The sequence below is a fragment of the Bacillus sp. SA1-12 genome (genome assembly GCF_000981385.1).
In the GTDB taxonomy this organism is placed as follows: Bacteria; Bacillota; Bacilli; order Bacillales; family Bacillaceae; genus Metabacillus.
The window spans coordinates 1-57,671 of sequence record NZ_LATZ01000016.1 but is presented as its reverse complement, the minus strand read 5'-3'; the positions used below and the strand labels follow the sequence as shown (position 1 = coordinate 57,671).

At 36.4% G+C, this 57,671-nt stretch carries 36 protein-coding genes and 1 pseudogene; 12 read left to right on the top strand and 25 right to left on the bottom strand.

Features of this window, described 5'->3' with window-relative positions; translation table 11 throughout:
• Window positions 1–274: 274 nt before the first annotated feature.
• Window positions 275–469 (bottom strand): YwbE family protein, encoded by a 195-nt coding sequence (locus WQ54_RS11455; protein WP_046516504.1) that lies wholly within the window; start codon window positions 467–469, stop codon window positions 275–277.
• A 322-nt stretch (window positions 470–791) separates the two neighbouring features.
• Window positions 792–1,328 (bottom strand): DinB family protein, encoded by a 537-nt coding sequence (locus WQ54_RS11450; protein ID WP_046516502.1) that lies wholly within the window; start codon window positions 1,326–1,328, stop codon window positions 792–794.
• Between the two features lie 351 nt (window positions 1,329–1,679).
• Between WQ54_RS11450 and WQ54_RS32565 the strand changes: the two are divergent.
• Window positions 1,680–1,867 (top strand): annotated as a pseudogene (locus WQ54_RS32565) (small, acid-soluble spore protein, alpha/beta type).
• A 174-nt stretch (window positions 1,868–2,041) separates the two neighbouring features.
• Here the strand turns inward: WQ54_RS32565 and WQ54_RS11445 are convergent.
• From WQ54_RS11445 to WQ54_RS11415, 8 genes are all read right to left on the bottom strand, one after another.
• Complete coding sequence (locus WQ54_RS11445) at window positions 2,042–3,121, bottom strand: Gfo/Idh/MocA family protein (RefSeq protein WP_046516500.1); 1,080 nt, start codon at window positions 3,119–3,121, stop codon at window positions 2,042–2,044.
• Between the two features lie 883 nt (window positions 3,122–4,004).
• Window positions 4,005–4,331: an IDEAL domain-containing protein gene (locus tag WQ54_RS11440; protein WP_046516497.1), complete on the bottom strand. Its 327-nt coding sequence runs from the start codon at window positions 4,329–4,331 to the stop codon at window positions 4,005–4,007.
• Between the two features lie 413 nt (window positions 4,332–4,744).
• The gene (locus WQ54_RS11435; RefSeq protein ID WP_046516495.1) at window positions 4,745–5,761 is read right to left on the bottom strand and encodes an SGNH/GDSL hydrolase family protein; all 1,017 of its coding nucleotides are present in this window, start codon (window positions 5,759–5,761) and stop codon (window positions 4,745–4,747) included.
• Window positions 5,762–6,472: 711 nt separating this feature from the next.
• Entirely contained in the window at window positions 6,473–8,671 is a 2,199-nt protein-coding gene (locus WQ54_RS11430) for a helix-turn-helix domain-containing protein (protein ID WP_156177887.1), read from the bottom strand.
• A 157-nt stretch (window positions 8,672–8,828) separates the two neighbouring features.
• Entirely contained in the window at window positions 8,829–8,966 is a 138-nt protein-coding gene (locus WQ54_RS33545) for a hypothetical protein (RefSeq protein WP_156177885.1), read from the bottom strand.
• 530 nt (window positions 8,967–9,496) lie between these two features.
• Entirely contained in the window at window positions 9,497–11,008 is a 1,512-nt protein-coding gene (locus WQ54_RS11425) for an extracellular solute-binding protein (protein WP_084821995.1), read from the bottom strand.
• A 45-nt stretch (window positions 11,009–11,053) separates the two neighbouring features.
• Entirely contained in the window at window positions 11,054–11,911 is an 858-nt protein-coding gene (locus WQ54_RS11420) for a carbohydrate ABC transporter permease (RefSeq protein WP_046516489.1), read from the bottom strand.
• A 25-nt stretch (window positions 11,912–11,936) separates the two neighbouring features.
• A complete protein-coding gene (locus WQ54_RS11415) occupies window positions 11,937–12,878 on the bottom strand; it encodes a sugar ABC transporter permease (RefSeq protein WP_046516609.1) in 942 nt (313 codons plus the stop codon).
• 765 nt (window positions 12,879–13,643) lie between these two features.
• Here WQ54_RS11415 and WQ54_RS11410 point away from each other — a divergent pair.
• From WQ54_RS11410 to WQ54_RS11400, 3 genes are all read left to right on the top strand, one after another.
• Window positions 13,644–13,865, top strand: a complete 222-nt coding sequence (locus WQ54_RS11410) for a hypothetical protein (protein ID WP_046516485.1) — start codon at window positions 13,644–13,646, stop codon at window positions 13,863–13,865.
• Window positions 13,866–14,306: 441 nt separating this feature from the next.
• Window positions 14,307–14,771 carry an RNA polymerase sigma factor gene (locus tag WQ54_RS11405; RefSeq protein WP_046516482.1) on the top strand — a complete coding sequence of 155 codons (465 nt, stop codon included), beginning with the start codon at window positions 14,307–14,309 and terminating at the stop codon, window positions 14,769–14,771.
• Window positions 14,771–15,970: a hypothetical protein gene (locus tag WQ54_RS11400; RefSeq protein WP_046516480.1), complete on the top strand. Its 1,200-nt coding sequence runs from the start codon at window positions 14,771–14,773 to the stop codon at window positions 15,968–15,970. The genes WQ54_RS11405 and WQ54_RS11400 overlap by 1 nt, the downstream gene beginning before the upstream one ends.
• 241 nt (window positions 15,971–16,211) lie before the next feature.
• Here the strand turns inward: WQ54_RS11400 and WQ54_RS31895 are convergent, their stop codons facing one another.
• From WQ54_RS31895 to WQ54_RS11370, 5 genes are all read right to left on the bottom strand, one after another.
• A complete protein-coding gene (locus WQ54_RS31895; RefSeq protein ID WP_052737761.1) occupies window positions 16,212–22,598 on the bottom strand; it encodes an immunoglobulin-like domain-containing protein in 6,387 nt (2,128 codons plus the stop codon).
• Window positions 22,599–22,611: 13 nt separating this feature from the next.
• Window positions 22,612–23,607, bottom strand: a complete 996-nt coding sequence (yjfF, locus tag WQ54_RS11385) for a galactofuranose ABC transporter, permease protein YjfF (RefSeq protein ID WP_046516479.1) — start codon at window positions 23,605–23,607, stop codon at window positions 22,612–22,614.
• Window positions 23,604–24,626 carry an ABC transporter permease gene (locus WQ54_RS11380; RefSeq protein WP_046516476.1) on the bottom strand — a complete coding sequence of 341 codons (1,023 nt, stop codon included), beginning with the start codon at window positions 24,624–24,626 and terminating at the stop codon, window positions 23,604–23,606. The genes yjfF and WQ54_RS11380 overlap by 4 nt, the downstream gene beginning before the upstream one ends.
• Window positions 24,627–24,630: 4 nt before the next feature.
• Window positions 24,631–26,145 (bottom strand): sugar ABC transporter ATP-binding protein, encoded by a 1,515-nt coding sequence (locus WQ54_RS11375; RefSeq protein ID WP_046516474.1) that lies wholly within the window; start codon window positions 26,143–26,145, stop codon window positions 24,631–24,633.
• Window positions 26,146–26,245: 100 nt separating this feature from the next.
• Window positions 26,246–27,265 (bottom strand): ABC transporter substrate-binding protein, encoded by a 1,020-nt coding sequence (locus tag WQ54_RS11370; RefSeq protein ID WP_046516471.1) that lies wholly within the window; start codon window positions 27,263–27,265, stop codon window positions 26,246–26,248.
• A 577-nt stretch (window positions 27,266–27,842) separates the two neighbouring features.
• On the opposite strand from WQ54_RS11370, the gene WQ54_RS11365 reads away from it, so the two are divergent.
• Window positions 27,843–29,012, top strand: a complete 1,170-nt coding sequence (locus WQ54_RS11365) for a macrolide family glycosyltransferase (protein ID WP_046516469.1) — start codon at window positions 27,843–27,845, stop codon at window positions 29,010–29,012.
• 214 nt (window positions 29,013–29,226) lie between these two features.
• Here the strand turns inward: WQ54_RS11365 and WQ54_RS11360 are convergent, their stop codons facing one another.
• The 3 genes from WQ54_RS11360 to WQ54_RS11350 all read right to left on the bottom strand — a co-directional run bounded on the left by WQ54_RS11360 (window position 29,227) and on the right by WQ54_RS11350 (window position 30,620).
• On the bottom strand, window positions 29,227–29,745 hold the full coding sequence (locus WQ54_RS11360) for a GNAT family N-acetyltransferase (protein WP_046516466.1): 519 nt from the start codon (window positions 29,743–29,745) through the stop codon (window positions 29,227–29,229).
• Window positions 29,746–30,155: 410 nt separating this feature from the next.
• Window positions 30,156–30,341 carry an RNA chaperone Hfq gene (gene hfq / locus WQ54_RS11355; RefSeq protein WP_231597508.1) on the bottom strand — a complete coding sequence of 62 codons (186 nt, stop codon included), beginning with the start codon at window positions 30,339–30,341 and terminating at the stop codon, window positions 30,156–30,158.
• 24 nt (window positions 30,342–30,365) lie between these two features.
• A complete protein-coding gene (locus WQ54_RS11350) occupies window positions 30,366–30,620 on the bottom strand; it encodes a hypothetical protein (protein ID WP_046516459.1) in 255 nt (84 codons plus the stop codon).
• 406 nt (window positions 30,621–31,026) lie between these two features.
• On the opposite strand from WQ54_RS11350, the gene WQ54_RS11345 reads away from it, so the two are divergent.
• On the top strand, window positions 31,027–31,224 hold the full coding sequence (locus WQ54_RS11345; RefSeq protein WP_046516458.1) for an alpha/beta-type small acid-soluble spore protein: 198 nt from the start codon (window positions 31,027–31,029) through the stop codon (window positions 31,222–31,224).
• A 269-nt stretch (window positions 31,225–31,493) separates the two neighbouring features.
• Here WQ54_RS11345 and WQ54_RS11340 read toward each other — a convergent pair whose 3' ends face one another.
• Complete coding sequence (locus WQ54_RS11340; protein ID WP_269431563.1) at window positions 31,494–32,369, bottom strand: DMT family transporter; 876 nt, start codon at window positions 32,367–32,369, stop codon at window positions 31,494–31,496.
• Between the two features lie 348 nt (window positions 32,370–32,717).
• On the opposite strand from WQ54_RS11340, the gene WQ54_RS11335 reads away from it, so the two are divergent.
• Window positions 32,718–33,620, top strand: a complete 903-nt coding sequence (locus WQ54_RS11335) for a LysR family transcriptional regulator (RefSeq protein WP_046516452.1) — start codon at window positions 32,718–32,720, stop codon at window positions 33,618–33,620.
• Between the two features lie 32 nt (window positions 33,621–33,652).
• On the top strand, window positions 33,653–34,351 hold the full coding sequence (locus WQ54_RS11330) for a diphthine--ammonia ligase (RefSeq protein WP_046516450.1): 699 nt from the start codon (window positions 33,653–33,655) through the stop codon (window positions 34,349–34,351).
• 237 nt (window positions 34,352–34,588) lie between these two features.
• Here the strand turns inward: WQ54_RS11330 and WQ54_RS31890 are convergent, their stop codons facing one another.
• From WQ54_RS31890 to WQ54_RS11305, 5 genes are all read right to left on the bottom strand, one after another.
• Window positions 34,589–38,404, bottom strand: a complete 3,816-nt coding sequence (locus tag WQ54_RS31890) for a family 43 glycosylhydrolase (RefSeq protein WP_052737760.1) — start codon at window positions 38,402–38,404, stop codon at window positions 34,589–34,591.
• A gap of 157 nt (window positions 38,405–38,561) precedes the next feature.
• On the bottom strand, window positions 38,562–43,094 hold the full coding sequence (locus tag WQ54_RS11320) for a family 43 glycosylhydrolase (RefSeq protein ID WP_052737759.1): 4,533 nt from the start codon (window positions 43,092–43,094) through the stop codon (window positions 38,562–38,564).
• A 723-nt stretch (window positions 43,095–43,817) separates the two neighbouring features.
• Window positions 43,818–45,047, bottom strand: a complete 1,230-nt coding sequence (locus WQ54_RS11315; protein ID WP_046516447.1) for an ATP-binding protein — start codon at window positions 45,045–45,047, stop codon at window positions 43,818–43,820.
• 402 nt (window positions 45,048–45,449) lie between these two features.
• A complete protein-coding gene (gene yidC, locus WQ54_RS11310) occupies window positions 45,450–46,241 on the bottom strand; it encodes a membrane protein insertase YidC (RefSeq protein WP_046516444.1) in 792 nt (263 codons plus the stop codon).
• Window positions 46,228–46,470 (bottom strand): hypothetical protein, encoded by a 243-nt coding sequence (locus tag WQ54_RS11305; protein ID WP_046516441.1) that lies wholly within the window; start codon window positions 46,468–46,470, stop codon window positions 46,228–46,230. Before WQ54_RS11305 ends, yidC begins: the two co-directional genes overlap by 14 nt.
• 1,639 nt (window positions 46,471–48,109) lie before the next feature.
• On the opposite strand from WQ54_RS11305, the gene WQ54_RS11300 reads away from it, so the two are divergent.
• The 4 genes from WQ54_RS11300 to WQ54_RS11285 all read left to right on the top strand — a co-directional run bounded on the left by WQ54_RS11300 (window position 48,110) and on the right by WQ54_RS11285 (window position 54,951).
• Window positions 48,110–49,810 carry a methyl-accepting chemotaxis protein gene (locus tag WQ54_RS11300; protein WP_046516437.1) on the top strand — a complete coding sequence of 567 codons (1,701 nt, stop codon included), beginning with the start codon at window positions 48,110–48,112 and terminating at the stop codon, window positions 49,808–49,810.
• 65 nt (window positions 49,811–49,875) lie between these two features.
• Entirely contained in the window at window positions 49,876–51,618 is a 1,743-nt protein-coding gene (locus WQ54_RS11295) for a sensor histidine kinase (protein WP_046516436.1), read from the top strand.
• The gene (locus WQ54_RS11290; protein WP_046516433.1) at window positions 51,615–53,168 is read left to right on the top strand and encodes a response regulator; all 1,554 of its coding nucleotides are present in this window, start codon (window positions 51,615–51,617) and stop codon (window positions 53,166–53,168) included. Before WQ54_RS11295 ends, WQ54_RS11290 begins: the two co-directional genes overlap by 4 nt.
• 820 nt (window positions 53,169–53,988) lie before the next feature.
• A complete protein-coding gene (locus WQ54_RS11285) occupies window positions 53,989–54,951 on the top strand; it encodes a D-2-hydroxyacid dehydrogenase (protein WP_046516429.1) in 963 nt (320 codons plus the stop codon).
• A gap of 85 nt (window positions 54,952–55,036) precedes the next feature.
• Here WQ54_RS11285 and WQ54_RS11280 read toward each other — a convergent pair whose 3' ends face one another.
• Entirely contained in the window at window positions 55,037–57,133 is a 2,097-nt protein-coding gene (locus WQ54_RS11280; protein ID WP_231597507.1) for a penicillin-binding protein 2, read from the bottom strand.
• Window positions 57,134–57,671: the final 538 nt, after the last annotated feature.

Below are 57,671 nucleotides of genomic sequence, written 5' to 3'. Positions count from 1 at the left end.
CGTATTGAAGAGACGTTAACTCAATACTCTAATACATTAAATAAGACGCTATCCTATTGCAGGATAAGCGCCATTGTGTCAAGTAAACTCATTACTCTTTGATTATTTTATATTCGTATAAAAATCTTTCAACACCAGGATACAACCGATAATACCGTGTGTTTTATCTATTCAAGAATAGCGCTTCGATTGTTGAAGATAGATAGTTGCCCAAATAGTACAGAAGTTATTTTTCTAAAAACGGATTGTACAAAAAATGATGAATTACATCTGCTTAGTTTACAATCTCCTTCACTCTACCTACGATACCGTTCTCTAGCATTACCTTAATACCATGTGGATGTGTATCAGAATTTGTCAGTATTCTTGAAACTACACCTTCTGTTAATTTTCCAGAGCGTTGGTCTTGTTTTTGCACAACTCTTACTTTTGTTCCTTGTTTGATATTTTCTCTTTTCGTTCCTGACATAGTTTATATCTCCTTTATTACTTTAAGTATAGCAAAATTATTATAGGTCACTTAAAAATTTACAGTATAATTAACCTAACATGTAATTTAAGAAATAATGATATTCATTTTTATAAAATAGCCTTAAATAAGGTTTCCCCCCAGCCAAATTCCATTGCATCTTTCATTGATATACTACCATTACTGAAACCGTAAAAATATTCAATCCATATTGTTGTTTTGAAGTCTCTTTGTCATGCCTATTTTTATTGTAACATTACTTATTAATCAATATTAAACCAAAAGTTTTGACTTATATTAGCTGGTATAGTGGAAGATCAAATTATTCTCGCTCCTTTGGCCAAGAGCCTTGTTGTTTGCGAATTAATACAATTTGCCCTATATGGTATACGTTGTGCAAAATTTGACGAGCCAGACCCCCAACAAGTTCCTCGTCAAGCTGACTGTCATTAACTTGTGCTAGTGAATCTCGCAAATTTTCACATATTAGGCGTGTTTCTGCTATGACTGCTTTCCATTTTTCAGAATTTGCTGGTTCCCCAATATCTCCAAATGTATTCTCTGCCAAGACTGCCTTCCATTTTTCAGAATCTGGTTCCCCGATATCTCCAAATGCAGCCTTGTTATTAGATTCCTTTTTTCTAGGCGTTGTGCAATTGATTTGTCTAACAAGTAGGGCGTTATAATAATTTAGATGGTTCACAGTTTGCCAAATTGTATTCCCTCCTCCAGGGGGTTGCCAGCTTGCATCTGTGGAATTCAAACCCTCAAGAGCAGATTCTAAAGGTAAAAACCAGGTCTCAGTATCCCAACAAAAGTCATATTCCATGCGAAAAATATCCATCAGTTCTAGGTTCATTTGCTTTCTCCCCTCACCTTTAAGTTATTAAAATCCAGATATTAGGTATAGCTAAAATATTATCACAGGGATTGGTCGGTTTCTCAAAACAAGAAACAACTCCCTTGACAAACCCAGTCATTGAAGATGTTATTCTACAATCTGGTCCTTAATGAAAAATAAGCGCTTATCCTTGTTCCAGGATAGCGCCCTATATTATTATGCGAAATAATTTTATTTTAAATTAAAGTTTGACTAAAAATAGTATTAATATAAATCATCATAAAAGACCTCTCTACATTTTGAATAATGATGCTACCGTTAAGCAAGCTTATATAAGCTTACTCTTATAAACTTAAAGGTGATGATTTTATAGCACAAAATAATAGCAACAATCAATTAGTTGTCCCCGGTGCTAAACAACCTATTGAACAAAGAAGTATGACATCGCATCAGAGTTTAGTGTTAACCTTGTTGCAGAAACAGAAACAACACCAAGGTTAAACCGTTCAGTTTGCGGAGAAATTACGAAACGCCTAGTTGCTATAGCTCAACTCTAATTATTAGTATAAAAATATAGGAGGAGAAAAAACTTCTCCTCCACTTATGTCTTTTTAAGATAAAAATCTGTATCTGCCTTTTTAGTGAATAAGATAAAACGGGTTAAAAAAATTACCTATTAAACTATTTAGATTTGATACAGATTTAGCTTTGTCTTTAGTACACACTATTAATTACGTTATTACATAGTTTTCTTTTAAGGCATCGATTATTTGGCTAAATAATCTTAAATCCTCCTGATAGTCTTCTATGGATGTTTTCGGTACTATATCTTTTGTGATAACATCGTATAGATATTCCAGTTCATGTGTATAAGGATCTTTGAATGTCGGACGTAAAACAGACTCATGATAGGTTTCATCGATGGTTTCATTCACAATTAAAGTCGTTGGTAAATGGCGAATATATGGTGTGTCATATTGAACTTTTACCGTTTTCGTTTGGCTATATACTTCAATATGTGCATCGAAACGCCTTTGATTGTCCACGCCTGTTTCGAATGCAGCATAAAAACCTTCATATTCAAAAATCGCGTGTATATTCGATCCCCAATGCACAGCAGATACCACTCGTTTTGGGATACCGATAAGCTCGCGCATAGCGGATAGATCATGGCTGCTTAAGCCGCATAATAATCTGTATGTATTGTATAGTTCATCTGGAACATCACCTATCGCTTTTTTGACCATGAACCTTCCTCGGTTTGCCTTTTCCTCTATTGCCTCCTTTGGAATATCCTGAAAGCGAAATACATGACTAGTTTGGTCGATCATTAAATGATTTTGCCCAATGATATCTCGTACTCTTACATACTGAATCTGATTTAACTTTTTGACTTCCTCAACAGCCTGAATAAATGCTGGGGCATATCGCCGCATGTAGCCTACCATGACTTTCACGTTCGCTTCATCACGTGCTTTGATAATGGCATCAGTCTCTTCTAGATTTAAACAAACGGGTTTTTCCACAAACACATGCTTCTTATTCTTAATCGCCGATAACACACAATCTGTATGGTATTCATCACTATTTAACACCATGACAAGCTCTAAATCTTTTTGCTGTGTTAGTTCCTCTGCATCTGTGTATAGATGTTCAACTTGATACTTTTCACCTATGACCTGCAGTAACTGTTCGGAAATATCACAGAGGGCTGCTATTTCAAATTGATCGGACAAATTCTTTAATATTGGCAAATGAATAATCTGTCCTACTTCACCTAAACCAATGACACCAACTTTTATTTTACTCATACATGACCATCCTTTCATATAATGTTCAAGTACTTTGTTATCAATCGTTTATTTATCATGTAACCAATGCTTAAGGCGTAAGATGATTTCCTTTATGTCTTCAGTTGGGCAATAATAGAGATCATATTAGTTACATAACTCAACAATTTTATGTGGTATAAAGGGCAATGAAGCTAATCTTATGTTATTCCAGCATCAAAGGAATCATTGGATATTTAGCTAAGTTCTTAGCATTGTTATATATCCAATCTATGTTATCTGTTTTTTTCAAGCAAACTCCAATAAATCTTTACTAACATCTATTTTCTGTTACTATTGCTCCAAGTCAATGTAAGCGGTAACAAAATTCTCCTTGACCACAACCTAAATCACAAAATTTTTAATATTGAAGGATTAGGATATTTATTTAATTTTTTCTAATACGAATGGATAAGAGGTTTAAAATAATTCTTGATTTTTTCTTACATCATCTTATTGTTTGGGACACATCCTCCCCCTTCCTACTAATATATTTACTTATTTCAATAGTTAACTCAAAAAACCTTTTATTTTATATTATTTCCTGTTCACCCGGTTTAATTAGTAAGTTCATTCCCAATTAATGGCTAAATTTATTAAATACTCTTACTCCATAAAATGGCCCGATTGTACCGCAAGGATTAATATCATATTTTTACAAAGTTTGGTAATTTTTCATATAAAAAGCTACCCATTAAAAATGGGTAGCAAGTAACAAAAGTTATCTGAAAACAATTTATTATTTTCCATATACAATGCCAGAAGGTTATTCGTATTTCACATTAACATACAATAAAATTTACCTGTTTTTATGCCGGTGAACAAAGTAGAATAAGTATGTTTATTATTAAAAGGTAAGAGAGAATTACATCATAAAATAAAATGGTTTACAATCATTTGCAATGTTTAGTCTTTCCTTTTGTAAGACTAATAATCTACTAGACAAATCAACAAACCAAATCTTATCACGTGTATCTAAGGCTAAATTGATAAGAAAATACAATTCATCTTCATATGGTTTAAAGTCTACAGGTGCATGTTTTAATTCGTTAGTCGATACATAAATGCTGTGGTTGATCTTAACGCCAATATCATTTTTCAAGAATCTTACATAGTAGTTATTTTTGTAAACAGATACTACAAACCCCGTTTTTCCACTTGTATCTTTGACCCAATCTCCAATTGAAAACATGCTTTTCACCCCTTGGAATTTCGTATTAAACAGGTGCAAATTGGCCCTTTATTCGCTTATTGTAGTTGCAACTAGCAGAAATATTCTAAGGTGGGATGCACTATTTGACTGTAATAATTTAATAACTGTCTTTTTTTGAAATACCCCCCAATAAATAAGAATCATTTTTGTAAAGGTACAAGATCAAGCCTCAATTCACCCTAGTTGTTACCTCTTGACCTAGTGCAGCAATTTTCCCAAAGTGTTCACATCCTAAAAAATAAATAGAGCTGGTAGAATCAACTTTACTTCCTCAATACAAAAAGTAGAAATTCTATTGAGATATTACTTTGAGTTTTAGGCTTTGGAATATTACTTTCTTTATTTTTAAGGATAAAATAGATTAAATCCTGAAGTAAAGACACCTTACACCTTTATTCTACATCCTCGGTAATGACCGCCGGTTCGACGCTAACTTCTTCCATGTTCTCTAAGATCCGCTTTGCAATGAGTTTATATCCGCTAGTGTTTGGGTGGAATTGATCATCAGATAATAACTCAATATCAGAATGACTAAATAAATCAGAGATTGGAATATAATTTACATTATCAAATTCCTCTGTAACGGATTTACTAGATTCATTCCAATCGTTAACGATCATTTGTAATTCTTCAATATCACCAAAATAACGATCAAACGGATTATAAAAACCAACCAAGTAAATATTTGTGTTTGGATTAACTTCATTGATCTTATTAAAGATTGCTGTTAATCTCTCAAGATATTCGGGTTTTTCTTGATTAAAAAGTTCTATATTAAGATTGGTAAAATTGGTTCTGACAATCTTCATAATGTCGTTGGCGCCAATTGTAATGATAACAATATTAGCCTTTTGAATAGATTCTGCAACCTCTTTCTTTTCTAGGCGTTTTAATAATTGGTCTGTACGGTTTCCTCTTTTCCCATAGTTTTCAATAGTAATATTTATGTTATTATCTTCAAATGTGTTATTTAAGATCCCGACATAACCGCCGCTTTCTGTTTCATCTCCTATGCCTTGGGTGAGGGAATCACCAATTGCTACAACCTTTAAATCCTTTTTGAATAATCTTATTACACCATCTACTGCTTCCCTAACCGTTTCCCTGACATCTTCAGTAATTGTAATAAGTTTATTATCTTCGCTATCTGCTACTTCTTCCTCTTCATTATCTTCAATATTACCAGAAACATCCTCAACCTGTTCCTCTTTCTCAGGAGATTCATCTTCAGCAACAGTTTCTTCTTTCTTTTGAGATTTACCTGTCATTTCATTAGAATCTGCCGCACCATTTAACGATACTTCTACATCTACCTGTTTTGTTTGATTAGAGTTTGAAAGAAATAAGTATAAGCTAAAACATATTACTAGCAAACTAGCAATAATGATCGTTACTTTCAATCTCCCCATATTTAACCACACCTATCGATTTATCGAATTGTTCAACTATAAAAAAAGAAAAAAGCAACCTAAAATAATATAACATTTTATATGTTTCCTTAATTGTACTATAAAAGCTTACATACACTCTTGGGATTATTCACCATTAATAGGCAGATCACATAGTTTTGGTAATCAAACCAACACTTCTATTTTCATTAATACCCTTAGTTTTGTATTTTATTAACTAATAAAAAATTCACACATGAAAATAGGAACTCTTGCTCGTATGGTAATTCTTAAAAAGGAGCTGAATTTTATGTAATCTGATTTAGAAAAAAAATTTCCCGTAGCTATTTTAATACCTATACACGGTAAAAAGTCCTACACTTAAAGGAAAAATACATACGGAGTGACAGAAAGTGTTCTTTGCTTTCTGATCAATTCGTAGTGGAGACCTATATAAACCTTCTATCTAAAACCTTATTTCAAAAGAAAAAAGCTAGCCTAAAGGCTAACTTGTATATTCATTAAAAAAATCAGGAATGAACAAAGGGTATACCTATAATGAGTATCTAGTTACTAAATTGAAAAATAGGATTGTCCAAATTGAATATTCTTCTCATTTTATTTTTAAATTCATTGCTTCGCAGAAAATCAGGTGTACGAATGTTTGGAGGATGTTCGTTATACATAAAAAACGTTAATTCTTACACATCTTTTCTCTAAACAATTTTATCATTAGTTGAACTTTTTCCGATATTGCCCAGGGGTCATTCCTTCACTTTTTCGAAATGACCGAATAAAAGAAGCAGAACTGTTATAATGGAACCTCTCAGCAATTTCCGATATTTTAATATTTGTTTCACTTAGTAATTTCTTAATCTGATTAATTCTATATCGCATTAAATAATCACTAAAACTAGAACCTGTTTCTTTCTTAAAAACTCTACTAACATAGCTGGGATGAAAATTAATTTTTGATGCAACGTATTCAAGTGTAATATCTTTATAAAATTCATCTTCTATAATTGACAAAACACTCTCTGTAATATTCGTTTGCTGGTTTGTTCTTATCTCATAATATTTGTCGATTATGGGTGGGATAATGGATTGATTAAACCAGTCTTCAGCCTCTTGAACCGTATTGAAACTGAATAATTCATCAAATACCATTGCTTTACCGAATAGTTGATCTGGGGATTCATCTGCTTCTTGTACAAGCTCCAATATTTTAGCCAATAATTGGGCCAATATGGTTTGGCAATTATGAAAGGGTATATTAAATTTCGTCATATAAGAAATGAATTCCTTTAACAATTTTCTAGATTCTTCTTGATTGGCACTTTTAATTGAATCAAGAAGCTCTAATGAAACTTGCTTTGGATAATTACACTTCAAAGTTTGGTTCCCTGTAATATCATCAACATGTAAGATCACACCAGGTTCTAAACGATGTCTATACTTGAGCGCTTTTATAGCCTCCTCATATCCTTGTGCGGTTTTTTCCAGTTGATCGTATGTACGACCAATTCCAATACTAATTTGTAAACCCAGATGTTTTAAAACAAGAGTTTTTATTTTGGAGGCAACGCTATAAAAATACTTTTTCTGATCAACAGAATTTTTTTCATTACTTAATAGGATGGTTACTTGGTAATCATTTAAAAATACAGGGCTAAAATGCTTATCCTCAGCGATTGTATTACGAACAATATTATTAATGGCAAATAAAAGTGATTCTTTGTCATCACTTTGATAGTTTGTATTCTCCAATTGATCTATGTTAATGATGACGACAGCTAACGCATGCCAGGATGTTGGAAACTTCAAATTCACCAGCATGCTATCTTTCTCATTTGATTTTACTTGCCCCAAAAGTAATTTTAGAACGAAGTATTCCCTTAAATGGTTCAATTGATTATTTATTCTGTGTTCAAGCTGCAAATTACTGCTTTTAATAGAATGTATTTTTCTTTGGATACAATCAAATTCATCTTTTGAATCTGTATCATCCTCAGTTAACGAAACAACCGATTTATATACATTATGAATCGGGTTGTATAAGCGGCGTGACCATTGAAGTGCAATAATGCTGATTATGATAATAATAACGATACAATAAATAACAGTATACCAAGCAATGTCTTTGGATTCTTTTGTAATAGCTTCTATCGGCACAACTGACAAATACGTCCATTGATTAAATGTAGATTTACTATAGTTGATGCCAACGCTTTTACCTTTAAGTTTAGTTGTAAAATAACCATTAGTGGCATTGCTATTTTTAATTTTATTTATTAAATCATTAAATAAAAAAGGGGACTGTTTAGATGAATTATTTGAAATTAACTTATACTCCTTGTCCAATACAACTATTTCATTTTTCTTGTTTTTTTCATTGATAATTTCTGTAATCTTTTCATTAGTAATGGTAACAATTATTAAGCCTTTTGGATTTTTTGAAAGCAATGGAATTTTTTTAACTAGTTTAATCGATTGTCCGTTTTCATCTGAAAATGTAAGCCAATCTGATGAATGGGGAGTTCTAGCTATTTTTAAATAGTGTTTTCTATAGTCTTCTTCCTTAAGTTGACTAAGACCTTTTTTATCTATTAACCATTTTTCATCATGATTCACCAATTCCAAATTATGATACCAAATTTTATCTGTTATAAATTTTTTCATAACATTTGCAAGGGTTCTATATTCGATAAAGTCTTTTGGTGTAATGCTTTTTTGAAAATTGGAAGTAAAATCAGGTGACAAAATATTTGCGTTTACTTTTGTATCTAAGACCTCTAACTGATGTTCAACTCTCATTTGAGTTTGTAATAAAACTTGCATATTTTCTTTGGCAACTTTTTCTTCGATATCAGCCGACGCTTTCGTATACGATAAAATTCCTATTATAATGACTGGTAATGTTGATAATATCAAACTATAAATAAACAGCTTTTTATAATACCTATAATTAATGTTATTAATGGAAGATCCCCCCAAAAAGCTAAAATGGTCTCAATATTCATCACTCACATTCATGTATTCCGCTTTGTTTTTTATGTGTAGGTTTTTCCTCTGGAATAAATCGATTCCTTTATGTGTGGCATTCCTTGTCATTTTGCTGATTACCTGTACTTCGATTTTCAGAGCAAGCACCAAAGGCCAACAAGACAGACGTTTTTAACATCCCCATCACGTTAAACGCTTTTTCACCATCTACCTCCTTATACACGAGAATTTGCGCCCATAATTATTCCTTGAGCCCTAGTTAAACTAAAACTGCTGCACTCAAATAAATTAACTATAATCGTTGAAATAACAACAAAGTAAGCGTATACAATCTTTTTTAAATCTTACTTGCAGAATAATATCACTGTCAATCAGGCTTTAGTATTTTATATAAATTTATATACTGCAAGAAATTTAGTTCCCTTCGTCAAAAGAATTTCATACTCCCAGAAAGCCCCTTCACTAGATGAATGCAAAAATTCTCTGTTGCCAGCTACACTTCCATCAAAGAATTAAGAAGATTACATCGGTTCAGTGTTATCAAAACTCCCGTTAAGCTGTATCTAAATATACCCGGAGAAGGAAATATGGTCGGCTTCCTCAAAATCTCGGAGTCCATCTTTGTTCATCAAAACTGATCACTAATACCTTTCCACAGGTATCCTTACTCACAACTCGAAATAGAGTAAAGCACACTAAAAAGACAGGTATATCCAATACCTGTCTTTTCGTATTTTTTCACATTTTTCTCTTTTACTTTTTGTATTCTTTGGCATATTCTTCAGCAATTTGATCTCCGCCGCTGCTTCGCCAATTTTTAATCTGTTCTTTCCATTCATCTGCATCTATTTCACCCATAATATATTTCGTATTAGCATCTTCAATAATCGTATTTAATTGGGACCCTTTTTCAGATTGTGTATCTGAAATTAAGTTAACTGCTGGATTATGAATGGCAAACGGTTCATTTTCTTTTGGAATTTCTAATTCTTTTGTTTCAAGTGGTGTTAATTCTCCTTTAAGTGCATTTACCTCTGCTGGTACAATTCCCAATGGTAATTGATATGGCAGAATTACCTCATTATGAAGATCTGATCCTTCGATAGGAACTGGTTTCCCATCAACCAATTCATAATGCATTCCTTCTATTCCCCATTCAAACAATGTATGCATAGGCTCTTCCTGAAGCTTTTCAAAAAAGCCCAATAAATCTAGCAGTTCTTTTTCCGTTTTGACTGACGACTTAGGAAATACGAAGATTCCGTTATGACCGCTCCCTGCTGGTACTCTTTTCCCCTGCGGGCCTTCAAGAAGACTAAATACACCTAACTCAACATCAGGATTCGTCTCTTTTATTCGATTATACATTCTTACAACCGCATTACTTGTATCAGGCCAAACACCTGCTTTACCTGTTGAAAAAGCCTCTTCCCATTGGGAACGCTCAATAACTGCAAAATCTTGAGTAATTAATTTATCATCATATAATTTTTTGAAGAAATCTAACCCATCTAAATACTCTTTGGTTGTTGCTGCGTGAAAGAATTTTCCGTTTTCTTCTCCCCAACCATTTGGTGCTCCAAATAATGGGGCAAATCGATTGATTAACGCTTGTCCCTCAACTGTCATACCGTACGTATCATCTTTACCATTTTGATCAGGATCTTTATTAGTAAATGCATCAAGCATATCATAAAATTCATCCACTGTTTTTGGTTCTTTCATCCCCAAATTATCTAACCAATCTTTACGGTAGATATAAACATCACGAGCGATCGGACGTACTCGGGGAAGACCGTATATTTTTCCATCTATTGATATGTTCTCATAAATGATAGGATCTATACTTGATAGATTTGGAAACTGATCCAAATATGGCCCAATTTCCCAAAACACATCACCACGGAATGCATTAACCATGTATGGTTCCCTAAACCAACTGCTTCCAATAATATCAGGCATATCTCCCGAGGCAACGACTGCTGGTAATTTTTCGGCAACAGTAGCACCTGGCGCAGCTGATATGTCTAATTTTGTATCGGTATATTCTTCGATTGCTTTTTCTACTTCATTATCTTTTTTTGGAAACTCCAGTCCATCAAAATGCATCATAATACTAACTTCTCCATTAGAGTCTGAACCTGCTTGTCCCTCTTGATTACCACTAGCTTCTTCTTTATTGCTGCAACCAATTAATACAGTCGCAAGAACAATCATTAATACTATAGAAAGACCAATCTTCCTTCTTACCTTCATTTCAGGCATCTTCTTCCCTCCAATATTGATAGAAATTGAGTTTATTTAGCACGACTAGCCTTTAACAGAACCTAACAATACTCCTTTTGCAAAATGTTTCTGCAAAAAAGGATAAACAATTAGGATTGGAACTGTAGATATAACAATAACAGCCATTTTTATACCTTGTGAAAACACAACTGCATCATCAGCAATTTCACTTGAGTCCCCTATAGAACCCTGTGCTAAAATAACAACTTGTCGAAGTAATACTTGTACAGGCCATTTCAAAGGGTCATTAATATACAGAACAGCATTAAAGTATTGATTCCATAGCCCCACAGAGTAAAATAAGCCAAATGCCGCCATTGCTGGTAATGATAATGGGAGCACAATTTTGAATAAAATTCCTACTTCATGACAGCCATCAATTCTTGCAGCTTCTTTTAATTCTTCAGGAATACCTTGGAAGAAATTTTTCAAAATAATAAGATAAAAGGCGCTTATCGCATTTGGAATAATTAATGCCCAATATGAATCAAGCAATCCAGTCCCTTTTACAACAAAGTAGGTAGGAATCATTCCTCCGTTAAATAGCATTGTGAACACTATCATTAATAAAAATATTCGGCGGCCAGCCAAATGCGTATGGGAAAGCGCATATGCCATTAACGAGGTTAACAAAAGGTTAATAAATGTCCCTAGTACTGTGATATACACAGAAACCCCCATGCTGCGAGCAAACGTTTCGGTTGAAAAAATATACCGATAAGCATCTAACGAAAATTCAGTTGGAATTAATGCGCTTGTATTAGAAAACGATGAAATGACCACATAAATAAATGGTAGAACAGTTGCGAAAGCAACAATAGAGAGAAACGTATAATTAAAAATGTCGAAAATTCGGCTTCCAAGTGTTTTGTCGTTAGTCAATTTTTCTCCCTCCTTTATTAGGCTTCTAGTATATTCCCTCTTCACCAAATTTCTTCGCCAGTTGATTAGCACCAATCACTAAAATAAGGCCTACAACAGACTTGAATAATCCTACTGCAGCACTGTAACTAAACAGGCCTTGCCTAATCCCAACAGTATACACATAAGTATCAAATACCTCACCGACTTCACGGTTCATGGCATTTAACATTAAAAAGATTTGTTCAAAACCTAAATCTAAAAAGTTTCCAAGGCGAAGAATAAGGAGAATAATAATGACACTGCGAATAGACGGCAACGTAATATGCCACAAGAGTCTCCATCTATTTGCCCCATCAATCCTTGCAGCCTCATATAATTGTGAATTTACTCCTGCAAGAGCGGCTAGGAAAATGATGGTTCCCCATCCTGCATCCTTCCAAACCATTTGAATAATAATTAGCGGTCTAAACCAATCTGCATCCGTTAAAAATTGGACTTTATCTCCTCCTAAAGAGGCGATAAGTTCATTAATAACCCCACCCTCAGTACTCAACAAAATGTAGGAGATACCAACTACAACAACCCATGAAAGGAAATGCGGTACATATACCATTGTCTGGACAAACCGTTTAAACATTTCTTTTCTAATTTCATTTAATAATAGGGCCAGGATGATTGTGATTGGAAAAAAAATAACTAAATCTAAGAAGGCGATATATAACGTATTCTTCATTAACATCCAAAATTGAGTTTCACTAAATAAACGTTCAAAGTGTTTTAGGCCTACCCATTCACTATTCCAGATACCTAGGTGAGGTTGATAATTTTGAAAAGCCATAAGCACTCCCCACATCGGAAAATACTTATAAATGACAAAGTACAATAAACCAGGTAATAGAAACAGATAAAGCCATCGATCCTTCCACAATCGAATATAAAGTGGTTTTTTTTCCACTTCTATCTTTTCTTGAAGTTTCGTCGTAATGACTTGCTGCGGTGATGCATTCACAAAATCCCCTCCTTAAAATTATTTTCGATACAAAGAAATCAGTATTCCCCTTTCAACCAATTAATTGAAAGCTCTTTCATTTTTGTTTTGAATATTCTGAATAACTTGTTTAGAACATATCAAACTAAATCATTTCATGTCCATATCCATCTCATGACAAGGTAAATGAACCTTTGAAATATAGAGAAAATATGGTTTATATTGTAAGGATTTTTAAGTGAATATGCATTCTAAACTCTAAAACATCCATTTCATAACCTAGAAAAAAGTTCTATTCAGGGCTCATTTATATTGTTTAAACAGCAGCAGCAAAACTAACCTTGATATGTAATGTAAAAAAGGTTTTCGTAAACTTCCTACTCCAGTAGGATGGTAACCATTTATGCTAAGAAAATGAATAGGTTATTTAGAGACTTATAAAGGGGGAACATACGGAATAGACAGATCAAAGATAAACGATCCAAAGCAAGAGAAGTAATGCGTCCGTTCAGTAATAATATGGACACTTTTGGTGTATACTTAAAAAGTTTCAATTAGATACGTCTGAAATAATGCTGGATGAAAAGCAACCCGATGAATGGGAATTTGACAATGGAAGTTTCGAATATAGCATTAAGTTCCCCACTGCAACACTGCAGCAATTTAAGGACATGCATGTGTCTTGGAGGGCAAATATAGATCATTTCTTTATAGAACTTGTAAAGAAAAGAAAATCTCTTTATCTGCAAAGGAGAGAAAATAATGAAAGATTTTTCCAGCATTGTCCATATAGGTGAATTAATTGCCGTTTCTAATGTTTTCCAACTAAATACTTATCAAATGGTATCATTACTAGAAGATGGTTTAATGGAAGTATTCGAAAACAAGGAAGCTTTTTGGGAAAAATACGGAAAGAAGGAATCTTATGGCGAATTAGATTGGTGTGAGTTAAATAATGGGAAAATCTTTACTAAACAAAAATAGGAAAATGATGGAGATAAAAACCATTCTATTTAGAATGTTTTTTAGATTTTCTTCTTCACCTATCATGCCTTTTGCTTGAATAAGAAAAAAGAAGTATCACCAAAACCCTAAGGCAATTCCAATCATCCATAATTGATATTAAAATGTCCTTTGAAAACACTTCTGTGAATTTAGTTTAATGCCCCTCTGTATTGTTCGTTTCTATTTTTTCTCGTATACTTGCTACTATCTCCCTTTTAAATATATGAAACTATGTTAAATTTCACAGACTCCCACTCGATACATGTTCCCTTTAAAAAGATTTTTATAATTTTTTTAAAATACCCCAACACTTTCTTCGCCTGAATCGTTATCTAGATGAAAGCGCAAGCAATCAGAATTTTCTCCAAATGTTAAGAACCATTGATTGATTAAAAAATGACTAAAAGTGAGTGATCAATTTTGGAAGCGAGTGATTTATATGAGAAGTTAAAGAAAGATCTTCACCGCTTTGCCCTTTCGATTGCCAGGCATGAACAGGAAGCGAACGACCTTGTACAGGATGCAATCTTGAAGGCAATAAACGAAAAACAACTTCATAGTTTACCAGAATATAAACAGCGGGCATGGTTTTTTCGGGTCATGAAAAACAGGTTGATTGATGATCGCAGAAAAGAAAAGCGGATGATGGAATGGGAGGATGAATTCGATTTATCCGAACAAGAAGCGGTTTTTTCCCATTTAGAAATGACGGAATTATTATCTCATTTACCACAGGAGTTAAGTGATCTAATTTTCAAACGATACTGGCTTGGGTTATCCAGCCAGGAAATCGGCAGGCAATTGGAGCTGCCAGCGGCTACGGTGCGCTATAAACTACATATTGCCATCAAACGTTTAAGAAGGATATTGGAGGAGGATTTTTAATGAGTCAGCGTATTGGAAATGTTGGAGTATTAAATTTAATGAATGCAACAGAGGAAAGCATTAAAGAAATAGATCGCATTGAAAATGTAGGGATGGTCCTTTTCCGGCCAGAAAATGCGCATCTATTGTCCGCTTTGAATATTGGCAATATCGGAACAACCATCGAGGTACCTGAAGATTTTACTCTTTACAATGGTGTATTACATCTTAATGAAGCCTTTCTGAATTCTATTTCAGAGCCGGTTAAATTGTTAGTAGATGGCACCGTTATTATTGAAAAAGATGTAAAACCTGAACAAATGAAAACAGGACTGCTGTATTTGAAGGTAAATGGAAAGGTATATTCCCCTCCGCATCTCTCTGGGGCGGTAAACCAGATCGTCAAAGAAGGGGTTATGGATCTGAAAACATATGATGGAGCGGCCCCAAGGTTTGAAAACGGGAAATTATCAATAACAAATTCATTCCTTCAGGCCCTTGAGGAACCACAGAATTTAGTGGTAAATGGTTTGCTTACTTTTTCGGAGGATCTAAATATGGAGCAGTTTGGTGAAAAAATCAACAAATTGGAGATTAATGGGAACGTGATTCTTTTTGAGGAACAAGAGTCATTTTTATATAAAAAAGCGGTATCTATAGCAGGAAAGGTTGAAGTGATCCCATCCGGTTATGAGATGTTGAATAAACCGCTGCAGGTAAATGGCCGCTCGATTCGCAGATTTCATAAAAAGAAATTTTATACAAGAAAACCCGTCATATTTGAAAAAGATGTAACGAGGGAATTGCTATTGGAGGCCATTTCAAGCATCCATTCTACTTCCCTCATCATTTGTCACGAGGATGTAGAAGATCTCGTTTTTGAACTTACAAGTCTTTTGGAAACAGAAGTTTTAACTTACCAAAACCTTTTTGTGCTTATTGAGGGAGAAGAAATTTGGTCCAATGATCAATTTCGTGCAATGGAACAGCCTGTGAACATGATTGTTAATGGGCAGCTGCACCTTGATCAAGACATAGAAGAAGCTGTTCTGCGAGAAAAGGTCTTAACATTGGATATCCTTGGAAAAGTGTTAGTGCCAGATAAGAAATGTAAAGGCTTTTTGCAAAACATCATCAGACTTAATACTGGAATACTGGAGGCAGAAAGTACAAAGCAACAAACGGCATCCCTTAATAATGTAGGAAGACTCTCTCTATAAAAAGGAGGATATGTTTAGGTTCATGAATATCCACTTAACCAATCATGGACCTGCAGAAGTATGAGGAGTACCAATTTGCAGGGCATTTTAACTGGAAAAAAGAAAAAGGGTTATCCAAGAAAAAGGCATGTCATTAATTTTGTATGTAAAATAAAAAACTAGCTTTCAGGTCCTATGACATGAAAGCTAGCATATTTCTTAATAGAGGTTTTATTCATCTAATGTAAGGGAAAGCCAACTATTATTTTACGCTCAATTGTTTTGATAAAATAATCAATTGTTTAGCATTTTCATCAGAGATTGATTTTCCGCTTTGTGCGTTTACTTGATTTTCGTAAGCACGCAGCTGGCCAATTACCGCTCCAGTATTCCCTTTAGCTGCTGATGCTTTTGCTGATTGCAGCTTTTCAATTAGTGAATAGGCTGCTCCCTGTTTTGTAACAAATGTTTCCGTCAATCGGCTTAAACTATCAAAGTCAACAGTTACTGTAAATTGAATGTCAACTTTCACACTATTACCTGCTTTGTCTGTCGCTGACGCTGTGACTTTATTTACTCCTAATTCGAAAGTATAGGCTGGTCCCTCAACATTCGGACATTCTTTAGAAGCAATTCCCGACAGCTCATCGGTTGCACTGCATGTGATGCTGATGTGCGAATCTGCTGAATAACTCTCTTGATGACCGGTAAATTGGATCACCGGTGCCGTTTGATCGAGTGTGATCGTTTGCTCATACGTTTTGCTGATATTTCCGGCATTGTCCTTAAACTCTACAAATACGGTTTTCTCTCCATCACCTGATGGCAATGTTAGTTTTTTTGTTGCTTTATACTCTTCCCAATCTGACCATTCTTTTGAATCAGTTGAATAGCGAACTTGAAGGATTCCGCTTACATCATCAGCAGCTTCCAAAGATAAAATAACCGTTCCTTTATTCGTAAACCCTGCACCTGCATTGATCATAAACTGACCTTCTGGCGGTGTTGTATCTTTTTGTTTTTCCACCGTTACCTCACTCACAGCCATTAAACCGCCATCCACTGTTGTTACGCTGATTTTTGCACTACCTTCTTTCAGGGCCGTGACTTTTCCGTTTTCATCAACCGTTGCTACTTGTTCATTATTGCTTGACCATACAACCGCTTTATTGACTGCATCATTCGGGGCAACAGTTGCAGTTAACTGGCTTGTTTTACCTTCGGAAAGATTTAATGCTTCATGATCAAGCATAACACTGGTTGGCTTTTGTTCCGGTGCTGGGACACGGACGGTTGGAATATTTGCCAGTAAAGCCTCATGTTCAGCTTTCGTAACAGGGATGACTGTTCCATGACGCGGACGTGCAGGTAAATCGTAGTTTTCAGACATCTTCCATTCACCTGACTGTAAATCGGTCGTTTCAAAAGGGACATATCCTCTGCCGCCAAACTCATCAATAAACATATACCATTTTTCTTCTGTATTCGATTTGAAGATCGTAGGGCCTTCACCTGCACTTATTGACCCTTTGCCAATACCTTCCTTAATCAGCTCGAAGGTTGGATCAAGAACTGAATCCCCGACCTCTTGGAAAATAAATTTACCATTTGGCGATGTTGACGTATTGTTTCTCTCATCCTTTGATAAGCGATAGATTTTATCGTCATGCTCGATCATCGTTGTATCAATGACGGAGTAGCCATAATCCATATAGACTTTTGGTTCTGTAAATGTATAGAAATCTCTTGTCTTACTGTACATCATTTTATTGTAGGTTGAACCAGTATGCTCTTCATTGTCATAAATCTTAGAAGCCCAGAATACAACATATTCTCCAGTCGTATCATCATAATAGACTTCAGGTGCCCATGTATTTCCTGCTTCTTTTGGTGCAACTTCAACCATTCTTTGCTCAGACCAATTGATTAAATCAGCCGATTCCCAAACCATAATCGATCTGCTTCCGGATCTTTGCGCTCGATCCCAATTCCAATCCCCATTGATTTTTAGATCGGTTGCAATGAGGTAGAATTTATCACCTTCAGGAGAGCGAATAATAAACGGATCTCTAAGGCCTTTTTCGCCTAAATTAGACGTGATGGCCGGTTCTTCATTATTCAACTCATTCCATGTAAGCGGATTGTTGCCCTCACTTAAGGCGAAATAAATTTGCTCGCCGTTCGTGTAGCCTTCTCCAGTAAAGTAACTGAAGACATACCCTTCATATTTTTCCTTTTTCGGCATTTCTTTAACCTTTGCTAAAAATGCCTTTGTAATGGATTCTTTATTTAAGGTAATTGTTGCCGTCAATTTAACTGTTGTATCACCTTCACCATGTGCTGGGCGTGTAACCTCTCCAGTAGCAGTAACGATCGATGAATCACTTGATTTCCAAGTAATCGTTGACCCATTTTCTCCTGATGCCGGTAACGTTAGGTTTCCGCGAACATCTTGAATGTTATGCACCTTTAATGCTTCTGCATCTGTTCTGGCTGCGGCAGAATCATGCGGTTTCTTTACTACAGTTACTGTAAATTCTTTTGTTGCCTCTTCCTTACCGTCTGAAATTGTTGCTGTAATCATCACTGTTTTGTTTCCTTCTTCAAATGCTGGTCTCGTAACCTTTCCTTCATTTGTAATGATGTCTTGATTTTGTGATTCCCAAGTGATGGTTGTTCCGTTTGCTCCTGTCTTAGGGAATGATAAATCTGTTGTGATTTCATCCTTGCTTTTGTTTTCATTAAGAAACGTTGAGTCATCTAATTGTTTGATCGCATTTTGAAGCAATAAACCATCCATTTTCGCAATTTTTGCATCAGCTGCTTCTTTTAATTTGCTTACTTCTGTTGCAGTTAAAGCACCATCATATACTTCAAAATCAGCGATCATTCCGCCAAGGTATGGATCAGCAGAATAGAAGGAACGGCCAATAAATCCGCTTCTGCCATTTACATTGTTTATTTGTGCCAATGTATATCCGTTTGTTGATCCGGATGCCGCCTCAACACCATCAATATACAATTTCACTGTTTTATCTTCACCAGACATAACCGCAGTCACCAGTTTCCATTCGTTTGACTCTAAAGAACCTGTTGTTGCATTTGCTCCAGCCTCGTTTTGCCAGCTTGTGATGCCAATACCTACCCGTGCAGATTTGTCACCTGAATTGCGTTTTGGTGTCATAAATAGGTATTTATTGCTGTCCTGACCTAAAGCAAATAGCCATTCAGCCTCATTCTTGCCTTCCCAATTTACTAATGATGAAACAGTCACACTCTCAAGCCCGTTCAATACGCCTTGAGGCATCTCTATATACGAGCTTGTTGAGCCGCCTTTAAAACTGATTACTCCTGTCTCATCCCCTTTGATTAGTTCGGCGTTTTGAGGATTGACAAGCTTTCCTTCAAAGTTACCTGTGTTATCTGCTACTTTCGTGCCTTCAATTCTTTTCATATCATAATCAAGAATTAACTCAGCTTTTTCCGGCTCCTCAACTGGAGGCTCTGAAACTTCTTCATCTGCTAAACTAGCAATTTCTTCAGCGTTTAGAGCTCGGTTATAAATTTTAAAGTCATCAAATTTCCCGTTAAAGAGACTGTGATTTTCATTGCTGGACTTGCCTAAATAGTTCATCGTTGTTTCTAATAGCATTCTTGGCTCGACATTATACGTTGAGCTCCGTGAAACTTCTTTTCCGTCTACATATAAAACAGCATCAAATCCCTCAATTGTCATAGCTGCATGGTGCCAATTTGCTGTTGAAAGCATTGGTCCTCTCACAGCATATTTATAGGAACTTCCTAAAAGTGAATGTTGATTGGCAAATTTTTCAGTAAAAGGTGTAACAATCGCAAATTCCAGGTTACCTGAATCTCCCTGTGTACTTAAATACATCGTATTGCGGTTTGCTACTCTTCCAGTATTTGAAGAAAAATCAAAGATGCGTTGATTTGCTTGATTACCGTCTACTTTAACCCAAGTAGACATTGTCATGCTTTCCAGGTTAAGGTCTTTAATCATATTTTCTGGCAGCTCAACATATCCTGTGCTTCCATCTAACTCTACTGCTCCTGAAGATTTCCCAACTGTATCATTTGAAACAATGTTAGACCCGCCTACTAATTTGGCATCAAAACCATTATTTGAAACATCTTTTACAGTTGTTCCATCAACATCTTCTTGGTCAAATGTATAGTGAACAACTGGTTTTTCAGATTGTTCTGGTGAAGGCATGCCATATTTTTCTTGAAGGGCATTGTATTCAGCGCGAGTGATCGGTATTACCGTACCATGTCGCGGTCCTGGCGGCAGCGCATATTCAGATTCGGGAAGTAAATTGTTCACAAATTGCGATCCATCCTCTAAGTTTGTCGACAAGCGAACATGATATGGCCAGGAATCTAAGAACATATACCATTTATCATCATGGATATCTTTAAAGATGGTTTGTCCTTCATTGTTTCCTTGGTGACCGATCAATCCTCTGTTTCCATCCTTTGTGCCAGGTATTACATCATATTGGAACCCATTTTCTTTGATTCCATCTTTATCTTGGAAGATATCCGTTGCTTTCTCGTAATACACTCTGTAATTCACTTCAGATTTTGTAAAGCGATAAAATGTGCCATTATCTTGAACAAAACTTGTATCGATTGTAGGGAATCCTTCATCGATAAACACTTTTGGTTCAGAGAAAGTATGGAAATCCCTAGTTGTAGCGTAATACATCACATTGTACTGTCCTGCTGGTCTTCCATTTGGGTAATCGCCATACGTTTCTTCATTTTTCATTGAAGACGCCCAGAATACAACATATTCACCCGTTTTTTCGTTATAAACAGCTTCGGGCGCCCATGTATTGCCGCCGGTTTTAGGAGCCACTTCTACCATTCGCTGTTCGCTCCAATTGACAAGATCATCTGACTCCCAAACCATAAGGGAATGGCTTCCTGTGATTTGCGCTTGGTCAAAGTTTGTGCTTTCACCCATTTTTAAGTCCGTCGCCAACATATAAAATTTATCTCCTTCTGGAGATCGGATGATAAATGGATCTCTAAGGCCCTTTTCACCCATGTTTGACTGAATGACCGATTGGCCATTATTTAAGGCACGCCATTTTAACGGATTTTCTGCTGTTGCGAAAGATATTTCCTCTCCACCTTCGTATTCTCCCGTGAAATAAGAGAAGAAATAAGCATCATAAGTCAATGCACCTGGATCCTTTTTGACTGTAAGAAGAAATTCCTTTTTCGTTTCAGCTTCCCCTTTTGAAATGGTCGCTGTTAAAGTAACCTTTGTATCTGCTTCAGGTCTTGTGACCCAGCCGAGCATTTTATTGTTTTCAGCTGCCTCTGCAGATCCTTTCACCGTCTCGGGATTTGAGGATTCCCACGTAATGGAACTCCCTTCTTCACCTGATACCGGTAAGCTTAGATTCCCTTTTACATTATCTGCGTTAATAATCGTTACGTTTGATGCATCAAGCTCTACAACTTGTTCATCCGTATATTCCTTTAAAACAGTTACCGTAAATTGTTTCTTTGCTGTCAGTCCTTCATAAGCTAAATTTGCTGTTAACTCAACTTCTGCATTTGACTCAGTTTTTTCAGGACGAGTAACGGTTCCATCATTTGCAATAACTTCAGTATTGCTTGAACTCCATGTTAGATCTACACCATGCTTGCCCTTTGCAGGAAGGGCTAGATTACTTGTGATATGATTAATACTTTCATCACCACTGTTTACATATTCAGTAATATCCAAAGACTCTGATGCATCATTGATCACAAGCTGATTGATTTTTGCTATTTTGCTAGATGTTTCAGTATAAACGTTAGCAACCTGTTCATCTGAAAGCGCCCCATTGTAAACACGGAAATCACCGATCATTCCTTTAAAAAAGGAATCATTTTTAAAAATTGATTTTCCGATAAATCCTGAAAAACCAGCTGACGGATCAATAATTTCCGATAATTTTTTCCCGCCTGCTGATCCTGTTGCCACCTTTGCCCCATTTACATATAAGGTAATCGTATTGGCTTGGCCAGAGAAGACAACAGTGGCTACCTCCCATTTATCAGCTTTCATTGCCGATGTTGCTTTGACAAGAGATTCATTTCTCCAGCCAGCTTTGGAAATTCCTGTTGCTGCTACATTTCCTGAACCATGTTGCGGTGTAACGAAGAAATATTTATTCCCATTCTCCGCATCATCAGTTACTGCTCCTAAACCAAAAATCCAACGATTGGCCCCATCATTACTCCAATTCACAAGTGCAGAAACGGTTACATCCTGTAAACCGGTTAATAAATCTGAACCATCTTCACTTTTCGGTATTTCAATATAACCGCTTTTTGATGTTGAACTTCCACCATTAAACGACACATAGCCAACTTCATAATTATGAACGAATTGGCCATTTTCCGGATTCTTAAATACTCCGTCAAAAGTTGCTCCATTTCCGGACACATCTTTTATCGTTATTTGCTCCCCATTTTTTTCTGATGCCTTCATATCATAATGAAGGATCATCTCAGGAGATGCAGAGCTTGCTTCTTCTGCTGATGAGACCTGAGGCCATAATCCGGAAAGCGTGTTAAACATCATAACCGTCAATAAAAAGACGGACAATTTTTTCCTTTTTCTCATGATTCACACTCCTTTAATGTGCTGAAATAGATGCTTGGTTCATCTTGCTTCTTGCTACGATGACTCGTTGTAATACAATAAATAATAATAGCAATGCTCCAATCGCAATCTTTGTCCACCAAGAGCTTAACGTTCCTTCAAACACGATCACTGTTTGGATAATCCCTAAAATGAGCACCCCAACAACACTTCCTGCTACATACCCGGCACCACCAGTAAGGAGAGTGCCGCCGATTACAACTGCCGCAATCGTATCAAGCTCCAGCCCGTTTGCATGTAACCCATATCCTGACAACATATAGAAAGTGAAAATGAGGCCGGCAAGGGATGAACAAAACCCGCTGATTGTATAGATCATAATTTTTGTTTTCCCGACAGGTAATCCCATTAATAATGCAGATTGTTCACTGCCGCCTAATGCATAAACATTACGGCCAAATTTCGAGTAATGAGCAACAAAAATAGCGGCAATCACAACGACCATTGCGATAATGACACTAATGGAAATAAAATTTCCGCCGCCAACCGGGATTCTGGTGCTTGCCATAAAATTGAAAAATCCATTGTCGATCGTAATCGATTCAACACTGATGAGATAACATAGTCCTCTGGCAAGGAACATGCCGGCAAGTGTAACGATAAATGGCTGTAAGTTAAAATAATGGATTAGGCATCCCATACAAAAACCAAGGACGGTACCAATAAGTAAACTGATTGGGATAACCAGAGCTGGAGAAAGCTGTGCGTTCATTGTCAAACTCGCTGCTACCATACTCGTTAACGCAATAATTGAACCAACAGAGAGATCAATTCCTCCTGATAAAATCACAAATGTCATTCCAACAGCAACAACAATTAGAAATGCGTTATCAATAAACAAGTTTAAGAAAACCTGAGTTGAAAAAAAGCCAGTATATCGAAGCGAACCAAATAGGAACATTAAGATAAATAACAGAATGGTTGCTGTTAAAGGGAGATGTTTTGAGTCTAACTGGATTTTTTTCGTCATGATACGGTCACTCCCTCTCGTTTCTTTTCTGATTTTTTTACTGCAAATCCGCCAAATACTTTCTTTCTGAACTCAGATGATTGCAATAGACAAACAAGTAGTACCACAATGGCTTTTACTACAAGGTTGATTTCTGGTGCTATACCAATCGAGTAAATCGTAGTTGTTAAACTTTGAATGATAAGGGCACCAATGACTGTACCCATCAAGTTAAATCGGCCGCCATTCAATGATGTTCCTCCTATGACAACGGCTAAAATGGCATCAAGCTCATACCAAAGACCTGCATTGTTTCCATCAGCACTAGCAACGTTAGAACTTAAAATTAACCCGCCGATTCCCGCGCATATTCCAGAAAACACATAAACCATTACTAAAATATTTTTTGAATTGATACCTGAAAGGCGGCTAGCTTCCGGATTGGTTCCAACCGATTCAATAAATAATCCCATTGCTGTTTTTCTCGTTAAAAATGCTGCTATCGCCAAAACAGCCCCTACGATAAAAATGGAAAATGGCAGCATTAGGAGGTGCCCACCGCCAATGAACGTGTAAGGGTCATAATAAACGGTCATGATTTGACCATCTGTTATTAGTTGCGCAATACCACGTCCTGCAACCATAAGAATTAATGTGGCAACAATTGGCTGAATCCCAATTCTCGAAACAAGCACTCCATTCCATAAACCAGCTATAATTGAGATCATGATAACAAGACCAATTGCCGTAAATAGCGGTCCTAAACCATCACCATCTGCCCCGCTTACTGTCATAGCTCCAACTGCGCCAGCCATTGCAATCACTGAACCAACGCCAAGATCCACTCCTTTTGTCGCAATTACAAGTGTCATTCCTATCGAAACAAGCAACAAGGGAGCTCCCCTATTTAAAATATCTATTAAACTGCCAGTTAAATAACCGTTTTTCACTTCAATAGAAAAGAAGTTTTTATCAAAGAATAGATTGATTAATAAAATGATGATCAAGACGACGATAGGCCAAAACAATTTTGATTTCATCACGTTATCCCCCAGCCATTGCCTTCATTATGTCTTTTTGTGTAATTTGCTGGTTGTTTTCAATTTCTGTCACCTTATGATGATCCCTGAGGACAGCAATTTTACGACAAGTACGCAGCACTTCTTCTATTTCTGAAGAAACAAACAAAATTGACTTCCCATCTTTACTTAATGAAAGCATTAATTTTTGAATTTCTGCTTTTGCTCCTACATCAATCCCTCTTGTTGGTTCATCTAAAATGAGTAAATTTGGATTTGTAATCAGCCATCTTGCAAGCAGAACCTTTTGTTGATTTCCGCCGCTTAGATTTTTGATTAATTGCTCCGGATTTGGCGGATTGATGTTTAATAGTTTGATATATTCGTCCGCAATTTCAATTTGTTTTTTCTTCGGAATATACCTGAACCATCCTTTGATACCCTGCATAGCTAAAATCATATTTTCTCGAATTGTGAGATCCGCAATAATTCCTTCTGCTTTTCGGTTTTCCGAACAAAATGCGATACCATTTGAAATCGCTTGTTTAGGAGAGGAAAGATTCGCCTTTTTGCCATTTAACTTAATTTCGCCAGAATCAGCTCGATCTGCCCCAAACAATAATCTAGCTAATTCCGTCCTGCCTGAACCGAGGAGTCCTGCAAGACCGACAATTTCTCCTTCATGGATAGCGAGATCAAAGGGAGCAATTTTGCCTTTCTTTGAAATATTTTTTCCTTGCAGAAATAGCTTTTTCTTTTCACCTGCATGGTTATTTTCTCTTTCAGTCGACTTAAGCTCATTTAGGTCCTTGCCGATCATCTTCGTAACTAATTCCAGTCTGTCAATTTCTTTCGTCATATATTCACCAATCCATGTGCCGTTACGCAAAACGGTTAGTCGATCTGTGATTTCGTAAATTTGATCGAGGAAATGACTGACAAAAACGATCGCTAAGCCCTCTTGTTTCAATTTGCGCATGACATGAAACAATTGGTTAACCTCATTTTGATCAAGGCTTGAAGTTGGTTCATCGAGAATGAGTACCTTTGCAGATACTTTAAGGGAACGGGCAATCGCTATCATTTGCTGAATTGCTACAGAATAGGATGACAACTGTTTGGTTACGTCAATCTCTAGGTTTAATCGGGTTTTAAGTAACTCTTTTGCCTGGCGAGTCATTTCTTTCCAATCAAGACGGCCTCTTTTCATGATTTCCCGGCCTATGAAAATATTTTCAACTACAGATAAGTTTGTACATAAATTCACTTCCTGATAGACCGTGCTAATCCCTAAATTTTGTGCTTCAAGAGGAGTAGTTACCCCAATTGGTTTTCCATTTAACGTGACGGAACCTTCATCAAATGTGTATACACCGGTTAACACTTTAATAAGTGTTGACTTCCCTGCACCATTTTCTCCCATTAAAGCGTGCACCTCTCCAGGGTACAGGTTTAACTGAACATTTGATAAAGCTTTCACACCTGGAAACTCCTTGGTTATGCCTTGCATGACTAATACTGGAGCTTGCTTCTTCACCATTTACCCTCCTAACAATCTCTTATTTTAATAGCCACTAGTTTGTTAATAGTAAGATCTACTACTTCCCTAGTGGCCTTGTTTTTTATGTTAATTTCCTTGATTAATACTCACGAGTTGGAAGAAGCTCTTCTGCTTGATCCATTGTATACATGCTTTCTTCTACAGCTACACGCTTTTGAATTTCTTCACCAGCAAAATGCGCCTCAATTAATTCAACCATTTGCGGGCCAAATAACGGATTACACTCAACTGTGACATTCATTTTGCCTGCTGCCATTGCCTCGAAAGCTCCTTTAACTGCATCTACGCCAATGATTTTAATATCTTCCCCAGGCTTTAATCCGTACTCTTCAATCGCTTGAATCGCACCAATTGCCATATCATCGTTATGGGCGTATAACACATCAATGTTGTCACCTTCAGATTTTAAGAACGCTTCCATAACTTCTTTACCTTTTGCACGTGTGAAATCACCTGTTTGTGATTTAATGATTTTAAGATTTGGATGATCTTTAATAACTTCTTCAAACCCATTTTTACGGTCAATCGCTGGAGCAGAGCCTACTGTTCCTTGAAGCTCAACGATATTAACATCACCTTCTGCATCAGCCGTTTCTTCTACTAACCAATTCGCAGCTTTTCTTCCTTCTTCTACAAAGTCTGATCCTAAGAACGTTACCCAAAGTGAATCATCTTTAATATCAACCGCACGGTCAGCTAGAAAGACTGGGATTCCTGCATCCTTCGCTTCCTTTAACACTGTTTCAAATCCAGTTTCCACAACTGGAGAGAAGACAATCGCATCTACCTTTTGAGCAATAAATGAACGAAGTGCCTTAATTTGATTTTCTTGTTTTTGCTGAGCATCTGAGAATTTCAATTCATGCCCAGCAGCTTTAATGGCATCCTGCATCGATTTTGTATTGGCTGTTCTCCATTCACTTTCTGCTCCAACTTGCGAAAAACCAATGACGAGCTTATCACCAGATTTCGAATCCCCCCCACCAGCTCCTGCACTATCCGATTGTCCGCCCGTACCCGCTGAGCTGCAAGCTGATAATAGAAGCATGAGCGCCATCATAAGAAGTAAAATTGTTTTTCCTTTTAAAAATTTTTCCATTCTATAAACCTCCCTTTTTTCTTTCATTCAAAAATGTCATCTAAGTCGTTTTTGAATTTCTATAAGGTGATTATAAAGCGTTTACAACCCTTGAGTGAATGGACTAACTTTCGAAAAAATTGTAAATTTATTTTGTTTAAAAGCATCTATTGAATCGAAATTACTTCAAAATTTTTAAAAAAGTTGCATTATTTTTTTATAAAACCTATAAATCTAAGTAGATGCGGGGTTACAAGATTTTCCCTCAATAAGATCACGTTTAAATTTGCTGGCTCTGAATATTGAAGATTATCGCTCAATTTTATAAAACAAATAATAGAATTTAAGATTCTGGCAACAATCATTTTTGTTGCCTGTAAAGGTAAAATATGTTAAAACTGTTTACGTTGCCAGCCACTGATGTGTTTTAAAGGATAAATTAAATAGTAGGTTAGATTCAATGACATACTGAACTGGTTTTCTAGTTAGAATTAATAGTTATTAGAGGAGTGGGGAGGATTTGTATCCTTACTAGTCAAAGAGAAAAGAGTAAGAGAATTAGTACGTTGTAAGTATTTAGACAAGGAGTGTGATTCAGATGGCAAACATTTTAATGGTTAATTTTCCAGCAGAAGGGCATGTCAATCCTACTCTTGGCATTGTAAAAGCTTTTGCGGAAAGAGGAGACAACGTTCACTATATTACAACTGAAAAATTTAGAGAGCGCTTAGAAGGAGTTGGCGCAACTGTTCACCTTCAGCCCGATTTATTAAGTAATGCTTCCATAGATCCACATACAAATGCTGGTTTAAAAGCCTTTCTAAAAATTCAAATTCAAAATTCATTGGACACTTTAGAGATCACAAAACAGTTATCTCAGGAGATAAATTTCCACTTGGTGTTTTATGAAAAATTTGGGGCGGGACAACTAGTGAGAGAATACTTGCAAATCCCTGGGATTTGTTCCTCAGCATCCTTTTTGTTTCCAAAAGAATTTCTTAAAAACATGCCTTTATCTCGATTGAAACCTGATGTAGAGGCTGAAAAGTTAATCGTACAAATGAAAGAATGTTATGGTATAGAGCCGGAGAGCATGGTTCAGTTTATGAGTAATACAGCTGAATTAACGATTGTATTTACGAGCCGGTATTTTCAACCTCATAGCGAAAACTTCGATGATTCAAATATCTTTATTGGACCAACATTTCCACAAAGGGCTTCTACAGATAGCTTTCCCATCGAAACATTAGAGAACGAACAAGTTCTTTATATTTCAATGGGGACGGTTCTTGACCGTACAGAAGAATTTTTTAATACGTGTATTGATGCATTTTCTGATTTCAAAGGAAAAGTTGTCATTGCTACGGGTGAAAGAGTAGATATGACCAAAATTAAAGAGGCCCCCGAGCACTTTATCATCTCTTCATATGTACCGCAATTAAAGGTACTCGGGCACACGGATGTCTTTATTACCCATGGCGGTATGAATAGCGTGAATGAATCTATCCACTTCAATGTCCCAATGGTTGTTATCCCGCATGACAAGGATCAGCCGATGGTGGCACAGCGTCTGAAGGATCTTAATGCTGGTTACAGAGTATCAAAAGACAATATAAAACCTGAGACGTTAAAGGATGCCGTTAAAGAAGTGCTAACCAACGAAAGTTATAAAGAGGGTATCAAAAAAATTAATGAAAGTTTTCAAAAATGCGGTGGAGCAGAAAAGGCTTTAGAAGTTATTGATGCCTTTGTTCAAAGCAAAAAATGAGGAGAGACACAAAGCCTTATTCAATTCGAGTTGAATAAGGCTCTTTTTAAAAGTTGTTCCTCATTGATTCCTCCTAACAAACATCTACTGCGTTAATCACATCTTCTTTTAACTCCATACTGTTAAATTAAATTCTTTTTATAAGCATTTTTATAATGCACCCTATTCTTGCATAACGAAAATTAAAGCGACATACGTATTTCTTTGTTAACTCTTACTCAATGCATAATTCTGAAAGATCCTTCCAGCCATACGCAACATCCTCTACTGTGGTTCCTCCAAACATACTAGTCCTATTAGTATATTCTTTTCCTCCCATACGTTCATAAAAACCAAGTCCAGATTTATTTTGTTTCATTACCCAAACCATCATTGAATAAATACCTTTTTCTATTAAATGCTTGGCAGTAGCTGAAACCAGCAGCCTTCCTATACCTAATCCTCTGGCTTCCTTTAAGAGATACAATGAATATAATTCTCCATCAAAATTTTCCTCATCGATTCTTTGACCTGATGCAAAACCGATCATTTTTCCGTCATCATTAATTGCAATGAAAATAAATGGTTCACTTTCATTATTTAAAAAAGCAATCCACTTTGTTTCTGCCTCTTCGTACGATAATGTGTCCAAATATTCATCAGGTACTAGACCACGATAAGTATTCTTCCAACTATCAACATAAACTCTTGAAACTACCTTTATATCCTCTTTACTTGCTTTCCTTATTTCCAAGTTAAGTGCCTCCAGTACAAAACATTTAAATACTATTATAACCATTCATGCTTTAACCCCAAGTAAACTTAACGAATGATATTCTATAATCTGGCAAGTTTGCTGAAAAAGAAAAAAATTATCCTGTATGTCACAGGATCTTTGTTCAATCTTTTTTATATTATCGAATTTCATTTCAAAGATATATGTATACTTTGTTTCCTTAAAATAGAGCTAACAAGATGTTCATCATCATAGTTTCAATCATTTACCACAAAAATAGAATCATATCATTCTGCAGTTAAAAGAATTAAGGAAAGTAACTTCATTTCTCGCATGTTTTATTCTCAGTCACCCTAATAGAAAGTTGACACTTACTTTTTATTTATCTTTCAAAACATTGGTGTAGACCTCTGGTCGTTAATGGTGTATTATCTAACAATTGTAGAGATTGCGTGTTTAAAAATCATCTGCTGGTTTCCATTTGATTTAAAAACGATTGAAAATTTATCATGACCCTCAATTGTTCCTTTCATACGGAAACCATTTACTAAGATAAGCTCAATTTCTTTTTTACTGTTCATGATTTCATCTAATATCTTTGTTTGTAATTCCATTACATTTCTGCCCATTTTTTAAAATTAGCTATTTTTTATGGCATTTAATATTTTCGTCCTTAACTCCTCTGTTTTATTTTCACTGATTAAAGCCTTCTCAATATTCGCCCAACCGATAACGTAACGGACATCTTCAGCTTTCTTAAATAATTCTTCATTCTTTAAATATAACTGTTTAAACCATTCTGTCGCTTTTAGTGATTCAATGTTCTGATTAATCCTTTGTTCATTTGGCATTCCACGAATAAACATAGCATTAGTAAATATTTCAGTAAGCATCTCTTTCCCCACAAACTCAAAGTTGTTAATCTAATTATAGCAGAATATCCAAATTTTGTTAGAAAACTATTCTGCCTCGTTAGCATAATAAAAAAGCGAACCTCCATTATCGAAGCATCGCACCGGTTTTAATCAATTTTCTATAACGCTGTTATTCAAGAAAATGACACGATTTTAAAGTATAACTAGGATGGTTTTTATATAGTCCAAAGAGAATTTATCTCTTCAGAAAAATGATGTTATATACGAAGTACTTCTTTTTATGATCCTCCCTTTATACTATTATTCAATATTTCGCTTTTTGCAATTTCCATTATTTACATGTATATTTTTTCTTTAATACTTCAAACTACCATTAAGCAAGCTTGCATAATCTAATTCTTACAAACTTTAAGGAGATGATTTTATGGCACGTAATAATAACAGCAATCAATTAGTTGTTCCAGGTGCTAAACAAGCTATTGAACAAATGAAGTATGAAATTGCATCAGAGTTTGGTGTTAACCTTGGTGCTGAAACATCTTCACGAGCTAATGGATCAGTTGGTGGAGAAATTACGAAACGACTAGTTGCTATGGCTCAACAATCAATGGGTCGTTTCTAATGATTTAATACGTATTTAGGAGGAGAAGAAACTTCTCCTCCATGTCTTTTCAGATAAACTACTATTCCTCAACTTAAATTATTCCATTAACATAATTTGAGTTACATACTCTTACGAGACATTGAACCTGTCATTCTACCATTAAACGAGATAAATGATCGGAATAAGATAATTGATTTAGTCGTTTTTTTGAGATATGGCCATCATTAGAATCAATACCAATTCCTGATACTACATTAGTAACGTCAGGTAGCATCGGGATTACCCGTCTATATTCCTTTATTCACAACATTTGATTTGACCTTACGAGTTTTATGAGTACTTTTACTATTTACAATCCATATTCCAACCAGTACAAGTGATATCCCTGCTAATGTAGCTGTTTTTAAGTTTTCATCCAAAAATATAAAGCCGGAAATGACACCCACGATGGGGACAAGTAATAAAGAAATCGATGCTTTGCTTGCCTCTGTACGTTTCAGAATATGATTCCACAATACAAAAGCCAAGGCAGAAGCAACAACTCCAGAAAACAGAATATATACGGCCGGCATGAATCCCCAATCCGCTTCACCATGCTCAAATGAAAGAGTATATACCAATAATCCCACCGCTCCAATCGTCATTTGCCAAGTAGTAAATTGAATGGTATCACAATGCTTTAATTTTAGTTTAAAAAGCAAGTTAGCTACAGCCCAAGAAATAGCGGAGCTTAATGCTAGTAACACAGTCCAAATGGATCCTTCCAAATGGATGTTCATTGCAAGAAATAAACCAGCTATACCTAGTATAATTCCAAACGACTTCCTTGCTGTTAACCTTTCACCAGGAATCCATCTATGTGCCATTATTGATAAAAAAAGCGGCATACTGTAGGTCAAAACAGATGTAAGACCTGCACTAATATAGTTAAGTGATATTTGAATAGCGATATTAAAATAAGTTGTTTGGAGCAGTCCGCATAAAACCAGCCACTTGACATCCGATTTATTTGGCAGTGGTATTTTTCTCATCAAACACACTCCCAGGAGTACGAAGGATCCGGTTAAAAATCGCAATGCAGCAAACTCCCCAGGAGGAAAAACACCATTTCCTAATTTCATAATAACAAAATTAAAACCCCAAATCAGACATAAAACGGCCATCGCAGCATTCATACGAATACCCTCTCCCTTAAATACATTTTTAGAAGTATGAAGATCATTTAACAAAGGATTGTCTTCACAATCTCATTTAGTGTGTTAGAAACATAGATCTTCGTTCAATTAAATTTCTAAAATGTTAGACGTGTCGGTTCTTCTATTTGTTCTCGAATTTCACTGACAGCTAACATTTGAAGAACAACATATGGATTTTCACGCATAGTCGATTTGTTTTCATCTTGACATCCTCATTCCTTTATAAAAAACTTTACAATGGGAATTAATTAGTGTCTAATATATAAAAATCACACTTTTAAGTCGTAAAACGACTTAATTGGAAGGAGTAGTACCGTGGAGCTGCGCCAGCTTAAATATTTTACTGTTGTGGCAGAGGAGTTGCATTTTGGCCGAGCTGCGATGCGTTTACAGATGACACAGCCACCTTTAAGCCAACAGATTTTACAACTTGAAAGTGAACTTGGCGTAAAGCTGTTTGAGAGATCAAAAAGGCATGTAGAGCTAACAAATGCGGGAAAAATTTTCTTGCATGAAGTTCGCCAGGTCCTAACCAAATTAGAGGTGGCTAAGGCTTCAGCTCTTAAGGCACAAAATGGCATGGTTGGACGGTTAGTGGTAGGATTTGTTGGATCTGCAACATTTGATATTCTTCCTATCATTGTTCGGGGGTTTCAGGAACAGTTTCCATTTGTAGATTTGATTCTTCACGAGATGCCTACACCAATGCAAGTTGAGGCATTTCATCATAAGGAAATTGACATTGGCTTTGTAAGACCTCCTCTTTTTGATCCGCTTTTATCACTCTTGTCAGTTTATCAAGAGACATGTATCGCTGTCGTACCGAAATCGCATCCAATTGCGCAACTGGCTTCAATATCGTTGGCTGATCTGAGCACCGAACAATTTATTTTGGTGGAGAGGGAAATTTGGCCGAGTTGGTACGATGATATCATCTCTAAATGTCACGATGCTGGCTTCAGCCCAAACATACGGCAAGGCGTGAAAGAAATACAGACGGTTATAGGGTTGGTTGCCTCAGGACTGGGTATTAGTATCGTACCAAGATCAACGTCGAATTTTCATATGCGGGATGTGACATATGTAAATATAGAGCAAGAAGCCCCACGCGTAGAAATGAGTCTTGCCTGGCGGACGGATGAAGATTCAATTTTGGTTAAACAATTTCTTAATACTGCCACACAACTCATTAAGTGCAGGAAGAATAGCAACGGTTAAACCAACATTTAGGATTAAAGGGGAAAGATCAAATGGAAGATTTTACAGAATGGAAAAATGGTGCTAACGGGCATAAATTCATCACTTCTTTTAGCGGAGGAAAGGATAGTATCTTAGCTCTATATAAAGCAGCGAAGGTTGGGGAAGCGGTTGGACTGATCGTTATGCTAGAAGAAAGAGGGAAACGTTCGAGATCCCACGGAATGCCTCCGGAGCTTATACGTGCCCAAGCTAACTCTATAGGTTTGCCGATATATGCTGCGGCTGCAAGTTGGACAGATTATGAGAAAGTATTTATGAACCTTTTAAAAACAGCAAAAAAACATGGAGCAGAAGTGTTAGTAACTGGAGACTTGGATATGCCTGCTCATGGCTGCTGGCATGACAAAATTACGAAAAAGGCTGGCTTAAAACTTGGCATGCCTTTATGGGAAATGGATCATCGTGAAGCTGTCGAAGAGTTCATCAATCTAGGATTTGTAACGATGATTGTAACTGTTAATTTATCATTAGGAATGCGGGAAGACGATTTAGGGCGAATGTTAACCCATAAGTACGTGAAGGAGCTTGTAGACCGGGGTATTGACCCCTGTGGAGAAGGTGGAGAGTTCCATACTACTGTAATTGATGGGCCGATCTTTAAGTATCCAATTCCCGTTCGTAAATGTGAAATGATTAAGGACGGAGAGTATGCTTTTTTGCCTTTGGAGCTAGATCAGAAAGCAGAATAAGAGAAAAAGCATAAGCTAAAAAAGACTGTTCGATGCTAGAACTCCAACAATAACCAGGTTCCCTTCAACGAGATCAGCGATTCTTGGTAAATGACTCACCATATCTCGCTGCCAAGCATCAAGGATGGGTTATTTTTTGTCTTTAAAAGATTTTCAATAAATAATAGGTTTCTTTTCATGAAAAAGTTCAGGGGCCAACCCCTGAACTTTTTCTATTGTGTACCTGTTTCCTTCCCTTCAATGATTATTTTTTAAGGAATCAGCCAAAGATCCTAATAATTTGCTGTTTCGTTCGCTAATGGTTTTCCCGCTTTGAGCGTTTAGCTGATTCTTGTAAGCATTTAATTGTCCATTCAGTGCTTCTGTATTTTCTTTAACTGCTGATGCTTTTGCTGCTTGCAGCTTTTTCGTCAATGAATCCGCCACACCCTGTTTCGTCACAAAGGCTTCTGTTAATCGGCTTAAACTATCAAAATCGACCGTTACGGTAAATTGGAATTCTACATTCGCGGTATTACCTGCTTTATCGGTTGCTGAAGCAGTAAATGTATGGACTCCTACCTCAAAGCTATAGGCTGATCCTTCCACTTTTGGGCATTTCTCAGAAGCTATTCCTGACAGCTTATCTACTATATAGCACCTAATATTAATGGTCGAATCGATCGAATAGGAATCTTGATGACCTATCAATTGGATGACAGGAGCGGTTGTATCAAGAATAATCTTTTGCTGGTATGTTTCACTGACATTTCCGGCTTGATCGATAAATTCAAGAAATACGTTCTTTTCTCCATCACCAGATGGTAAGGTCCATTCTTTTGTGGTTGTGTATGGTTCCCAATCTGTCCATTCTTTTGCGTCAGTTGAATAGCGAACTTGTTTAACTCCGCTGCTGTCATCTGTCGCTTCAAGGAATAAGGTAACAGCCCTCTCATTTGTATACTCAGCGCCAGAATTAATGGTAAAGTGACCTACTGGGCTTTCCGTGTCTTTTGATTCTGATTCTCCTACAATGATCACAGCAGTCACCGTTCTATTTTCAGGAAGAATCTCTCTTTCTGGAATCATATCGAGAACAGGTGTCCCGTCCGCTGCCCAGTGGACGATTCTTGCTGATATATTTCGGTGACCGCCGCCAGCAGGCATCGTGTGATATACATTAACCAAGTTTCCGTCTTCATCTAACGCATATGAATTATGCCCTGGTCCATATTCTCCAGATACAGACTCAGAATTGAGGATAGGATAATTGTTTTTTGTCCATGACGCAGGGTCTAATAAATCACTATTTTCATTTGCAGACAATAGACCTAGACAATAAGTAGTGTCTACTCCTGAAGCTGAATAGGTGAGATGTATTTGATCTCCATGCTTCAATATAAATGATCCTTCTACTACTTCTGTTGTCAGACGTTCCCATCCATAATTCGGTTTATTTATGACAATAGGATCTGTCGTTAACTTCCAAGGTTCATCAGGATTAATTTTCGCAATGAGAAGAGTCGAAATTTCATCTGGCGTTCCTGCTGGTCCTCCATAATTGTAAATGACATAGTGTTCATTTTTATGCTCGAAATAGGTCATATCATAAGTAAGTCCTGAATCGGCAAGGAATCCCCCATCTTTTTTGAGTACCCGTTTTGGTGTTTCCCAGTCTGTTGGAGTGGCTGGGTTCCCGCCATCCTTTAACTTCATGACATAAGATTGAACAGTATACCAATGCGGACTGCCCCCAGCACAGAATACATATAAATCGCCATTAATGTTATGGAATTCAGGTGCCCATAGAGAACCAGATAACTCTCCCGACGTGTTATGGTTGAATATTGTGTTAACTGGTGAATCTTTTAAGCCTAGTATGGTGTCAGCTTCCCGAACATCTAAAGAGGTAAAGCCGCTTTCATTAGTAGCGATTAAATAGTATTTACCGTTATACTTAATGACACCTGGATCTGCATATCCTCTTATCATCTCTTTTGGATAAGTTGTTTGTTTTACTGTTCCGCTAACTGTATAAGTACCCGCCTCACTAAAATCAATTTGGTTAAATTCATCCTCATTCCAATTGACTGCTTTATCTGCTGTTGATCCATCGCTATAAGAAGCTGTTACTTTCCTATTTTTAAGATCATCAAACGTAAATTCTTGATTGTTCTCTACATTTATCTCAATATTAGAAACATTCGTATTGGTTACCTTAGCTAACTTTTTTGTCATTACTTCAGCTTCAGCCTTTGTAACCACAATGCGATTACCAGGAATTGAATTGGCGATATTTGCAAATACCTCATCTACTATAATTTTAGCTCCCTCTTTTGGTTGACTGACAGTTTTAAAATCTTGAGTTGTATTGTAGTAGCTCTTTCCATTGGACGTTTTCCATTCAATGCGATACTCATCTGAAGAAGGGTCATATTCAGCTATTGGCTTAACGACTGTTTCATTTGTGTTTAGTGATCGTAAACCTATTTCTTTATATGAAATTAAGTCTTCTGATTTAAATAGTAAAATAGATGACTTTTCAGCCTGGCTTTGCGAACCATCCTTATTAAGTCTAGTAGCAATGACACCAAAGGTTCCGTCCTTCATTCTAAAAATGTAGGGATTTACTAATTTTTTTGTTACCCCTTCTTTTTTGTCACCGGCATTAAAATCCGCATTTGCGAATAATACACCCGTGTTATTATTTAGAGCCATATAGTTCTCTCCATCTTTACTGTAACCCATGTGCATAGCATCTGTTATAACACTGCCGCCAGCACGATGATAGCTTAGTATATAGGATGCAGAGGCTTCCATGACTTTCACATGATATTCTTTAGTTGTTTGTTGTTCTTTATAGGAAATTGTTGCCGTTAATGAGACTTCCTTCATGCCTTCTGCAGATGAATGAATGGTTCCATTATTGCCTACAACCGATGGATCGCTGCTTTCCCAGGAAATAGACGCCACGCCGCTGGCAGCAGGCAGCTTATCATCCTTTGTTAGTACATATGGAATATATAATTTATTTGCAATTGTTTCAGTAACCTTCTTAAGCGATACAACTGTTATAGTGAAATCTTTTGTAGCTTTGTAACCATTTAATTCAAGTGTCGCCGTTAATGTAGCTGTTTGTTCCTCATCACTAAATGTAACGATACCAGTATTTGAGAGGATCTTTTCATTACTGGACTTCCAAGAGATGGTTGAACCATTGCTTCCTGTTGCGGGTAAGATTATATTGCCTGCTACTGAAGATATATCGCCTAATGTAAGTTTTTTCTGGTCTTGTTGCAGGGAAAACTTGCTGACAGATTCCTCATATACATGATGTATATCTGTATCGTCTAACGCTTCACTATAAATACGCAGATCTTGAAAGGAACCTGCAAACGTATGGTCATTTAAATAGTTGGATCGCCCGATATAAGCATTTAATCCAGTACCAAAATTACTTGTTTTTCTCGTTTTATTGACAGTGCCTATCTTCTCTCCATTAATGTATCCGATGACAGATGTAGGGGTGATAACGGTCGTATAGTGGGTCCATTTTCCATGTTTACCTGTTGTGTTGGTTGATGTAACCCCAATTTCCGTACTCCAGGGAGCACTGCTGTTAGCTGAATTAGTAAAGACAGATTTAAAGTTGCCGCTTGGATTGGTTGGATTGAATAACCAATAATTTTCGGGGACTTTATTTGCGTTTGCTGGTGTTCCGAAAAACAATGCTGAATAATTGCCGCTGCCTGTGTTACTTTTTAGCCAAGTTGAAATTGTTACACTGTCCTGTTGATCAAATAATCCATCTGGTAACTTAACGTAATTGGTATTGCTATTCATTCCGCCTGGTAATGTTAAACCGTCAGTAAAAGTAATATCTCCAACAGCAACTCCATGCTTTCCATTCCCTGAAACATCATTCACATCTTCTATTAAAGGGTAATGTGCCAAAAGGGAAGCATCAGGTTCTGTAGTAGATTCTTCTTCTGCAAAGATAACTTGCTGAGAAAACAGACTGCTCCATAGCATGATAGCTACCAAGGCTATTCGATTTATATTTTTGAAAAACACTCATTTTTTCCTCCCTCAAAGCCTTATACGTTTATTAAACATTTTCATTTCACTTTTTAATGACAAGTAAAAAGGGAAGTACATTTCATAAATATCTATACTTCCCTTTTATTTACATACATGGACCTAGCTATGTTAACCTTTTCTATCAAGCTCTCTACTCATTATTTTTTAGAAAATCAGCTAAAGATCCTAATAGATTGCTATCTTGTTCAGAAATTACTTTCCCGCTCTGAGCACGGAGCTGGTGTTTGTAAGCATTTATTTGACCATTTAATGCCTCATTCTCCCCTTTGGTTGCTGATGCTTTTGCTGCTTGCAGCTTTTTCGTCAATGAATCCGCCACACCCTGTTTCGTCACAAAGGCTTCTGTTAATCGGCTTAAACTATCAAAATCGACCGTTACGGTAAATTGGAATTCTACATTCGCGGTATTACCTGCTTTATCGGTTGCTGAAGCAGTAAATGTATGGGCTCCTACCTCAAAGCTATAGGCTGGACCTTCCACTTCTGGGCATTCCTTAGAAGCTATTCCTGACAGTTCTTCAACTATATTGCACGTAATATTAATGGTCGAATCGATCGAATAGGAATCTTGATGACCTGCCAATTGGATGTCAGGAGCGGTTGTATCAAGAATAATCTTTTGCTGGTATGTTTCACTGACATTTCCGGCTTGATCGTTAAATTCAACAAATATGGTCTTCTCTCCATCACCAGCTGGTAAGATCCATTCTTTTGTGGTTGTGTATGGTTCCCAATCTGTCCATTCTTTTGCGTCAGCTGAATAGCGAACTTGTTGAACTCCGCTGCTGTTATCTGTCGCTTCAAGGGATAAGGTAACAGCCCTCTCATTTGTAAACTCTGCACCTGAATTAATGGTAAATTGACCTACTGGACTTTCTGTATCGCCTTTTTCAATATATATTGGTTCAGTTATACCCTTTAATGTTGGTTTTACTTTTTTGATCGTGCCGTCTTCATTAAATTCCATCTTATCAATGACTACTTCACGATTAAAACCGTTACCATCAGGAATGGCGTGTCGGGCATAAACAATATAATAATCATCAGTATTCGGTATATTTAATATAGAGTGATGACCAGGTCCTTTGATTCCAAGGCTTAAATCTTTACTAAGAATAACGCCTTTCTTTGTCCAAGGCCCCATTGGTGAGGACCCTGTTGCATACGCAACCTGATAGTTCTCACTGCCTGTATCATCTTCTGACCACATTAAGTAATACATTCCGTTTCGCTTAAATACAACTGGAGCCTCTCTAAAGTTCGCAGGTGTCATATTCACTGGATTTTGAGCAAATGAAACCATATCATCGTTTAGCTTTGCACCAAATAAATTTCCATTGCCCCAATAGAAGTAATACTGTCCATCATCATCCTTAAATACATACGGGTCTATCGCTTGGCCAGGATATTCCCCGCTTGGCACTAATGGTTTACCTAAAGAATCTTTAAACGGTCCTGTTGGCGATGCAGATGTTGCGACACCTATGTTGGCGTCTGCTGAGAAATAGTAGTAATACGTACCGTCCCTTTCGGTAATAGTTGGTGCCCAGGCACGGTTATCTGCCCAAGTGACATCATTTGTTGCAAGATCCAGAATAACTCCTTCATCCTTCCAGTTAATTAAATCCTTCGAAGAAAACGCTTTAAATTGCGAGCCAGACCAACCATCAAATCCATCTGTAGTAGGATAAATATAAAAGGTATCCCCAAAGACAGCAATTTGCGGGTCTGCATAAAGCCCTGGCAATGTACCTGAGGGATACATTGCTAATTTCACCGTCCATTCCTGTTTGTTTCCATCCTTGTCTGTCACTGTATACGTAACAGGATTTGTAAAATCCTGTACTGCACCAGATGCTGGACTTACGGTTGAACCAGGTAAAAGAGTAATCGTTGGTGTTACATTTGTTACATCTGTTTCTTGGCCCTCTTTCACATAAATGGTAATAGTCTTAGATTTCGTATCAATTTCGGCTTGACCTTTTTGACCAGGAATTTCGAAATTAGCAATCTCAGTTGGTTCGAAACTCATTTCGAGAATTTCAGCTTCTGTAAGAGCACGGTTATAAACCTTAACATTGTCAAAATATCCTTTAAAGTATTGATCTCCTGAATAGAAGGATTTTCCTAAGAATGCTGATAAATCTGCCCCTAAGTCCTTCATTGCTACTGTTACATTGTTATTTTCAGCTACAAGAATACCATTCTTATACATTTTCATACTTGAAGGTGTCATCACAAGTTTGATATTCATCCACTTGCTTTTAATAGAAGGTGTATTCGTTTTGACCTCTTGCTCGCTGGACCAGCTGTTTACCGTAATGGCATTCCTAATTTCAGTATCACGTGTTCGTAAGAACATATATTTTTGGTTATTCTTCCCTACTGTAAAGGTAAAGAAATTTCCTGAGACGGTTTCCGCTTTTATATCCATGGAAATGGACACAGTATCTCTTCCATCAAAAAAACCATTTGGAAAAGCAGCAAATGTATTCGCTGTTCCATCGAGATATAACACCTTAGAGTTCATTTCCTCATCTGTCATAAATGTTGCATTTCCATTTAATGTACCAGTATTGTTGTTACCTGAGTTATCCTGAATAGTCTTGTCGGTTGCGGCTTCTTCAAAGTTATACTCTAGTACAGGTTCTTCCTGTTCCTCTTCATCTGGAGCTTCGACGACTTTATTCCATTTCGCCATGAGAGCTTCATACTCTTCTTGTGTGATAGGTAAGACAGATCCATGTCTCTTTTTGTTAGAGTCTAAGGAATAGTCTGAAGTGGTTAATTTAGTAAATTCACCACTTGATAGATCTGTCGTTAATAAGGGAAGATATCCTTTTCCTGTAGCATACTGATCAACCATTAAGTTCCACTCTTCTCGATCATTAAATTTAAAAATTAATGGGCCTTCAACATCATGTCCTGTTAATCCAGTCGAAGCTTCAATGGTTCCCACCTTTGACCATGTGCCAAGGATTTGATCGCTTTTTTCTATTGTGATCTGTCCATCTCCTGAGTAGCGGTAATACATATCCTGATCTTCGATAATCGTTGTATCAATAATATGAGTATCACCAGGACGGTCAATAAGCACTTTTGGTTCTGTAAAGGTATGGAAGTCTCTTGTCTTTGCATAGTAAATATCATGCGGACCAAAATTACCCTCAGTATCAGAAACCCTTGAAGCCCAAAATACGACATATTCTCCTGTCTTTTCATCATAAAATGCTTCTGGCGCCCATGCGTCTCCAGCGTTTGATGGAGCCACTTCCACCATTCTTGGTTCAGACCAGTTTACTAGATCAGCAGATTCCCAAATTATAAGGGATTTACTTCCGGCCGTTTGTGCTGCACCCCAGCCTTTTCCATTGGCAATACGTAAGTCTGTCGCAAGAATATAGAATTTATCCCCCTCTGCTGAGCGTAAAAGAAACGGGTCACGCACTCCCTTTTCACCTAGAGTAGATGTTAATACTGGATTACTGTCATTTAAATCAGTCCAGTTTAATCCGTCTTTACTACTGGCAAAATAAAGTTGTTCTCCGATATCATGTTCGCCTGTAAAGTGGGTCATTAAATAAGAGGTGTACTCATTATTTTCCGGCTTTGCCTTAACTGTAAGCGGTATAGTCTTTGTCTCAGTTATTTTCCCGTAAGAAATCGTGGCTGTTACATTTACTTTTGTATCTGTATCCTGTCTTGTTACGACCCCTGCAGGAACATCATCATAATTTTCATTTACTTTACCATTTACGCTGACAACCTCTGGTTTGTCAGATTCCCAAGTGATTGAAGCCCCTTTTTCGCTCGTCGTTGGTAACGTAATGTTGCCGCGGATGTCATCCGCATTTGGAATTTCCAATTTCTCTTTCGCTAGTTCTACAATTTCCTCATCTGTTAATGTTGCTTTTTTCTTTACTTCTTCTGCAGATAATGTATAGTTATACACTTTAAAATCAGCTAGCTTCCCAGTAAATGATGCATCTGGTTCATACAGTGATTTTCCAATAAACCCAATGGAATTAGCTGCAGAATCCACACCATCTTTTAAAATATCCATTACTGAGTAGGTGTGCGGCAGTGTTCCTGCTGGTTCTCCGTTAAGATAAAGAGAGATTTCCCCTTGTTTAAACGTTGCAGTAAAGGTGGTATATTCCCCTGATTGGATGGTTGCATTTTGGAAGAGAAGCTCCTTATCAGCATTCTTAATACCAAATCTAACCGTTCCATTCCCTTGCTTTGGGTTTAAAAAGATATAATTATTCACATTAGGCCAAACACCTGTCTTGTTCCCAAAACTGTAAAGCCAATGTGCAGCACTGGTGCTTGTAGAAAATGTTGTTTCAATCGTGAAAGTTTCATCATCGATAAGCCCAACTGGCAATTTTACATATTTGGACTTATCCCCAGTGAAGTTTAAGATCGTGTCACCTTGTTCATTTTGAAAGTCTCCATCTTTAAATCCAACATACTCAGCATCAAAGCCGTTGTTTGTTACATCAGTTAACTTCCCATCTGCATTTGACATATCATAGTGTGCGATCAATCCTTCTTCCACAGTTGAAATCTCCTCCGCTTGAATCTTTGGGATGGGGATTAGTGAAGTTAACATAACAGTTGTCATAAATAGTGATAAAAACTTTTTATTTTTACCCTTCACAGTACTTTACCTCCCTTGATTTGTTAGGTCTTAATAATAAATTTACCGCTTCGCATTTTAACGCCTTCAATTTAAAGTCATCACCTCCGCCACATTTAGAAACATTACTAAGCCTTAATGATCGTAAATCCCCCCTTTCAAGTAATTAATCATGGGACCCAGATTAAGAATAGATGGAGTTGTTGCAGACCAATATTTTTCATTATTTATTCGATTGTGTGATTGAGAAAAAGTTTTGTGTATCTAGTAGAAAGTTGAAAAGAATCTAAAGAAGTAGACATAACGATAAGATATTCGCTTGCAGGGAATTTCTTTTATAAGGAAGAGGGATAAAGATTTACTAACTGATAAACATAACCCTTTTCCCTTTTAAATTATAAAGCGTTTACATACTTGAGGTTAATGGAGTAACTTTCGAAAAAATTGTAAATTCATTTTGATCATTCTGCTCTATTGGTTTGGAAAACTTCAAAATTTTTCACTAAATTGGAGTATTTTTTGAAGATTAAAAGAAAGGATTTTTAAGAAGAAAAAGTGGAAGATATGATGAAAACAAAGAGATTAAGCAGTCCTACTAACAATGTTAAAAGGCTGAGCAGCCAAAATCCACAAAATAACAGAAAAGACTTCTCAACCTTGACTATTAATCTCAATATTTGAATGGTTTTTATGAAAAAGTAAGATGATATTGTGATTTTGCTTAAATAAATCCAATTTTGAAGGTTAATTTATCTTTAGCAAACCCTGAGTAATTGTCGGCAGTATGATTTCTATCATTGTTCCTTTATTCACTTCACTCGTAATCTTTAACTCACCGCTGTGATCTTCAACAATTTTAAAGCAAGTCATTAAACCGAGACCTGTTCCTTTTTCTTTTGTTGTATAAAAAGGTTCTCCAAGTGTAGGAATGCGTTCTTTCGGTATTCCAATCCCCTGGTCAATAACTTGGATAGAAATCTTGCCTTCTTCTTTCTCCTTTACCCTTACATCGATATTTCCGCCATGAGGCATTGCTTCGATTGCGTTCTTAAAGAGATTTAATAACACTTGTTTAAGCTGGTTTTTTTCACAGCTGATCATTGGCAAATCGGTATCCAATTCTACAAAAATCTGAATATTATTCAAGATCGATTGGGAATTCATTAAGGTGACGACATCCTTAATAAGTTCCTTTACATCTTGTTCTTCAAAGATAACAGCTGTCGGTTTTGCTAGTACTAGAAATTCTCCTACAATTGAATTTATCCGTTCAAGCTCAGATAAGATAAGATCAAAGTATTCTTTTTGTATGTAGTTTGCCTTGAATAGCTGAATGAAACCTTTTATGGAAGTTAGAGGATTACGAATTTCATGCGCAATGCCGGCTGCCATTTGACCTAACAAGGCAAGTTTCTCTGATTTTTGAAAGAGGCTTTCTGTATGTTTTCTTCTTTCAGTGACATCCTTACCAATTGAAAGCACCGCCTCTTTTTCACCAAACATAATAAACATAGAAGAAACTTCAAAGAAAAAGATCGTTCCATCTAAACGTTTAAATTGATATTCGATATTATTTAAAGGCTTTTTCTCTTTTTTTGCCTGTTTAATGCGCTCCAGTAAACGTTCTTTATATTTAGGGACAATGAAATCCAATATTGATTTACCAATAATTTCATCTATATCTCTCGCACCAATCATACTAATAGCTGCTTTATTTCCATAAACAATAAGATGATCACAGTGAATTAAGATAGGTTCAGGCAATGAATCTACTAATTGCTTATAACTTTCTTCACTCGCTCGTGCCTTTTTTTCAAAGTATCGTGCTTTATCATATTGTTTTCCTACAATCCAAGCAATAAAGGTAAAGATAAAGAAGTCTACTGTAAAAAAATTTTCATCCTGATAGATCTTTTGATAAGCAGTAAATACTATCGAAATTAATACCAGAGTAATTTGACCCAGATTTTTCATCTCATTTCCCTCTTAAGTTAAGAATATTTTCATATATCATAGCATAAATCACAAAATTTTTATTAAAGATGAATAATAAAATCTACCATTTTTTAGAATTAGAAAAAATCATAAGTATCTACTAATTACAATAACTGATGTTACTGAATGTAAGCATCTGTTTATTGAAGAAATGAGAAAGGTAGATTACTAATAAAATTAAGATGTCTTAGGGGCTATTATGAACTAACAGATTGAATAGCGTTATTAGCCGAAAGCAGGTTAATCTCTTTCTCTGTCTATGATTTTTTACTCAATATACTTTACCCAGTCTCTTAGATATTTAACTAACACAAAAATACCCTATAGGTAGACTTTTTTATGCATCTACTCTATAGGGTGCCAGACTTTGCTTTTTATTTTCTATTTAGAAGAAGATTCTATACTTAAATTCGTTGTATCATTTTTTACATATTTTAATAAATAATACTGGCCAATCATAAAGACACTGCCAACAAACCAATACAACGGGATGGCCGCGGGTGCGCCGATGGAAAACAAAGCCATCATAATTGGCGAAACATATCTCATCATAGCCATTTGTGGATTGTCTTTTACAGTTTCCTTCATCATGAGTGAGTTTTGGATATAACTAGACACAGCCACAACGATTGGAAGAATAAAAAATGGATCAGCATGGCCAAGATTAAACCAAAGGAAATTATGTGCCGCAATTTCCTTTGTTCTGATGATCGCATAATAAAAAGCTAACAGAATCGGCAACTGAATAAGCATCGGTAAGCAACCAATGGACAAAGGATTTACACCATGTCTTTGATAAAGAGCAATTGTTTCTTCCTGAAGCTTTTTCTGTGATCCTTGATCCTTTGCCGAATATTTTTCCCTTAAAGCTTTCATTTCTGGCTGCAAACTCTTCATTTTTTCCTGGCTTTTTGATTGGGAAAGCATGAATGGCAATAAAACCAATCTTACCATGATCGTGACAATGATAATGGATAACCCATAGTTTCCATGAAAAAATGAAGCGACAAAAGTTAATACAGAAGAAAAAGTATAGACAAAGTAATGATCCCATATTCCCGAACTATCTGAAGAAATTGGCGAACGTGTCATTCCACACCCCGATAAAGTGAGTAAAAGTCCTACCAAACATAAGAATAAGATCAGCTTATATTTTTTACTATTGGTGAGCATACGGAAAGAATTCCTCCATTTGTTTGTCATACATACAAAGTAAGGAGTATCCATGATACGCTTCATCACTATTCGGAGCTTCTTTTCGCTTAATAATTGTTGAAACATGGTGTTTTAGAAGATCGCTAATACACTGGATGACATGACCGCTTGGTATGATTTTCAAAACAACTTTATCCGAATATACAATCTTTTTCCCTATGACGGGAAGTTGCTGAGTCAGTTTCAAAAGCAACCAGCCGAAGCAATAAATGGTCAACCCTGTTGTAAAAAGCAGACTAATCAGATCTGAGGAGATTCTAATTCCATATGCTCACCTCCTTATTGTTTTTTCAATATCTTAATTATAGTCCTTATCCTTTATTTGTACAGTGGAAGTAAAAGGTTTGGATCAGTTTATGCCATAGGATCTTAAATTGATAGGTGACGAGAATATTCTAAAATTGAGCATTGGATTAGTGACTTACCATTGAATTCTGTTTAAGAATTTAACCAATCTCTTCATATCAGCACAACAATGATCTTTCTACTTTTTTCAAACTTTGTTGCTATTTACTATGTAGTACGGAAAGGTTGATTTCCGCTCCAGATGCTCGCTTTCCGCGTGGCGGGGAGGTGAGCCTCCTCTGCGTAAATGCTGCATAAGTCTCACCTGTCCCGCTGCTCCCGCAGGAGTCTCGCACTTCCGCTCCAATCAACCTTAATCAGTTTTCATCAAAGAACCTATTTAAATTCAACAATCTCTTAGAAAAGAGCCTATTATTAAAGCAAAAATTTTTGGATGAAGCCAAGCTGTACGATCTTGAAACAAATCGGATCAAACTTTTTAAAATGACTTCATTATATCATTAACATATAAATAACCTTTTAAGTTGATACAGTCCAAAGCGGTCATCTTAATTTGGAAAATAATAAAAACGGGAAGTTAACAATATTATGTTTGATTAACTCTCCATCCCCGGTTCATTGAATTTGAAGTAGTTTACTTTTCCTCAATTTTTTCACCTGAGAGTTAGTATTAGAGTGTGTGAGATTTTTAAAATAAGGAGGACATATTCTAAGAAGTATGTAAAGAATATATTAATACTAAAAGGGTAATGAATGATTAATTCAGGGGTTATTAACTAAAAAAAAGGAAAAGAGGATTTAAAAGAAATAGAGAGTCATCATATTAAATGGAGGAATATTCAGGCTTGGTCTGCCTGATTTTGGTTGTAAGAAAGCAATTTAAATACATAAAAAAACGCGAGTTGTTTGCGTATAGCAAAAAGAACCCAGATTCTTATTGGGTTTGCTTTAAATGATAATAGTCGCAATTAGCACACCGGATTGAACCAGTTACATACATGACTATATATGGTCTTTCTTTATTACATTGAGGGCAATATCTCAAATTAGTATGTACTATTTTTTCAGTTGTGTCATTCATCCAAATAACCACCTTTGCGCATAGAAAATTATATACATTGATGACTCTATAAAAAACAAATTTTCTAAGTATATCACTCTCTTAGTATCGGCCCCACCTACGCCAAATACTATGACGGCCACGCGTGCCATCCATCCCATTATTATTATATTGGTAACGCTTACATTTGTAAAGACTAATCTAGCAAAAAGTTTCCAATTATTATTAATTTTACTATTTAACTCTAAGAAAACGTTACTAGTTAAGAAAATTTACAGTTTATAAAACGCGTACATACAGAAGGTGGATAGAATAACTTTCGGAAAAAATGTAAATTTAATTACTTTTATCAGGACCTCCCCTTCGAAAACTGCAAAATTTTTAGATAAAATTGCACTATTTTTTTATCTACATTTAATTCTTTATATAGTAATATTGTTCTAAGAAGGAGGGATCATCGTTGAAAGCGTATCCAAGATTAGCTGATTTATCTTTAAAGAAAAGATTAATTCTTGTTTTCTCGGTCATTCTTTTATGGCTCGCAACGGCAAACTGTGTTCAAATCTATCTTTTCCTTGGATATGTGAAACAGTATAAAGCCATGATGGAGACGATAACTCTGACAAATTCAATTAATGGCTCGCTTAAGCAACAGCTAAATGATGAGATTAGAGAAATCGCTTATGGGAAGGTCCTTTTTGAAAATGGAACACAATACGATCATCTAAACAACATGTATCAAAATTTAGATAAAATCGAGCGTGATGATAGAACTGGCCAATTTTCAAAAGAAATATCTGAGGTGCGCGAAACATTAACGACGACGACTGAGTACATTGACAAGCTTGGCGAGCAAATCCAAGCAAATGTTTCTGCCGATCAACGGAACATCACCTATGAATACATAACCATTCTTACCGATCTTATTGATGAAAAAGTTGAGTCACTCTTACAAAAAACCCTCTTGGTAAAAGGAGAAGCTCAAAATAATATTTCCGCTAATTTAAAAAGAGACATAACGATTTATATTTGTGCATTTGTTGGTGTTATTATTCTCTCATTATTATTTGCTATTTATATATCAGAAAGTTTTGTCAGGCCAATTCGCGCTTTAGGACAAAAAACAAACGAAATTGCGGAAGGAAACTTAACAGTTGGAGAAATATCGATTGCTTCCAAAAACGAAATTGGTGACCTATGCCGTTCCTATAATCGAATGTTTCAAAACTTAAAGGATATTATCTTAAGCGTGAGAAATACGAATGATTTAGTCGTTTTAACGTCGAAGGATATTCACCAAAGTATTCTTGAAAACAGACTGGCTGGTGAAGATGTGGCCGAAGCAACACAGACCATATCAATCAATCTTCATAAACAAGATCAACTCATTCAAAAATCTGTCTCTACATTTGAACATTTGCTTTTTAAATATAATGAGGTATTAGGAAAATCAAATAAAATGTACTTTCAATCAAATGAAACATTAAAAATGACGCATGAAATAAACAGTCAGCTTATTACTTTCCATGAACTGCTTGAGAAAATAAGCCGAACGGTACATCAAGTAAACCGAGATTCAGAGGAACTTCAAAAACTGTCTGGAGAAATGAATGATCATTTACGGGTCATTAAGCTTGTTGAACGGGAAACGAGTCTATTAGCTCAAACAATACTTAATGAGATTCCTAAGATCTCAACAAATGAAAAAATTGAAAGCGCATTAACAAGGATCAAAGAAGTCGCTGAGGAAACAGATACAATTTCCCAAGACTCCGATTCCAAAATGAACCACGTTTTAAACCTAATTACTTCTATTAAAAAACAAAACTTAGAGGCACTTGAAAGTATTCAATTTAGCAGAATAAAAACTGAACAAATAAAAGGCGGCTTCCAAACGATTCGCTCAATTAGAAATAACCAGCAAGCTGAAATTGAAAGCATTAAGCAAGATATGAATGAAGCGTTTGATCAGATGCTTTCAGTTCGTCAAATGATTTCAGACATTGAACAAAGCTCCCATATTAGTAACACGGAAATTGCTGGGATTGCTGCCATGGGTGAAGAACAACTAACGACTCTTGAGGAAGTTTCGGATGCATCTTATAAGCTGGTCGAACGAATTCAAGAAATGAAAGATAACATCAGGCAGTTTAATCTATAATCCCATAACAGATACACTCTTACATTCAATTTATTTTATTCTATTATTGGCAGGTTGGATCGATCATGAATATCAAAAAATGGATTTCCTCAAGTTTGCGTACAAAGCTATTAATGATGTTTCTTTTTTTAACGGTCATCCCTCTCATCCTTGTAGGGGTTATTTCTTATCTGAAATCCTATGATATTGTTGCGCAAAAATCCTATTCCTTAGCTCAAATTCAAATGGGGCAATTAAAAAGAGAATTTGATGTTGTTTATCAGGACATTAAGCGATTTACTGAAATAGGAAAAAAAGAGAGTACCGTGCAATTTTTAATAGACAAAGAAAACACGGCAGAGGAATCGAAAAGCATTTTAGGCTTGATTAAACTTTACAGAGAAAGTTATCAATTTAGTGACAGCATCATGACGATTAAAATTATTGATCTTGAAGGGAAAGCAGTGAGTGAAGATCGTGGGGTTCATCAAATCGATAAAGAAGCACTCACTAAACCTCCATATGTAAATTTGCGTAATCAGCCAGAAAAGACAGTAATTGAACCTATCTATAAAAATAGTAATCCAGCTCTTTCGATGACAAGTACAATCGTATCGGACCGTTCTAAAAAAGTAATTGGTTTCATTAATATTGTCATAAAAGCTTCGGTTTTTAAGAATATACTTCACGAAGCTTCATCTAGAACTCCCGGTACGATTCATATAGAGTCAGAAACAGGTCATCTATTATTTTCCTATCCGCAATTTGAAAAAGCTTCACCTATATCGGAGCGAAAACCACTGGAAGATAAACACTCTGGGTATTTCAGCGAGGGTAAAACATTTATCGTCTATGAAACATCTGAATTGACTGGCTGGAAATTTATTCGCTATGCACCGTTAGCTGAGATTACAAAGGAAGCTAAGGAAATCAGAAGTTTAATTATATTGACTGTAGGGGCCATTTTAATTTTCACAATGGTATTTTACTTCTTTATCACATCAAGATTAATTCTTCCGCTTCGTCTATTAAAAGAAAAAATGAAACAGGCCTCTCAAGGGGATCTTGATGTACATATTATGAACAAAGGTACTGATGAGGTTGCAGACCTCGGTGAAAATTTCAATAGTATGATTTTGAAAATCAAGGCTCTGCTAACGAAGAGTGTTAATGAACAAAAACAATTAAAAATAGCAGAATTACGCACGATGCAGGCGCAAATCAATCCACACTTTTTATATAACTCACTTGAGACAATTATTTGGATGGCAGAGGCCAAAAAAAGCCAGCAAGTTATTGAAATCACGAAGGCATTATCTTATTTTTTCAGAATTTCATTAAGCAAGGGAAAGGATTTTATTCTTTTAGAAGATGAGATTGACCATATCCGCAATTATCTCACCATCCAAAAAATGCGATACCAGGATATTTTAGATGTTACGTTTCACCTAAATGAAGATATTCTAAAATATGAAATTATTAAATTAACACTTCAGCCCATTGTTGAAAATGCCATCTATCATGGAATAAAAAATAAACGAGGCAAGGGATTTGTGCGAATTAAAGGTGATTTTACCCCAGAAGGATATATCTCAATTGATGTGATTGATAACGGGATTGGAATGAAAGAAGATAAATTACAAGATTTACGAATACAATTGTCTCAAGGGGTTCCTTTTGAAAAGGATCAAGGAGGCTTTGGTATGGTGAATGTTCACCAGCGTATTTTATTACACTATGGAAAGCCTTTTGGTTTAACCATCAATAGCTGGTACGGCTCCGGCACTCGTGTTAGTTTAATCATACCGGCAGAAAGGGGATTGAAATGAAAAAGGTATTTTTAGTAGATGATGAAATGGCTATCCGTGAAGGAATTGGAAAAAGCATAAATTGGAATCGTGAAGGATTTATTTATTGTGGTGATGCTTCAGATGGGGAGGTTGCCCTTCCATTAATCGAAAAACACCAACCCGATATCGTCATTACGGATATTAAAATGCCTTTTATGGATGGATTGGAACTTAGTCGAATTCTTCGTGAAAAGATGCCTTCTATCAAAATTATCATTCTTAGCGGACATGATGAATTTGAATATGCCAGAGAAGCGATGCGCATTCAAGTAACGGAATACTGCCTAAAACCGGTCAGTTCACAAGATTTGCTTGCTATTTTAAAAAAGGTTGCCGCAAAAATTGATGAGGAAGAAATGAACAATAAACGATTAAGCGACTTGGAAAATCAATTATTGCAAACAAAATCTGCTTCCAGAGATAAATTTTTATACGAACTTTGTGAAGGTGTATATAGTACCTCAACAGCTATAAAAGAAGCTTCTAATTTAAATATAAACCTTATCTCAAGCTATTATTATATTATTATTGTTGAATATACAAAGGAACCAAATTCCATACAATGGATTGATCATGAATTTGTCGGCTTGCAATTTAGCAGAAAATTAAAAGAATCTATCTTTATTATGATGGGAGAATCAAAGCAGGCGCTTGAAAAGGAGTCTGAAATCATTAGACAACGCCTAATTGCCCATGAAGAAACGCATCCGGAGAACCCAATTATCTTTGGGATGGGCAGAGTAGAAGGCAGGATTCAAGGTATAGCCATTTCTTTCTCAGAAGCCGATGAAGAGAAAAGCTATTCTAGTATTATTCATAAATACAGATCGAAAGAAACGGACATTGATATCGAGTCCAAAAAAGAATTGCAGCATTTTAATCGCCGGGACTTAATTGACTTTCTTAAATTTGGACGATCATGTGATATCCCAAGCTTTGCTCGTTCTTATTCATCCTATCTAGAAAAAGGAGAGATTCGTTCTCCTTTTACCATGTATTTTTTTTTAATGGACTTTACGATTACCATCTCCCATTATTTAAAGGAAATCGAGATGGATAATCTTGATATCATGCAGAAAATCAATCAATTAGAAATGAAAGCAAGCTGGATTCGGTATTATCATGAAGCATTATCCTATATAGAAGAAATGCTGCACCTTGTTACTTTAACGAGGGATAACTTAGCTAGCAAATTCTCTGCATCCGTACAAATGGCGGTAGATTATATTAACGAACATTTTGCAGACTCTCAGTTATCTCTTCAAGCAGTTGCAGACGCTGTTAATGTAAGCGCATCCTATTTAAGTCATATGTTTAGCCAGGAAACTGGAAAAACATTAATCGAATACTTAACGAACACCCGAATTGAAAGGGCAAAAGATCTATTGAAGACAACCAATAATAAAACATATGAAATTGCCCATCAAGTTGGCTATAGTGACTCACATTATTTTTGCCGAACGTTCAAAAAGGTAACTGGTTTGACAACAAAACAATATAAAAATCAGACACATGTTTACACTATTTAATCTCTGCCATTTTCCTTATTAATTGAACCTGTCTGAAACAAAAAAGCTTCCGCACCCTATTGTAAGGAAGCTTTTTCCTTCCCTGCTAGAAACTCCAACATACTGTTTAATAATCATTGAACTAATAACCTCTCATCTAAATCTTAACTTAATTTTATAATACTTCTAATACTCCTTTTTTGTTCAATCATTAAACTGACTTATTTTGGAGTAAGATTGATAAAAGACTTCTACTAATAGTTTTTTAGTGTCCTATAGAATGGCTCAATCGGATATAACTTCACTAATCATTTTTTAGTGTACTATAGAATGAATTTATCGGACAAAACTCTATTTCAACATTTTCTAAATGTTCTATTGGAGAGGGCTATTGGATATAACATTCTTACATTATTTTGTATAAGTCCTATTGTAAGGGGCTATTGGACATAACCCACTTTCATTATTTTGTAAATGTCCTTTAGAGAGGTTCTATTGGACATATCCTCCTTACATCATTTTGTAAATGTCCTATTGTAAGGGGCTATTGGACATAACCCACTTTCATTATTTTGTAAATGTCCTATATTAGGGTTCTATTGGACATATTCCTCTTACATAATAATGTCAATGTCCTTTTGAAAGGGACTATTGGACATTACCTTCTTCCATCATTATGTATATGTCCTATTGCTATTTTATGAAAGAATAAGTGTTCACTATGTCAGCATGAGAAACCTCATTTGCTAATATGCCTGCCTATAAAAGGCCGTTTTGGTGGCTAGTTTCCAGTTGGAAACGTTATAATAATAGAATCTAAGACATACTGGGGGCTTGGGATATGTCAAAAAGAAAGTTACTAATCAGCCATAAGCTTGACGATGCATTACTAGGCAAAATAAAAGAAGTCATCCCGGATTGGACCATTATTGCTGGAAGTGATTCATCGCAATGGAAACAACATGTAGCCGATGCTGAAATCATTGCCGGATGGAAAAAGGAAATGGAAGAATTCATCAGCATCAATGATGCAAACTTGCAATGGCTTCAAGCTTGGAGTGCAGGTGTGAATTCACTTCCGCTTGCACATTTACAAGCTGCCAATGTGCAGGTTACATCGGCAAATGGTGTGCATGCTTATCCAATTTCAGAAACAATCTTTGCCTTAATGCTGGGGCTAACAAGAAAGATCCACACCTATGTTAGACAGCAATTAAACCACACATGGCATCACGCAAACATGAATCAGGAAATCCACGGTAAAACTGTTGGGATCATCGGTGTGGGGAATATTGGATACGAAACAGCCAAACTAGCAAAAGCATTTGGGATGACTGTTTTAGGGATCCGTAACTCGGGTCAGCCGGAGGAATTTGTGGATGAAATGTATTCTCCATCTGACTTACATACGATTCTTCCACTCTGTGATTTTGTCATTGTCACCTTGCCATTGACCCCAAAAACAATGGGACTCTTTGGGAAAAAAGAATTTCAATTGATGAAGCCTTCTTCTTTCTTTATCAATATAGGGCGTGGGCCAATCGTCGTTGAAAATGAATTAATTGAAGCTCTTCAAGAGAAACAAATTGCTGGAGCTGGTTTAGATGTGTTCGAAATCGAACCGCTTCCGCAGCAAAGTCCGCTGTGGGAAATGGAGAATGTCATTATCACGCCACACACTTCCGGCAGTACAGAGCATTACAATAAACGCGTGATAGAGGATATCTTTCTCCCAAATTTGAGAAGATATCTTGATGGACAAAAGCCAAGCATCAATCTGGTTGATTTTGAGAAGGGATATTAAGGACCTTCAACATTTGTTATAAAACTATCATTTATTACAAGAAAGCTTCAATCCTTCTTAAGGAATTGAAGCTTTTTTGATCCTTTTATTTCTCTTTTTGTACTAATTCTTGTTGATCTATTTCAACCGCCGTTACATATTTCTTTTGCAAATCTACATAAGCTTCAACAACCCGGTTCGCAATCGTTTTATTTATCGGATCCGAATCATTACTGACCCATGGAACGACGACACTAAACGCTACTTGCGGATTTTCTGAAGGATAGTAACCTACGAAATTTAAATTATTTGTTTCCGTTCCCCAATATGCACGCTTCACGCCATAGTAAGCTGTTTCAGATGTACCCGTTTTACCAGCAACGTCATGTGTAAATTTTCCTTCTGCCGTCCCGGAAGTCACGACAAGCTTAAAACCTTTTTGAACCTGTTCGATATCACTTGCTGTATTATTGACCCGATTTAAAATCTTTGGCTCCTTATCAACAACGATTGGTCCAAGCTCTGAATCTTCCTTAGGTTCATGAATACTTGTTACAATCCGGGGCTGGATCCGGTGGCCGCCATTTGCTATCACCGAAACATATTGTGCCAGTTGCAGCGGTGTGTAAGTATCAAATTGTCCAATCGAAATATCTAAAAGCTTACCGGGCTCATCTGGCGGGTTTTGCAATCCTGATGATTCTTGTGGTAAATCAATCCCGGTTGGCACGCCTAAACCAAATTGCATAAAATAATTTCTTAGCTTCTGGAAGTCCTCTGCTGTTGCATTGAAAGATCCATTTTTCACATAGCTGATACCGGCGATTTTCATCGCAACATAAAACATATAGACGTTTGAGGATTCTTGTAAGGCGCTCAAATCAGTCATTAACCCTAAAGGATAGGCACTATAGGATTTCTTTTCAGGTGTGCCTTTTAAATGAATCGGTGCATCATAATATGTTTGACCGTGCGGCATCCCGTCTTGATAACCGGCAAGAACCGTTGCCCCTTTAACAGTAGACCCTGCTTCATATTGTGTTGTGAATGCCCCATACGCATAATCAAGTACCTTCCTTCTGTTATCCGGGTCGAGCTGTTTGCCAACCATTGCTAACACATCACCTTGATAAGGATCCATCATCACAACAAAAGCACGATCCATTAAAATATGATTCCTGCCTGCTTGAAGCAATTCCTCCTCCACAATCTCTTCGACTTTCATTTGAAGCTCCATATCAAAGGATAGTTTTAAGTCCTTGCCTCTTTGTCCTTCATCAATCACTTTCTCAGAAATAATCTCTCCATTATTGTCGGAAATATATTCGATCTTTGCTTTACGCGGATTTAAGTAATCTTCATATTGGTATTCTAAATAACTTTTCCCTACTCTTTCATTCAGTTCATAGCCTCTTACTGAATAAAAATCCTCCCGTGACTTGAGAATGCCTTGTTCTGATGTCGTTAGGCCCCCAAAAACTGTTTTTAAGTAATCACCATATGGATAGGAGCGATCCCACTCAGTGATCACATCCACGCCTGGCAATTCTTCCAGATGTTCAGCTACAGTAGCAACTTCCGTATCCTTTAGATCTGATGATTTTACAATCTGGGGTTCATATTGGTAACCCGAAGAAAAACGAGTGTAAATATATGCAAGCTCTTGCAGAACAGGACTAGCCTTCAATTCTTCTATGGCTTCATCGGGAACGCGCTCCACTTGTAATTTGTATGTTACTGACGGTTCTAACTTTGTTTCATTTTTAGAGAGAAGCTTCTGAGCCTCCTCAGGATTTGCAGCCAGCCAATAATCTTTAAGATCCCGATCCTTCAGCTCTTCCTTTAAAAACGCAGCATCATAGCTAATGTACTCAGCAAGCTTTTTTGCTGTCTTAATTTTACCTTCCGCTTTTGTTGTTTTATCAACTTGATAGGTAATGGCCGGTATGCTTTTATTATCAACAACCACTCGATTATATCGGTCCACCATTTTTCCTCTTGGCGCCGGCAAACTGGCATAATCAGCCTCTGTTTTTGAAACTTCCTTTAAAAACTCTTCCCCCTGAACAATTTGGACGATTCCTAAACGGACAATCAGTGCCACGAATAAGGAAAAGACAAGAAAAAAGAATAGATTAATCCGAACATCCCTTGATTTTCTAAGCTTCCGATGTTCGGATACATGTATGTTTGGTTTTTTCAAAACAGTATCCTCCTATTTCACTCTCTATGAAATGCTCTTGGACGTTTCATTAAACTACTAATCTAGGACTTTCCCTACGAGTTCTGGTCTTCAGCTGCTTTATGAAAGACTATTCTTGCGATTCCTCGCGGGGTTTTGGCCTTCAGACGCTTTATGAAGGACCTTTCTTGCGCTTTCTCACGGGGTTTCGGCCTTCAGATGCTTTATCAAAGACTTTTCTTTCCCTTCCCCACGGAGTTTCGGCCTTTAGACGCTTTGTGAAAGACTTTTCTTTTACTTCCCCACTGAGTTTCGGCCTTCAGACGTTTTATCATAGACTTTTCTTTCCATTCCCCACGGAGTTCCGGCCTTCAGACGCTTTATCATAGACTTTTCTTTCCATTCCCCACAGAGTTCCGGCCTTCAGACGCTTTATCATAGACTTTTCTTTCCATTCCCCACGGAGTTTCGGCCTTCAGACGCTTTATCATAGACTTTTCTTTCCATTCCCCACAGAGTTCCGGCCTTCAGACGCTTTATCATAGACTTTTCTTTCCAT

Bases quoted from the DNA above. Each gene is read 5' to 3' on its own strand.
- WQ54_RS11455 (WP_046516504.1), bottom strand. From the start codon at position 469: ATGTCAGGAACGAAAAGAGAAAATATCAAACAAGGAACAAAAGTAAGA.
- WQ54_RS11450 (WP_046516502.1), bottom strand. From the start codon at position 1,328: ATGAACCTAGAACTGATGGATATTTTTCGCATGGAATATGACTTTTGT.
- WQ54_RS11445 (WP_046516500.1), bottom strand. From the start codon at position 3,121: ATGAGTAAAATAAAAGTTGGTGTCATTGGTTTAGGTGAAGTAGGACAG.
- WQ54_RS11440 (WP_046516497.1), bottom strand. From the start codon at position 4,331: ATGTTTTCAATTGGAGATTGGGTCAAAGATACAAGTGGAAAAACGGGG.
- WQ54_RS11435 (WP_046516495.1), bottom strand. From the start codon at position 5,761: ATGGGGAGATTGAAAGTAACGATCATTATTGCTAGTTTGCTAGTAATA.
- WQ54_RS11425 (WP_084821995.1), bottom strand. From the start codon at position 11,008: ATGCCTGAAATGAAGGTAAGAAGGAAGATTGGTCTTTCTATAGTATTA.
- WQ54_RS11410 (WP_046516485.1), top strand. From the start codon at position 13,644: ATGAAAGATTTTTCCAGCATTGTCCATATAGGTGAATTAATTGCCGTT.
- WQ54_RS11400 (WP_046516480.1), top strand. From the start codon at position 14,771: ATGAGTCAGCGTATTGGAAATGTTGGAGTATTAAATTTAATGAATGCA.
- WQ54_RS31895 (WP_052737761.1), bottom strand. From the start codon at position 22,598: ATGAGAAAAAGGAAAAAATTGTCCGTCTTTTTATTGACGGTTATGATG.
- yjfF (WP_046516479.1), bottom strand. From the start codon at position 23,607: ATGACGAAAAAAATCCAGTTAGACTCAAAACATCTCCCTTTAACAGCA.
- WQ54_RS11380 (WP_046516476.1), bottom strand. From the start codon at position 24,626: ATGAAATCAAAATTGTTTTGGCCTATCGTCGTCTTGATCATCATTTTA.
- WQ54_RS11375 (WP_046516474.1), bottom strand. From the start codon at position 26,145: ATGGTGAAGAAGCAAGCTCCAGTATTAGTCATGCAAGGCATAACCAAG.
- WQ54_RS11370 (WP_046516471.1), bottom strand. From the start codon at position 27,265: ATGGAAAAATTTTTAAAAGGAAAAACAATTTTACTTCTTATGATGGCG.
- WQ54_RS11365 (WP_046516469.1), top strand. From the start codon at position 27,843: ATGGCAAACATTTTAATGGTTAATTTTCCAGCAGAAGGGCATGTCAAT.
- hfq (WP_231597508.1), bottom strand. From the start codon at position 30,341: ATGGAATTACAAACAAAGATATTAGATGAAATCATGAACAGTAAAAAA.
- WQ54_RS11350 (WP_046516459.1), bottom strand. From the start codon at position 30,620: ATGCTTACTGAAATATTTACTAATGCTATGTTTATTCGTGGAATGCCA.
- WQ54_RS11345 (WP_046516458.1), top strand. From the start codon at position 31,027: ATGGCACGTAATAATAACAGCAATCAATTAGTTGTTCCAGGTGCTAAA.
- WQ54_RS11340 (WP_269431563.1), bottom strand. From the start codon at position 32,369: ATGGCCGTTTTATGTCTGATTTGGGGTTTTAATTTTGTTATTATGAAA.
- WQ54_RS11330 (WP_046516450.1), top strand. From the start codon at position 33,653: ATGGAAGATTTTACAGAATGGAAAAATGGTGCTAACGGGCATAAATTC.
- WQ54_RS11315 (WP_046516447.1), bottom strand. From the start codon at position 45,047: ATGAAAAATCTGGGTCAAATTACTCTGGTATTAATTTCGATAGTATTT.
- yidC (WP_046516444.1), bottom strand. From the start codon at position 46,241: ATGCTCACCAATAGTAAAAAATATAAGCTGATCTTATTCTTATGTTTG.
- WQ54_RS11295 (WP_046516436.1), top strand. From the start codon at position 49,876: ATGAATATCAAAAAATGGATTTCCTCAAGTTTGCGTACAAAGCTATTA.
- WQ54_RS11290 (WP_046516433.1), top strand. From the start codon at position 51,615: ATGAAAAAGGTATTTTTAGTAGATGATGAAATGGCTATCCGTGAAGGA.
- WQ54_RS11285 (WP_046516429.1), top strand. From the start codon at position 53,989: ATGTCAAAAAGAAAGTTACTAATCAGCCATAAGCTTGACGATGCATTA.